Consider the following 57,671-nt stretch of genomic DNA (forward strand, 5'->3'; position numbering starts at 1 on the left):
GCTCGTCCGCGAGGGGTCACCGACCGCGCGCCTCGACGTCGTCGTCACGACGCACCGCCACCTGGACCACCTGCGCGCCCTCGCGTCGATCGTCGCCGTCACGGGGGCGACGACGGCCGTCGGTGGTCCCGACGCCGACGCCGTCGCGGAGGCCGCCGACGTGCACGTGGTGCGGCGCCTCCGCCACGGGGACCTCGTCCGCGCCGGGGACGTCGTGCTCGAGGTCGTCGCGCTGCGGGGCCACACGCCGGGGTCGGTCGCGCTCGCCTATCGCGAGCCCGCCGAGGTGCGCGCGCCGGAGGCCGTCGCGGGCCGGGTGCACCTGTTCACGGGCGACTCGCTGTTCCCGGGCGGGGTCGGGAGCACGGGGCACGAACCCGCGCGCTTCGAGCGGCTCTTCGCGGACGTCACGGAGCGCGTCTTCGACCGGTACGACGACGCGACGTGGGTCTACCCCGGCCACGGCGCGGACACGACCCTCGGCGCCGAGCGACCGCACCTGGACGAGTGGCGCGAGCGCGGCTGGTAGCGGAGGGCTGACCAGCCCGGGTCGCCACCGCGGTGACGACCGAGGCGCGGACCCCGACCGCGCGCCGTCGGGCGGGTCTGGTTCACTCACGGCATGCCGATCCACGCCGTCACCTACGTCTACGCCGACCGCGCCCCCGAGCTCGACGCCCTGCGTCCGGAGCACCGCGCGTTCCTGGGCGACCTCTACGCCCGGGGCACGCTCCTGGCGTCCGGCCCGCTGCCCGCGCACGAGGGAGCTCCCGCCGGGGCGCTGCTCGTCCTCGACGGAGAGACGCCCGACGCCGTCGCCGCGGTCCTCGACGAGGACCCGTTCGGACGCGCCGGCCTCGTCGCCGAACGCACGGTGCGCCCGTGGGCCCCGGTCATCGGCGACTGGGCCGACCGCGCCTGACGAGGCACGGCCCGCCCGGAGCGATCCCGCCTGCGTGACGGCGAGCCGTCTTCGGGGTCGGTCTACCGAGCGCCGGCCCGGCCGGGCCCGCGGTCGGCGCGACCGAGCCGGTCGACCGCCTCCCAGGGGTACGGCGTCGCACGGCTCTCCCGCTGGAACGCGCGGTAGAAGTCCCCCACCACCGCCGCGACCGGGGCGTGTCGCACCAGCGTCGCGGCGACCCCCGCCGAGACGTCGGTCGGCGGGCTGCCCTGAGCCCAGGAGCGCACCAGCGCACGGCGCTCCTCGGGCCCGCACCCGAACAGGGCGACGGACAGCCAGCTCACCAGGTGCGTGACGCCGTAGCAGTCGTCGTAGTCCTGGTGCGCGGCGACGAAGTCGACCTCGTCGGGCGAGAGGTCGAAACCCGAGGAGATGGCGAGGCCGAAGTCGGCGAAGTAGAGCCGCTCGCCGTCGGTCAGGACGTTCTCGAAGTGCGCGTCGAAGTGCAGCAGGCCACGTGACCTCATGAACGCGATCCCGTCGCGCAGCCCGTCCTCCACGAGCGCACAGGCCCGCTCGGCGGTCTCGCCGCCGGCCCCGACCTGGACGCCGAGCCAGTCGTGCAGCGTCTGCGGGACGTGTTCCAGGAACAGCACGATGCTCGCCGAGGAGTCCCGCAGGGCCTCGATCCGGCGGCGCACCGCCGTGCCGCCGCCCCAGTACTCGACGGCGCGCTCGACGTCGGCCAGCTCGTCGGGCAGGGGCCGGCCCCCGTCGGGCAGCACTCGCCAGTGGTGCATCAGGGGAAAGCCCTCGTGCTCCCCCGCGATCACCCAGCCCGTCGTCATGACGTGCACGGCCAGCTCCCGCCAGGCACCGAAGCCCGGGGCGCCGATGGTGCCGACCCCGTAGTGGCAGTAGGTGGGGAGGTCGAACAGGTTCGCCGTGGAGCGGACGTTGTCCGCCCGGCGCTCGAGGTCGCTCAGGCGCACCCGCTTGACGAACACCGGAATGCCGTCGACGTCGAGCGACGACGTCTCGCCGCCGATGCCCGCACCGACCCGCGGGGCGGCGTCCACGAGCTCGCGGAGCCGGCGGTCGCTGTGCAGCGACAGCGCCGTGCTGACCGCCGCGTGCCGGGCCAGGCGGGCAGCGCGGGACCCGTCGGTCCGGGCCGGCACCGTCTCGCTCCGCGGCTCGTCGGGCACGCGCTATCGCCCGGTGCCGTCCTGCGGGCCCGTGCCCCATGGCGGTGTCTCGCCGACCGGCGCGCCCCCGTCCACCGACTCCCCCTCGGGCTCCTGGACCGCGTCCTCCACGACGGCGGCAGCGCCGCGCGTCGCGGCCACCTCGGAGTCGTCCTGGGCGTGCAGCGCCCGCGTGCGCAGGAGGCTCGCGACCGTCGTGACGGCGAGCGCGCCGATGATCACGACCAGCGACAGCCAGATCGGGACCGTCGGGACGGCGTCGAGGTGCTCCCCGCCGTTGATGAACGGCAGCGTGTTCTCGTGCAGCGCCTCGAGGATCAGCTTCACGCCGATGAACCCGAGGATCACCGCCAGACCGATCGGCAGGTAGACGAGGCGCTCGAGCAGGCCGCCCAGGAGGAAGTAGAGCTGGCGCAGGCCCATCAGCGCGAAGACGTTCGTCGTGAAGACGATGAACGGGTCCTGGGTGAGCCCGAAGATCGCGGGGATCGAGTCGAACGCGAAGAGCAGGTCGGTGCTGCCGATCGCGAGGAACACGATGACCAGCGGCGTGAAGACCCGCTTGCCGTCCTCGACCGTGCGCAGCCGGCCGCCGTCGTACTGCGTGCCCAGCGGCAGGACCCGCCGCAGGGTCCGGACGGCGCGGTTCTCGTGGTACTCCTCGGGCTCGTCCCCGCCGGCCACGAGCTTGACGGCCGTGTAGATGAGGAACGCGCCGAACAGGTAGAACACCCACACGAACTGGGCGATGATCGCCGCACCCGCGAGGATGAACGCCCCGCGCAGGACGAGCGCGACGATGATGCCGACCATCAGCACGCGCTGCTGCTGGTCCCGCGGGACCGCGAACCTCGCCATGATGATGACGAACACGAAGAGGTTGTCCACGGAGAGGCTGTACTCCGTGAGCCAGCCCGCGTAGAACTCCCCGGCCGGTGCCGCCCCGCCGACCGCGCCCACGATCGCCCCGAAGACGAGGGCGAGCGCGACGTAGAAGCCGACCCACAGCGCGCTCTCGCGCATCGAGGGGACGTGCGGGCGGCGCCCCACGACGAACAGGTCGACGAGGAGCAGCACCGCGAGCGCCGAGAGCGACGCCCACTCGAACCAGACGGGAAGCTCGTGAACCATCAGCGTGAGCCCTCCGAGCTCTCGACGGAGCGCCGACGGTCGGCGCGGTCCTTGGCGAGGCTCGCGACCGTGGTGATCGTGAGCACGACGACGATGAACCCGAGCGACAGCGCCGTCGAGATCTCCGGGACGGCGGTGATGTGCTCACCGCCGTTGATGAACGGCACCTCGTTCTTGTGCAGCGCGTGGATGAGCAGCTTGACGCCGATGAAGCCGAGGATCGCCGCGAGGCCGTACGCGAGGTAGACGAGGCGGTCGAGGAGGCCGTCGATGAGGAAGTAGAGCTGGCGCAGGCCGAGCAGCGAGAACGCGTTGGCGGCGAACACGAGGAAGGTCTCCTGCGTGAGGCCGAAGATCGCGGGGATCGAGTCGACCGCGAAGAGCAGGTCCGCGCTGCCGATCGCGATCATCACGATGAGCATCGGGGTGATGTAGCGCTTCCCGTCGATCCTCGTCGTCATCTTGTCCTCGACGTACGTCTCCGTCGTCGGGAACAGGCGGCGGGTCAGCCGCAGCGCGCCGTTCTCGTGGAACTCCTCGTCGTGGCCGGAGCCGGCCTTGACCTGCGTCCACGCGGTGTACAGCAGGAACGCGCCGAAGACGTAGAAGACCCAGCTGAAGTTCTCGATGAGGGCCGCGCCGAGGAAGATGAAGATCGTCCGCAGGACCAGCGCGATCGTGATGCCGATGAGCAGCACCTTCTGCTGGTAGAGCCGCGGGACGCGGAAGCTCGTCATGATGAGGACGAACACGAAGAGGTTGTCGACCGACAGGCTCTTCTCGGTGATGTAGCCGGCGAAGTACTCGCCGCCGTACGTCGAGCCCCAGACGGCCCAGACGATGCCGCCGAAGGCCACCGCGACGGCGACGTAGCCCGCGGACCACCACGTGGCCTCGCGCAGGCTCGGGGCGTGGGGCGTGCGCACGTGCCCCACGTAGTCGACGGCGAGCATCGCGAGGATCACGCCGACGGTGACGAGCCAGACCCAGACGGGCACATCCATGAAGATTCCTCCGGTACGTGGGGAGCACTGTGTACCGAAGGTCTCTTCCGCCACGCACCGCCACCCGCACCCGCACGGGACGCGGGCTGGTGGTAGTGGGACCGGTGACACCGGGCCGACGACTGCGCCGGCCGTGATGACGACATCACCGCGGAGGAATACTCCCCTTCAACGAGGAGCCAGCATAGGCCATCGCCCCTCTGCACGGGACAACCTGACGCGCGGGCGAGATGTTCCTCGGCCCCGGCCGACCGCTCGGTCCCGGGCAGGTCGCTGGAGGCAGAGCGCGCCCGACGACCGTCCGGGCCTCCGCGTCAGGCCGTCGCGGCCTGCATCTGCCGCAGCTCCTTCTTGAGCCCCGAGATCTCGTCGCGCAGCCGGGCGGCGAGCTCGAACTGCAGCTCGCCCGCGGCCGCGTGCATCTGGTCGCTGAGCTCCTGGATGAGCTCGGCGAGGTCGCTCGCCGCCGCGCCGGCGAGCCGGTTGCCCGACGACGCGCCCTCCTTGGGCGCTCCCGGCACCGGCGCCCTGCCCTTCGCGCCCTTGCCCGGCTGTCGGTACCCGCCCGCGAGCAGCTCGGCCGTGTCGACGTCCTCGCGCGCGAGCATGTCGGTCACGTCGGAGATCCGCTTGCGCAGCGGCGTCGGATCGACCCCGTGCTCCGTGTTGTACGCGATCTGCCGCTCGCGGCGCCGCTCGGTCTCCTCGATCGCCGCCGCCATCGCCGGCGTGATCTTGTCCGCGTACATGTGCACCTGGCCCGAGACGTTGCGGGCCGCGCGGCCGATCGTCTGGATGAGCGACTTGGGCGACCGCAGGAAGCCCTCCTTGTCGGCGTCGAGGATCGCGACGAGCGACACCTCGGGCAGGTCGAGGCCCTCGCGCAGCAGGTTGATGCCGACGAGGACGTCGTACTCGCCGAGGCGCAGCTCGCGCAGGAGCTCCACGCGCCGCAGCGTGTCGACCTCCGAGTGCAGGTACCGGACCCGCACGTCCTTCTCGAGCAGGTAGTCCGTGAGGTCCTCCGCCATCTTCTTGGTGAGCGTCGTGACGAGGACGCGCTCGTTCCGCTCGACCCGCTCGCGGATCTCGTGCAGCAGGTCGTCGATCTGCCCCGTGGTGGGCTTGACGAGCACCTCCGGGTCGACCAGGCCGGTCGGCCGGATGATCTGCTCGACGACGCCGTCGGCCATCGAGAGCTCGTAGTCGCCGGGCGTCGCCGACAGGTACACGGTCTGGCCGATGCGCTCGACGAACTCCTCCCAGCGCAGCGGCCGGTTGTCCATCGCGCTCGGCAGCCGGAACCCGTGGTCGACGAGGCTGCGCTTGCGCGACATGTCGCCCTCGAACATGGCGCCGATCTGCGGCACGGTCACGTGCGACTCGTCGATGACGAGGAGGAAGTCCTCCGGGAAGTAGTCGAGCAGCGTGTTCGGCGCCGAGCCTGCCTCGCGGCCGTCGATGTGCCGCGAGTAGTTCTCGATCCCGGACGCGGTGCCGATCTGGCGCATCATCTCGATGTCGTAGGTGGTACGCATGCGCAGCCGCTGTGCCTCGAGCAGCTTGTTCTGCCGCTCGAGCTCGTCGAGCCGCTCGGCGAGCTCGGCCTCGATCGAGGAGATCGCGCGCTCCATGCGCTCCGGCCCGGCGACGTAGTGCGTGGCCGGGAACACGTGGATGCTCGGCTCGGACCGGATCACGTCGCCCGTGAGCGGGTGCAGGGTCTGGATGCTCTCGATCTCGTCGCCGAAGAACTCGATGCGGACCGCGAGCTCCTCGTACACCGGGATGATCTCGACCGTGTCACCGCGCACCCGGAACGTGCCGCGCGTGAACGCCATGTCGTTGCGCGTGTACTGCATCGTCACGAACTGCCGCAGCAGGTCGTCGCGCTCGACCTGCATGCCGACGTCGAGCCGGACCATCCGGTCGACGTACTCCTGCGGCGTGCCGAGACCGTAGATGCACGACACGGAGGCGACCACGACGACGTCGCGACGGGTGAGCAGGGAGCTCGTGGCGGAGTGCCGCAGCCGCTCGACCTCGTCGTTGATGGACGAGTCCTTCTCGATGTAGGTGTCCGTCTGCGCGATGTACGCCTCGGGCTGGTAGTAGTCGTAGTACGAGACGAAGTACTCGACCGCGTTGTGCGGCAGCAGCTCCCGGAACTCCGTCGCGAGCTGCGCGGCGAGCGTCTTGTTCGGCGCCATGACCAGCGTCGGGCGCTGCAGCTCCTCGATGAGCCACGCCGTCGTCGCCGACTTGCCCGTGCCGGTGGCGCCGAGGAGCACGACGTCCTTCTCCCCCGCGCGGATGCGCTGCGCGAGGTCAGCGATCGCCGTGGGCTGGTCGCCCGACGGCTGGTACTCGGAGATGACCTCGAACGGGGTGGTCGCACGCTGGAGATCGGTCACGGGACGCATGCCTCCACGGTACGTCGACCCACCCACACGGACCCCTCCGTGCGCGGTCGGCGCCCCCTGGAGGAGTCGTTCCGGGAAATCACCCCGACGTAATTTGGAAGGTGTCATTCGCAACCTCTAGGGTCGCCTCGACCCTGCCGCGCTCCCCGACGCCCGTGGAGCAGCACGACAGCACGGACCACGGGCGGCGGAGTCCGTGCGCAGTAAGTCAGCGCCGCTAGCGAACCCTCGACCTGGAGCCGACACCATGCGCCTTCACCCCGCGCGCCCCCGCGGAATCCCCCTGCTCGCACTCACCGCCCTCGCCCTGACGACCGTCGGCCTCGCCGCGCCGGCGACCGCCGCGCCGCTGGCCACCACGCCGGAGGTCACCGCCGACGACGTCTGCACCGCGGACCCGTCCACGCGACCGGTCGACGTCTACGAGCTCACCGCCGTGGAGGACGCGGGCGTCGGTATCTGGGCGGGCGGCGGGCTCACCGTCACGACCGCGACCGAGCTCGAGGGCCGCGTCGTCGTGGGCGGGGACGCCGACCTCTCCGGAGCCGGGAGCCTCAACGTCGGGACCGCAGGGGGCGGCGGCTCGGCGATCACCCCGGCCGGCGGGACCGACATGCTCGTCGTCGGCGGCGACCTCGCGACCGCGACGAACACCCAGGTCGGCTTCCACGCCTCGAGCGGTGGCAACGTCGTCGTCGGCGGGAAGATCACCGGCGCGACCCCGAGCACCGAGAGCCGCAACGCGCCCGGCCGTCCGGGCACGGTCACGCAGGGCGTGGGCCGCGACGTTGCGCTGCGTCCCTACGTCGCGCTCCCCGGGCTCGTCACGGGCATCGCGGCCGACGCCGCCGACGGCGCCGTCGCCGCCGCGCCCGAGGGCGGGGTGCTGACGGTCGAGGCCGGAGCGCGGTACACGCTCACGGCCGACCAGGCATCGACTCTCACCGCGCTGTACGTCACCGGGACGGGGCCGGTGCTCCTCACCGTCACCGGCACCTCCGTGGACGTGTCGCGGCTGCAGCACGTCGAGTACGGCGGCGTGCGCGTCTACCAGACCGCCCAGCACCTGTCGGCGCACTTCCTGTGGAGCTTCCCGGACGCGACCCGGGTGACGCTCGGCACGAACGACCAGTTCCCCGGAACGATCGTCGTCCCGCGCACGGACGCGACCCTCACGCTGGCGACCTCGACCAACGGGCGCATCCTGTCGAACGGCGCCGTCTCCTACACCGGTGGCGCCGGGATCGAGCACCACAACTACCCGTTCGCCGGCCCGTGCGAGTCGACGCCGTTCGTCGAGGAGCCCGAGCCCGAGCCGTCGCCGGAAGGCCCGAACCCGGGCGAGGGCGTGACCACGCCGCCGACGACCGAGGAGACCCCGTCCACGGAGGAGCCGGGCGAGCCCACGGTGGAGGCGACCCCGGCCGCCGAGACCCCGGCCGCCAGCCCGGACGCGACCCCTGCGTCCGCCGAGAAGGGCGACGACTCGCCCGAGAGCGGCCTCGCCACGACGGGCGCGTCGGTCGTCGTGCTGGCCGTCGTCGCTGCGCTGCTGCTCGCCGGGGGCGCGACGATCCTCGTCGTGGCACGTCGGCGCGCGACGAGCTGACGCCTCGACCACGAGCACGCACCGAGGGCCCGGCAGGCGAGACCTGCCGGGCCCTCGGCGTCCCCGCGCTCGGCTCAGCTCTCCGAACCGGCCGCGAGGGCCGGCTCGGGACTACCGAGGAGCGCGTGCCGCACGACGGCGGCCACGGCCGCGACCTGGTCCGCGATCGGGACGACGTCGGCCCCGGGGACGTGGACGAAGCCGGCGCGCCGACCCGGCCCGGCACCCCAGTGATGCATGAGGGCGTAGAAGACGTCGTTGCACACATAGGTCCCCGCGGTGCTCGACACCGCCACCGGAACACCCGTCGCGCGGATCGCCGCGAGCGACGCCTTGAGCGGGAGCGTCGACCAGTACCCGACCGGCCCGCCCTCGGCGACGGGCAGGTCGACGGGCTGCGCGCCCGCGTTGTCGGGGATCCGGGCGTCGCGCACGTTGACCGCGACCCGTTCGAGGCGCACGCCCGACGCACCTCCCGCCAGGCCGAGCGCCACGACGACCTCGGGGTCGTGCTCGCGGATCGCGGCGTCGAGCACCGGCCACGCTCCGGCGAACGTCACCGGCAGCCGGACGGCGACGACCCGGTCGCCGACGAGCGCCTCCCCGCGCTCGGCGAGCCGCGCCGCGGTCTCCCACGACGGGTTCTCGAGGGCACCGTCGAACGGCTCGAACCCGCTGACGACGACCGTCACGCCTCGTGCTCCTCGATCTCGGCCTGGACCTCGGCGTCGACCTCCGCGCGCACGCGTGCCCACAGCTCGTCGACCTGCACGCGCAGCGCCTCCGGGGAGCCGGACCCGTCGAGGGTCACGTCCGCCGCGGCGAGGCGCGACGCGTCGTCGGCCTGGGCGGCGACGCGGGCGAGGGCCTCGTCCTCGGTCAGCCCGCGTCCCTCGACGAGCCGGCTCACCCGCACGTCTACGGGCGTGTGCACGACCACGACGCAGTGGAACCGGGCGGGGTCACCCGTCTCGACGAGGAGCGGGATGTCGTGCACGACGACGGCCCGGGGGTCGGCCGCGCCGGCGGCCGCCTCGCGCTCGGCCGCGAGCCGACGCACCTCCGGGTGGACGATCGCGTTGAGACGCTCGCGCGCGGCGGCGTCGCCGAACACGACCCGACCGAGCGCGGCCCGGTCGAGCGCGCCGTCGTCGTCCAGGACGTCCGGCCCGAACGCCTCGACGACCTCGTCGAGGCCGACCGTCCCGGGCGCCACCGCGTCGCGCGAGAGCGCGTCGTAGTCCACGACGACGGCGCCGAGCTCGGCGAAGCGTGCGAGCGCGACGGACTTCCCCGCCGCGATTCCTCCGGTCAGGCCGATGCGAAACATGCGCCCCATCCTGCCAGCCGGTGGGCGTCCTCGCGCCGGGACGGTCGACCACGCGGAGCGGCTCAGCCGTGCGCGCCCGACGGCTCTCCCGAGCCGCCCTCCGACCGGTGGTCGGCGTGCGCACCGTCCGGTCGCTCGCCCGCGACGGCGCGCAGGAGCCGCAGGAGCTCGGCGCGCTCGGCGGCGTCGAGGCGCGCGAGGAGCGTCCCGGCGCTCGACGACCGCTCCGCTCCCACCTGCGCGACGACCTCCCGCCCCCGCGGGGTGAGCGCGACGAGCGTCGCCCTCCGGTCGTGCGGGTCGGGGGTGCGCCGGACGAGCCCGGCCCGTTCGGCGTCGTCCACCTTGGACGTCACCGACCGGGGCGCGACGTCCAGCGCGGACGCGACCGCGCCGAGCCGACAGGGCTCGTCGCAGCGGGCGAGGAAGCGCAGCATCCGGTACTGGCCGGGGGTCGTCCCGGCGGGCTCGGCGCGCTCGCTCGCCTCACGGCGCACGCTCCGGAGCGCCGCGTGCAGGAGCGAGAGGAACTCGCCCGCCTCGTCCGTGGAGGTCGGGCCGCCCACCGCGCCCCGTGCGGGGCGCGCGCTCGCATCGCTCGTCACGAGGCCGAGCGTACCCGGCGGACGGGGTCTTGTGGAGCACACTCATTGTGAGTTAAACTCACTATCGCTGTCGCGCGAGCGGTCGCACGACCGCGCCCGCCGCCGCGGACGACCATGCCGCCGCGGACGACCGCGCCGCCCCTCCCCCACCCAGGAGGCCCCCATGTCTTTCCCCTCACCCCTCCCCGGCTCCGGCGGCGGGCGCGGCATGCGCTCGTTCCGCCAGGACTCCTCCGTCGCGTCCCGTCGGCTGCACCGCGGCACGATCCGACGCGTCCTCACGTTCGCCCGGCCCTACCGGCGCCAGCTCGCGGCGTTCCTCGTGCTCATCTCGGTCGACGCCGCGGCGGGCGCGGCCACGCCGCTGCTGTTCCAGCGCATCATCGACGACGGCATCACGGCAGGCGACGTCGGCGTCGTCGTCGCGCTCTCGCTCGTCGCCGCCGGGCTGGCGGTGCTCTCGGGCGCGCTCGGGGTCGCCCAGCGCTGGTTCTCCTCGCGCATCGGCGAGGGCCTCATCGTCGACCTGCGCACGGCCGTCTTCGACCACGTGCAGCGCATGCCGCTCGCCTTCTTCAGCCGCACCCGGACCGGTGCGCTCGTGCAGCGCCTCAACGGCGACGTCCTCGGCGCGCAGCAGGCGTTCACGTCGACGCTCTCGAACGTCTTCTCGAACCTCCTCACCGTCGTGTTCGTCCTCGCCGCGATGCTCTCCATGTCCTGGCAGCTCACGCTCCTCGCCCTGACCCTGCTGCCCGCGTTCGTGCTCCCGGCCCGCTGGGTCGGCAAGCGCCTCGCCGCGATCACGCGCGAGAGCTACGAGCTCAACGCCGAGGCCGCGCAGACCATGAACGAGCGGTTCAACGTCGCGGGCGCCCACCTCGTCAAGGTCTTCGGCGACCCGGCCCGCGAGTCGTCCCGGTTCGCCGCCCAGGCCGGCCGCGTCCGTGACATCGGCGTGAAGCAGGCCATGTACGGCACGGTCTTCCGCGTCGGCCTCACCGTCGTCGCGTCGGTCGCCGTCGCCATCGTCTACGGGCTCGGCGGCGTCATGGCGATCTCGGGCACGCTGACGGTCGGCACCGTCGTCGCGCTCACCGCCTACCTCGGGCGCCTCTACGGCCCGCTCACCGCGATGTCCAACGTCCAGGTCGACGTCATGACCGCGCTCGTGAGCTTCGAGCGCGTGCTCGAGGTGCTCGACCTCGAGCCCACCGTCACCGACGCACCCGATGCCGACGACCTCGCCGACGACGTCGAGCGGCACGGGGCGAGCCTCGAGCTCGACGGCGTGACGTTCCGCTACCCCAGCGCGTCGGAGGTCTCCCTCGCCTCGCTCGAGTCCGTCGCCGTCGAGGGGACCGACCCCACGACCGACACCCTGCGCGACGTCACCTTCTCGGTCCCCGCGGGGGCGATGGTCGCTCTCGTCGGCTCGTCCGGCGCAGGCAAGACGACCGTGTCGCAGCTCGTCACGCGCATGTACGACCCGACCTCCGGGCACGTGCGGATCGCCGGGCGCGACCTGCGCGACGTCACGCAGGAGAGCCTGCACGACGCCGTCGGCGTGGTCACGCAGGAGGCGCACCTCTTCCACGACTCGATCGCCGAGAACCTCCGGTACGCCAAGCCGGACGCGACGGACGCCGAGCTCGAGTCCGCGCTGCGCCGCGCGCACGTGTGGGACGTCGTCGCCGCCCTGCCGTCCGGCATGGACACCGTCGTCGGCGACCGCGGCTACCGGATGTCTGGCGGCGAGCGGCAGCGGCTCGCGATCGCCCGGGTGTTCCTCAAGGCCCCGCAGCTCGTCGTCCTCGACGAGGCGACCGCGCACCTCGACTCGGACTCCGAGGCCGCGGTCCAGGCGGCCCTCGCCGAGGCGCTGCGCGGGCGCACGTCGCTCGTCATCGCGCACCGGCTCTCGACCGTCCGGGAGGCCGACCTCATCGTCGTCCTCGACGCCGGCCGCGTCGTCGAGACGGGCACGCACGCCGAGCTCCTCGCGCGCGGCGGCCGCTACGCCGCGCTCTACCGGACGCAGTTCGCCGACTCACCCGCGCCGTCGGGCAGCGAACCGAGCACAGTCCTGGCCGCTGCCACGGCCCCCGAGCCGGCGACGGCGACCGCCTGACGGCCGACCGCCGAGCAGGTGGTCCCGGCCCGTCGACCAGGCGGTCCCGGCTCGTCCGCGGCCGCTGACGGACCAGGACCACCTGGTCGGCGCTGTGAGCGCCAGGGCACGTGCCGGGCACGACGAAGGCCCGCCACCCCGAGGGGTGGCGGGCCTTCGTCTGCTCAGCGTGGCGTCCCGCGCGGGGCCGCCGGCCGGGTCAGTTGCCCGTGAGCTTCTCGCGGAGCGCGGCGAGCGCCTCGTCCGACGCGAGCGTGCCCGTGGCCTCGGCGGCCGGGGCCGACGAGTAGGACGTGCTGCTCGAGGACGACGAGCTCGAGGAGCCCGAGTCGCCCGACGCGGCGTCGAAGTCGGCCTTGACGGCCTCGGCGACCTGCTTGCGGTGCGCCTCCCAGCGCTCGTGCGCCTTGGCGTACTCCGCCTCCCAGGCCTCGCGCTGCGCCTCGAAGCCCTCGAGCCACTCGTTGGTCTCCGGGTCGAAGCCCTCGGGGTACTTGTAGTTCCCCTGCTCGTCGTACTCGGCGGCCATGCCGTAGAGCGCGGGGTCGAAGTCGTCCGACTCCGGGTCCACGCCCTCGTTGGCCTGCTTGAGCGACAGCGAGATGCGACGGCGCTCGAGGTCGATGTCGATGACCTTGACGAAGACCTCGTCACCGACGTTGACGACCTGCTCCGGCAGCTCGACGTGGCGCACGGCCAGCTCCGAGATGTGCACGAGGCCCTCGATGCCGTCCTCGACGCGCACGAACGCACCGAACGGGACGAGCTTGGTGACCTTGCCCGGGACGACCTGACCGATCGCGTGGGTCCGGGCGAACGTCTGCCACGGGTCCTCCTGCGTCGCCTTCAGCGACAGCGAGACGCGCTCGCGGTCGAAGTCGACGTCCAGGACCTCGACCGTGACCTCCTGGCCGACCTCGACGACCTCGGACGGGTGGTCGATGTGCTTCCAGGACAGCTCGGAGACGTGCACGAGGCCGTCGACGCCGCCGAGGTCCACGAACGCACCGAAGTTGACGATCGAGGAGACGACACCGGGGCGCACCTGGCCCTTCTGCAGCGTCTGCAGGAAGGTGGAGCGGACCTCGGACTGCGTCTGCTCGAGCCAGGCGCGGCGCGAGAGGACGACGTTGTTGCGGTTCTTGTCGAGCTCGATGATCTTCGCCTCGATCTCCTTGCCGACGTACGGCTGGAGGTCGCGGACGCGACGCATCTCCACCAGGGAGGCCGGGAGGAAGCCACGGAGGCCGATGTCGAGGATGAGACCACCCTTGACGACCTCGATGACGGTGCCGGTGACGACGCCGTCCTCCTCCTTGATCTTCTCGATCGTGCCCCAGGCGCGCTCGTACTGGGCGCGCTTCTTGGACAGGATCAGACGGCCTTCCTTGTCCTCCTTCTGGAGGACGAGGGCCTCGACCGCGTCGCCGACGTTGACGACCTCACCGGGGTCCACGTCGTGCTTGATGGACAGCTCGCGGGAGGGGATGACGCCCTCGGTCTTGTAGCCGATGTCGAGGAGGACCTCGTCGCGGTCCACCTTGACGATCGTGCCTTCGACGATGTCGCCGTCGTTGAAGTACTTGATGGTCGCGTCAACGGCGGCGAGGAAGTCCTCCTCGGTGCCGATGTCGTTGACGGCAACCTGGGGTGCGGACTTCGCGGGGGTAGAGATGGTCATTGAGTTCGATGCTCCGATGCGGACAGGTGTAGTCGAGCGGGTAGGGTTCTCGGCGCGCCGCTGCCGCTGACCCGGTGACGTCATGGTGGGCGTCGTGGTCCGGGACGAAGGCAGGCGCAACGCACCGCCGTCCACCTTATCCGGGTGTCACCCCGGCGGTCAACGCGACGCCGGTGCGCGGCACCGCCCCCGCCCGGTCGCACCCGGGGCGCTCACGCGAGCACGCGCGCGACGCGCAGCAGCTCCTCCGGGACACGCTTGGGCCGGCCCGCGACCTCGGCCAGCGACACGAGCTCGACGCGCTCGCCCCGCAGCGCCGTCATCACGCCCGACGTCCCCGCGCTCACCGCGTCGACGGCCGCGACCCCGAACCGGCTCCCGAGAATGCGGTCGGTCGGCGTCGGCTCCCCGCCGCGCTGCACGTGCCCGAGCACCGTGAGCCGCGTGTCGAACCCCGTGCGCTCCGCGATCTCCGCGCTCACGCGCTCGCCGATCGACCCCGCGACGATCTCGCCGAAGCGGCCGAGCTGCTGCGTGAACTCCATCGACGACCCCTCGCGCGGGACCGCGCCCTCCGCGACGACGACGATCGAGAAGTTCGCGTGCGCCCGGTGCCGGTGCCGCAGGAACTTCACGAGCTGGTCGATGTCGAAGGGCTCCTCGGGGGCGAGGACGACCTCGGCACCGCCCGCGATGCCCGCGTTGACCGCGATCCAGCCGGCGTGGCGGCCCATGACCTCGACGACCATGACGCGGTTGTGGCTCTCCGCCGTCGTGTGCACCCGGTCGAGGGCCTCGGTCGCGATGTTCACCGCCGTGTGGAAGCCGATCGACAGGTCCGTCCCCTCGACGTCGTTGTCGATCGTCTTGGGGATCGCGACGATCTTGACGCCCGCCTCCGCGACGCGGCTCGCCGCGTGCAGCGTGCCGTCGCCGCCGATGCAGATCAGGGCGTCGAGGTGCTCGGCCTCGACCGTCGCGAGCACGGCGTCCATGCTGCCGTCCTCCTCGCGCGGGTGGAACCGCGCGGTGCCCAGCAGCGTCCCGCCGACCGGCAGCACGTTGCGGATGTCCTGGCGCCCCAGCGGGTGCACGTCGCCGTCGACCACGCCGCGCCATCCGTTGCGGAAGCCGATGATGGTGTGCCCGTACTCCCCCGTCCCCTGCTTGACCACGGCCCGGATCGCCGCGTTCAGGCCGGGGCAGTCGCCTCCGCCGGTGAGAAGTCCGATGCGCACCTGTTCCTCCGTCTCGTCGTCCCGTCGCGCGTCCTCGCGCGCGTGCCCGGCGTCGACGGAGGTGCCGACCTCCGCGGCACCGCGTCACGCTCAACCCTAGTCAACCCCGCGGCCCGGGTCACGGCCCGTCCCGGTCCTCGGGCACGCCGACGACCAAGGTCCCGCGCGTCCGGGCCGTGCGGCGCCCTGCGGTGCCCGGGGCCGGTGGTGCCCGGGACAATGGGCCGCATGAGCCAGACCCCCGCCCCCGTGCCGCCGCAGGTCCCGGTCCCGGACGTCGCCCCGCCCGGCCCGACGGCGGACGCCGGCTACCGGGACGTGCCCGCCGCCGAGGGTGGCCGCGCCGGGCGCGGGTGGTGGGACGCGAACGCCGCGGAGTATCTCGACGAGCACGGGGCGTTCCTCGGCGCGGCGGACTTCTGCTGGTGCCCGGAGGGACTGCGGGAGCGCGACGCGCGCCTGCTCGGCGAGGTGACCGGTCTCCGCGTCCTCGAGGTCGGGGCCGGCGCGGCACAGTGCTCGCGCTGGCTCGTCGCCCAGGGCGCGCAGGCGGTCGCCACGGACGTCTCCCGGGGCATGCTCGCCGCGGGTGCGGCGCTCGACCGGGCGACGGGGATCCACGTGCCCGCCGTCCAGGCCGACGCGCGCCGCCTGCCGTTCGCCGACGGGAGCTTCGACGCCGCGTTCACGTCGTTCGGCGCGATCCCGTTCGTCCCCGACGCCGACGCGATCCACCGCGAGGTCGCCCGGGTGCTCCGACCGGGCGGCACCTGGACGTTCTCCGTCACGCACCCCTCACGCTGGGCGTTCCCCGACGACCCGAGCGCGCACGGGCTGACCGCGAACCGCTCGTACTTCGACCGCCGTCCCTACGTCGAGACGGACGCCGCCGGCCGTGTCGTCTACGCCGAGTACCACCGCACGCTGGGCGACCACGTGCGCGAGGTGGTCGCCGCCGGGCTGGAGCTGCGCGACGTCGTCGAGCCCGAGTGGCCCGCCGACAACACCGAGGTGTGGGGCGGCTGGGGACCGGTGCGCGGTGCCTACCTGCCCGGGACGGCGATCTTCCGCACGCGCCTCCCGGGCTGACCCGGCCGGGTCAGTGACCCGCCTCGTGCCACGTCGCGCCGACACCGACCGAGACGTCGAGCGGCACGTCGAGGTCCGCCGCCGCGCCCATCTGCGTGCGCAGCACCTCCTCGACGGCGTCGCGCTCGCCCGGGGCGACCTCGACCACGAGCTCGTCGTGCACCTGCAGGAGCAGCCGCGAGCGCAGCCCGCGCTCGTCGATCGCGCGCTGGACGCCCAGCATCGCGACCTTGATGATGTCGGCCGCGCTCCCCTGGATGGGCGCGTTGAGGGCCATGCGCTCCGCCATCTGGCGCCGCTGCCGGTTGTCGCTCGTGAGATCGGGCAGGTACCGACGGCGCCCGAGGATGGTCGCCGTGTACCCCGTCGCACGCGCCTCGTCGACGACGCCCGTGAGGTAGTCGCGCACGCCGCCGAAGCGCTCGAAGTAGTCGTCCATGAGCTTCTGCGCCTCGCCCACCTCGATGGTGAGCTGCTGCGACAGCCCGAACGCCGACAACCCGTACGCCAGGCCGTAGGACATCGCCTTGATCTTCGAGCGCATCGCGGGCGTGACCTCGGCCGCCGGGACCTCGAACACGCGCGACCCGACGTAGGAGTGCAGGTCCTCGCCGGACCGGAACGCCTCGATGAGCCCCTCGTCACCCGACAGGTGCGCCATGATGCGCATCTCGATCTGGCTGTAGTCGGCCGTCATGAGCGTCTCGCAGCCCTCCCCGACGACGAACGCGCGCCGGATGCGACGGCCCGCCTCCGTCCGGATCGGGATGTTCTGGAGGTTCGGGTCGGTCGAGCTGAGGCGCCCGGTCGCCGCGATGGTCTGCTGGAACGTCGTGTGGATCCGTCCGTCGTCCGCGACGGACTTGAGCAGGCCCTCCACGGTCTGGCGCAGGCGCGAGGCGTCACGGTGCGCGAGCAGGTGCTCGAGGAACGGGTGCTGCGTCTTGACGAAGAGGTCCGCGAGCGCCGACGCGTCGGTCGTGTAGCCCGTCTTGATCTTCTTCGTCTTGGGCATCCCGAGCTGGTCGAACAGCACCTCCTGCAGCTGCTTGGGCGAGCCGAGGTTCACCTCGCGCCCGATGACGGCGTACGCCTCCGACGCGGCGGTCGCGACGAGGTCGCCGAAGTGCTGCTCGAGCTCGCGCAGGTACTCGACGTCCGCGGCGATGCCGCGCTGCTCCATGCGCGCGAGCACCTGGGAGAGCGGCAGCTCGAGGTCGGTGAGGAGCGTCGTGGCCCCGCGGTCCTCGAGCTCGCCCGCGAGGGCGTCGCCGAGCTGGGCGACGGCGAGCGCGCGGACGGCGTCGCGCTCCTGCTCGCCGTTCCCGTCGAGCGAGAGGTCGAGCGCGCCCTGGGCGTCGTTGCCCGCCTCGGTGTCGGGGCGCAGCTCGCGGTGCAGGTGGCGCACGACGAGGTCGCCGAGGTCGTAGCCGCGCTGGTCCGGATGGCACAGGTAGGCGGCGAGCTCGGTGTCGAACGTGACGCCCGCGAGGTCGTAGCCGCGCGCCGCGAGCTCGTGCCACGCGGACTTCGCGCCGTGCACGACCTTGGGCCGCGCCGGGTCCGCGAGCCACGCGGCCAGCGCCTCCTCGTCGGCCCCCGCGACGTCGGCGAGCTCGAGCGCCACGGCCGCCCCGGCGTCGTCGGACACCGCCACCGCCCAGGCGTCCCCGCCGCCGGGCACCGCCTTGCCGGCCACCTCGACCCCGAGGCGCCGGTCACCGTGCTCGGCGAGCCACGCGCCGAGCCCCCCGGGCAGGACGTCGGCGAGCTCGACGTCGAATCCCGCCTCCGTCTCGACCTCGCCCTCGGGCGCGATCGCGAAGAGCCGGTCGCGCAGGGCCCGGAACTCGAGCGCGTCGAGGACGCGGTGCGCGGCCTCGCGGTCCCAGGGGCGCGTCACGAGGTCGTCGGGGCCGACGGGGAGCTCGAGGTCGCGCAGGAGCGCGTTGAGCCGTCGGTTGAGGCGGACCTGGTCGAGGTGCGCACGGAGGTTCTCCCCCGCCTTGCCCTTGATCTCGTCCGCGTGGTCGAGCAGGCCGTCGAGGTCGCCGTACGCCGTGATCCACTTGGCGGCCGTCTTGGGCCCGACGCCGGGGATGCCCGGCAGGTTGTCGGACGTCTCGCCCACGAGCGCGGCGAGGTCCGGGTAGCGCTCGGGCGGCACGCCGTACTTCTCGACGACGGCGGCGCTGTCCATGCGCACGAGCTCCGAGACGCCCTTCTTCGGGTAGAGCACCGTGACGTCGGGGCCCACGAGCTGGAACGAGTCGCGGTCGCCCGAGCAGACGAGGACCTCCATCCCGGCGTCCGCGCCCTGCGTGGCGAGCGTCGCGAAGATGTCGTCCGCCTCGTAGCCCTCGCGCTCGAGCGTCGGGATGTGCAGCGTCTCGAGGATCTCCTTGATGAGCGGGACCTGGCCGCGGAACGGCTCGGGCGACGACTCGCGCGTGCCCTTGTAGCTCGGGAGGATCTCCGTGCGGAACGACTGGCGCCCCGCGTCGAACGCGACGGCGACGTGCGTCGGCTCCTCGTCCCGCAGGAGGTTGATGAGCATCGACGTGAAGCCGTACACCGCGTTCGTGTGCTGTCCCGTGGTCGTCGAGAAGTTCTCCGCCGGGAGCGCGAAGAACGCGCGGTAGGCCATGGAGTGTCCGTCGATGAGCAGGAGGCGAGGTCGCGCGGAGGTCGTCACGGGTGCCAACCTACAGTCCATGACCGACACGCACGGCCCCGACCGGACCACCGACCCCGCCGCGCCCGCGGCCGCCGCGACAGGCGCGCCCGCGGCCCCGCGCCACGCCTACGAGGCCATGGGCCTGCGCACCGCGGGAACGCTCATCGAGCGCATGGGCATCGAGCTGGAGGTCGTGAGCGCCGACCGGGTCACCGCACGCATGCCCGTCGCGGGCAACACCCAGCCCGCGGGCCTGCTGCACGGGGGCGCGTCGGTCGTGCTCGCCGAGACGCTCGGGTCGATCGCCGCGCAGCTCCACGGCGGGCCCGGGCGCGCCGCGGTGGGGATCGAGGTCAACGCCACCCACCACCGGGGGGTGCGCGACGGCTGGGTCCACGGGGAGGCCGTCGCGGTGCACCGGGGCCGCACGACGGCGAGCTACGAGATCGTGGTGTCCGACGACGAGGGCCGTCGTGTGTGCACGGCCCGCCTCACGTGCATGATCCTCAGCCGGGACTGACGGCGACGCCGCGGCGGCCCGTCCCGGGTGGGCTCTGCCCGCGGACGGCCGCCCGGCTCAGCCGGGCAGGGTCTCGCGGGCCTCGACCGGCGTCACGACACCGCTGCGGTTCCGGTACTCCGCCTGGAACTCGCGCAGGTCGACCGGTCCGGACATCGTCTCGGTCCGGGCACGACGACGGCGCGCGATGAGGTCCTCGAGGGAACGGGTGCCCCGGCGGGTGGGGGTGAGGTCGGCCGCGAGGCGACGCTGGAGCACCGCGGTCGACACGACGCGGTGGCCCGCGACCGGGCCGAAGCCGAGCCGCGCGAGGAAGCGCTGGACGCCGCGGGATCCGGGGATCGGGACCGAGTAGACGTGCGTCGCACCGGCGCCGGCAGCGAGGTCCGCCGTCGCGCTGAGCAGCGCGTGACCCACGCCGCGTCGGCGGGAGTCCTCGCCGACGTAGACGGCCTCGACGTACAGGCTCGGCTCGTCGGCGAACAGGTGCGGGTCGAGCACGCGCGCGAGCACGAACCCGACGGGGCGGCCGTCGTGCAGGGCGACGAGGACGTTGCCGCCCGGGAGCGTGAGCAGCACCGACAGGTGCCGGACCAGGCGGTCCTCGTCGGGCGCGCAGATCTGCGCCCCGGACGCCGACTCGCGCCGGGCCTCCGAGCACAGCACAGCGATCCCCGGCAGGTCGTCACCGACCGCGGGCCTGACCTCCACTGCTGGGCGCACCGCGCTCCTCCTCGTTCGCACCGTGGGACCGACGGCACCGAGGGACGTGGGGGGTGAGATGGTTCCACGTCGCTCGGACGGCGCCGTCGGCCGTCGACTGAGCACTACGTGGCGACCGCGTGTCCACCGCCCCGGGAACTACTGGACGCCAGTCCAAGACGATAGCCCGCCCGGGGCGCCGTGACAAAGGTCCTGCTCAGGACACCGGCCACGGCCGATCGGTCGCCGACGCGGGCTCAGGCGCCGCCGACCTGCTCGATGACGGCGTCCGCGACCTCGCGCATGGTGAGGCGCCGGTCCATCGACGTCTTCTGGATCCAGCGGAACGACTCCGGCTCCGAGAGACCCATCTTGGTCATGAGCAGACCCTTGGCACGGTCCACGCGCTTACGCGTCTCGAAGCGCTCCGCCAGGTCCGCGACCTCGGACTCGAGCGCTGTGATCTGCGAGTAGCGCGAGATCGCGATCTCGACCGCGGGCAGCAGGTCCGCCGGCGTGAACGGCTTGACGACGTAGGCCATGGCCCCCGCGTCGCGCGCCCGCTCGACGAGCTCCGCCTGCGAGAACGCCGTGAGCAGGACGACCGGCGCGGCGTGCGCCTTGCCGATCTGCTCCGCGGCGGAGATGCCGTCGAGCTCGGGCATCTTCACGTCCATGACGACGACGTCGGGCTTGAGCTCGAGAGCCAGCTTGACCGCCGTGGCGCCGTCGCCCGCCTCGCCGACGACGTCGAAACCGGCGTCGCGCAGCGTCTCGACCACGTCGAGACGGATCAGGGCCTCGTCCTCGGCGACGACCGCGCGGCGCGCGGGACGGCCCGACGGGGCGGGGGTCGCGGCGGGCTCGGGCTCGATCATCGGGGGCAGGTCGAGCGGCTGCTTGTCCTCGGGCTGCGCTGTCTGGTCACTCACGGGGTTCACTGTAGTGCGCCGCACCCCCTGCCGCCCCCGCGTTTCGCCCTCGGAGGAGTGTGATTCTCGTGAAGGCGCGCACGTGTGGTTCGATGGTGCACGCGCAACGGACCCGGCGACCGGCTCCGACGCGCACCGCCCCGGTAGCCCAACCGGCAGAGGCGTTCGGCTCAAACCCGATCCAGTGTGGGTTCGAATCCCACCCGGGGCACCTCCCCTGTCACCGCGCCGCACCCGGCGCGAGCCGGCGGCCCGTCCCCCACGCCGACGGCTCCGGACCGTACCGGACGACCATCGAGCGGAACGCCTCCGCCGCGCGCGTCCGAGCACCCGCCCGTTCCGCGCCGGGCTCCACCGCCTCCGACGCGCGCGCCAGCTCGTCGTCGACGAACCACCCCAGTGGTCTCGGGACGGCGCCGGCACCCATCTCGCGCGACACCGCCTTGAGCGCGACGAGCTCCGCCGCGGCGCGCACCACGTCCCCCGAGGCCTCCCCCTCCGTGAGCAGCGTCACCAGATCCATGGGCGGTACGGCGTCGTCGGGGCGCACGCGCAGCCACCGCAGCGTCGCCGCCGGGCGCACGACGTAGAAGACCTTCTTGTACGGCACCGCGGGCACCGACCACCATCGGTCGCGCTGACCCAGCGCCACGTGCAGGTAGTGGCGCCGCAGCGCGTCGCGGTCGACGACGTGCTCCGCGAGCGCGAGCAGCTCCGCCCGGAACGCGTCGTCGGCGCGATAGACGATCGGCGAGCGCAGCCACTCCAGCAGGGTCGCGTTCCCCCGTACGAGCAGCCGGACCGCCTTGAGCAGGTCCCACCCGTTCACGTCGAGCACCGCGTCGAGCGGGGTCTCGACGACGTCGCGCCGCGGCCACGGGTCCAGGTAATCCGCCTGCGACCGGACGTACACGAACCGGCAGTCGTAGTCCGAGTCCGGCGACGGGAACCCCCACGCCCGGCTCCCGCTCTCCACCGCGAGCGGGATCGCGACCCGCTCGTCGCGCACGACGGCGTCCAGCCGCGCGTCGACCCGACGCACGACCGCAGGGTCCAAGGAGTCCGGCACGGCACGCATCCCGCGAGGGTAGGGGTACCGAGAACCCCGTGTCGTGCACTTTCCGGCACGGTGCCGGGTCGGACGGTGACGTCACCGGGGAGCGGGGCCGGAGAGGAGGAGGGCGCGGGTCGTGGCGGGGCTGGCGGGAGGCCGCGAGGCACGAGCGGCCGGATGGTAGACCCGCGCCCTCCTCCTCGGAGCGCCTCGCGAAGGCGACCGCACGAGCCGGCTCCGGAACGCCGGACGGCGGCGCCCCCACGAGAGGGGCGCCGCCGTGCGACGTCATGCGCGGTCTACGCCCTCACGGGCGCGACGGCGTCAGGCGCGCGTGTCGGAGTGGTCGCCGATCTTGTGCACGAGGATCGAGTTCGTCGTGCCCGGCTGGCCCACGGGGGCGCCGGAGACGACGACCACGAGGTCGCCGACCTCGGCGAGGCCGTTGGCCTGGAGGGTCGTGTCGACCTGGTCGACCATCGCGTCGGTGTTCTCCACCTCGGGCACCTGGTAGGTCTGGGTGCCCCATGTGAGCGACAGGACGTTGCGCACGTGCTCGCGCGGCGTGAAGGCGAGCAGCGGGATCGACGAGCGCAGGCGCGACATGCGGCGCGCCGAGTCGCCCGACTGGGTGAACGTCGCGAGGTACTTCGCGCCGAGGATCTCGCCGATCTCCGCAGCCGCGCGCGTGATGGCGCCACCGCGCGTGTGCGGGGTCGAGCCGAGCGGCGCGATGCGCTCGCGGCCGGCCTCCTCCGTCGCCTCGATGATGCGGGCCATGGTCTGCACCGTGAGGATCGGGTACTCGCCCACGCTGGTCTCGCCCGAGAGCATGACCGCGTCGGCGCCGTCGAGGACGGCGTTGGCGCAGTCGGACGCCTCGGCGCGCGTCGGGCGCGGCGAGTTCGTCATGGACTCGAGCACCTGCGTCGCGACGATGACGGGCTTGGCGTTGCGACGCGCGAGCTCGACGATGCGCTTCTGGACGAGCGGCACCTGCTCCAGCGGGAGCTCGACCGCGAGGTCGCCGCGGGCGACCATGACGCCGTCGAACGCGTCGACGATCTCGGCGAGGTTCTCGACGGCCTGCGGCTTCTCGATCTTCGCGACGACGGGGACCGTGCGGCCCTCCTCGTCCATGATCCGCTTGACGTCCTCGAAGTCCTTCGCGGACCGCACGAAGGACAGCGCGATGATGTCCGCGCCGAGCTTGAGGGCCCAGCGCAGGTCGTCCTGGTCCTTCTCGGACAGCGCCGGCACGGAGACCGCGACGCCCGGGAGGTTCAGGCCCTTGTTGTTCGACACCGGGCCGGCGACCTCGACGCGCGTCACGACGCGCGGGCCCTCGACGGCGGTGACGCGGACGAGCACCTTGCCGTCGTCGATGAGGATCGGGTCGCCGACGCGCGCGTCGCCCGGCAGGCCCTTGTGCGTCGTGGAGACGAGCTCCTTGGTGCCGACGACGTCCTCGGTCGTGATCGTGAAGGTGTCACCCTCCTCGAGCCAGTGCTTCTCGTCGCCGCCGAAGCGGCCCAGGCGGATCTTCGGCCCCTGGAGGTCGACGAGCACCGCGACGGAGCGGCCCGACTCGGCGGCGGCCTCGCGCACGCCGTGGTAGACGGCCGCGTGCTCCTCGGCGCTGCCGTGGCTGCGGTTGATCCGCGCCACGTCCATCCCGGCGTCGACGAGCGCGCGGAGCTGCTCCTTCGACTCGGTCGCGGGTCCGATGGTGCAGACGATCTTTGCTCTGCGCATATCTCCAGCCTCTAGTCTTCCGACCGGCCGGGAGCCGGTCGTCGCGGGGTGCCCCTCCCTAGGATGCCCCGCTCATCGTCCCGGCGCCGGACACCCGGCGCCGGGGTGCACGTCAAGCGCGCAAGGACACGGTGTTCGCGCGCACAGGCGCGGGCAGCTCGGTCCCTCCCTGAAGGTAGGCGTCGACGGATGCCGCCGCCGCCCGTCCCTCGGCGATCGCCCACACGATCAGCGACTGCCCACGACCCGCGTCGCCGGCCACGAAGACCCCGGGCAGCGACGACGCGAAGTCGTCGCCGCGCGCCACGAGGCCGCGGCCCGTGAGGTCCGCGCCGGCCTGGGTCGTGATGGTCGCCGTCTCCGGCCCGGTGAAGCCCATCGCGACGAGCACGAGGTCCGCGGGGATCTCGCGCTCGGTGCCCGCCTTGGGCACGCGACGGCCGTCGGGCAGGTACTCGGTCTCCGCGACGCGCAGCGCGCGCACGGCTCCGTTCTCGTCGCCCAGGAACTCGACGGTGGACGCGAGGAACTCGCGCTCACCGCCCTCCTCGTGCGACGTGGACACCTCGAACACGATCGGGTCCGTCGGCCACGGCTGGGTCGCGGACCGCTCGAGCGGCGGCTGCTTGCCGATCGCGAGCGTCGTCACGCTCGCCGCGCCCTGGCGCAGCGAGGTGCCGAGGCAGTCCGACCCGGTGTCGCCGCCGCCGATGACGATGACGTGCTTGCCCGTGGCCGTGATCTGGTCGGCGACCTCGCGCCCGGCGACGACGGCGTTCGCCTGGTGCAGGAAGTCCATGGCGAAGTGGATGCCGTCGAGCTCTCGCCCGGGGACCGACAGGTCGCGCGGGACGGTCGCACCCGTGGCGACCACGACGGCGTCGTACCGGGCCCGCAGGTCGTCCCACGTGATGTCGACGCCGATCTCGACCCCGGGGCGGAACCGCGTGCCCTCGGCCTCCATCTGCGCCACGCGGCGGTCGATGTGGTGCTTCTCGAGCTTGAAGTCGGGGATGCCGTAGCGCAGCAGCCCGCCGATCGCGTCGTCCCGCTCGTAGACGGCGACCGTGTGGCCGGCGCGCGTGAGCTGCTGCGCGGCGGCGAGGCCGGCAGGCCCCGAGCCCACGACGGCGACGGTCGAGCCCGTGAGGCGCTGCGGCACCTGCGGCGTGACGTAGCCGCGCGCGAACGCCTCGTCGATGATCGAGACCTCGACGTTCTTGATCGTCACGGCCGGCTGGTTGATGCCGAGCACGCAGCTCGACTCGCACGGTGCCGGGCACACGCGACCGGTGAACTCCGGGAAGTTGTTGGTCTCGTGCAGGCGGTCGATCGCGTCGGCCCACTGGTCGCGGTAGACGAGGTCGTTCCACTCCGGGATGAGGTTCCCGAGCGGGCAGCCCTGGTGGCAGAACGGGATGCCGCAGTCCATGCAGCGTCCCGCCTGCTCCTTGAGGAACGGCTGGCCCTCCTCGAGGTGCGCGTGCACGTCCTTCCAGTCCCGCAGGCGCACGGCCACCGGGCGGTTGGGCGGGAGCTCGCGCTCCCGCACCTTCAGGAATCCGCGGGGGTCAGCCACGGGCCACCTCCAAGATCTGGTCCCACACGCCCGGGGCCGCGGGGTCGAGCCCTGCCGACTCCGCCTTCTCGAGCGCCGAGCGCATGCGGGCGAAGTCGGTCGGCAGCACGCGCGTGAAGCGCTGGACGGCCGCGGGGAAGTCCTCGAGGAGCTCGGCCGCGAGCGGCGACCCCGTCTCCTCGTGGTGACGACGGACGAGCTGCTCGACGAGCGCGACCTCGGCGTCCTCGAGCGGACTCAGGCCGAGCTCGCCGGTGGCGAGCGCGCTCGTGTTGACGTTGCCCTCGCGCAGGTCGAGCACGTACGCGGTGCCGCCGGACATGCCGGCGCCGAAGTTGCGCCCGGTCGGGCCGAGCACGAGCACCGTGCCGCCCGTCATGTACTCGCAGCCGTGGTCGCCCACGCCCTCGACGACGAGCGTGGCGCCCGAGTTGCGCACGCCGAAGCGCTCGCCGACCCGGCCGCGCAGGAAGATCTCGCCCGACGTCGCGCCGTAGCCGATGACGTTGCCCGCGACGACGTTGCTCGACCCGGTGAGGACCGCGTTGCGGTCCGGGCGCACGACGATCCGTCCGCCCGACAGGCCCTTGCCGACGTAGTCGTTCGCGTCGCCGAACAGGCGCAGCGTGACGCCGCGCGGCAGGAACGCGCCGAGCGACTGGCCGGCGGACCCGGTGAGGGTCACGTCGATCGTGTCGTCGGGCAGGCCCTCGCCGCGGAACCGCTTGGTCACCTCGTGGCCGAGCATCGTGCCGACGGTGCGGTTGACGTTGCGCACCGGCAGGGAGATGCGGACCGGCTCACGCCGCTCGAGCGCGTCCTCGGCGAGCGCGACGAGCTGGTTGTCGAGCGCCTTCTCGAGGCCGTGGTCCTGCGTCGTGGTGTTGCGCAGCGAGGCGCCCTCCACCGGCACGGGACGCTCGAGCACGGGCCCGAGGTCGAGGCCCTGGGCCTTCCAGTGGTCGATCGCCTTGCGCGTGTCGAGGAGCTCGACGCGGCCGATGGCCTCCTCGACGGTCCGGAAGCCGAGGCGCGCCAGGTACTCGCGCACCTCCTCGGCGATGAACTCGAAGAAGTTCACGACGAACTCCGGCTTGCCCGTGAACCGGGCGCGCAGCTCGGGGTTCTGCGTCGCGACGCCGACCGGGCACGTGTCCAGGTGGCACACGCGCATCATGACGCAGCCCGAGACGACCATGGGGGCGGTCGCGAAGCCGAACTCCTCGGCCCCGAGCAGCGCCGCCACGACCACGTCGCGGCCGGTCTTCATCTGGCCGTCGACCTGGACGACGATCCGGTCGCGCAGGTTGTTGAGCACGAGCGTCTGCTGGGTCTCGGCGAGGCCGATCTCCCAGGGCGTGCCCGCATGCTTGAGCGACGTCAGCGGGCTCGCACCCGTGCCGCCGTCGTGACCCGAGATGAGGACGACGTCCGCGTGCGCCTTGGACACGCCCGTCGCGACCGTCCCGACGCCGAACTCGGAGACGAGCTTGACGTGGATGCGCGCCGCCGGGTTCGCGTTCTTCGCGTCGTGGATGAGCTGGGCGAGGTCCTCGATCGAGTAGATGTCGTGGTGGGGCGGCGGCGAGATGAGCCCGACGCCCGGCGTCGAGTGCCGGGTCTTCGCGACCCACGGGTACACCTTGTGCCCAGGGAGCTGACCGCCCTCGCCGGGCTTGGCGCCCTGGGCGAGCTTGATCTGGATGTCGTCCGCGTTCGTCAGGTACTCGCTCGTGACGCCGAAGCGGCCCGACGCGATCTGCTTGACCTTGGAGCGGCGCTCCGGGTCGTACAGGCGCTCCGGGTCCTCGCCGCCCTCGCCGGTGTTCGACCGGCCACCCAGACGGTTCATCGCGATCGCGAGGGTCTCGTGCGCCTCCGCGGAGATCGACCCGTAGGACATGGCGCCCGTGTTGAAGCGCTTGACGATCTCGCTCACGGGCTCGACCTCGTCGAGCGGGACCGCGGGGCGCTCGCCCTCGCGCAGCGCGAGGAGGCCGCGCAGCGTCATGAGGCGCGAGGACTGCTCGTCCACGCGGTGCGTGTACTGGCGGAAGATGTCGAACCGGCGCTCGCGCGTGGCGTGCTGCAGGCGGAAGACCGTCTCCGGGTCGAACAGGTGCTCCTCGCTGTCGCGGCGCCACTGGTACTCGCCGCCCGTCGTGAGGCGCACGTGCGGGCGGTGGTTGCCGGACTTGGGGTACGCGTCGACGTGGCGGGCCGCGACCTCGGCCGCGACCACGTCGAGCCCGATGCCGCTGAGGCGCGACGTCGTGCCCGTGAAGAACGCCTGCACGAGGTCGTGGGACAGGCCCACCGCCTCGAACACCTGGGCGCCGCGGTACGAGGAGATGGTCGAGATGCCCATCTTGCTCATGACCTTGAGCACGCCCTTGCCGAGCCCCTTGATGAGGTTCGCGACGGCCTTCGCCGGGTCGACCGTGAGGTAGCCGCGGCGCGCGAGGTCCTCGACCGTCTCCATGGCGAGGTACGGGTTGACCGCGGCGGCGCCGTAGCCGATGAGCAGCGCGACGTGGTGCACCTCGCGCACGTCGCCGGCCTCGACGACGAGCGACACCTGGGTGCGCGTGTGCCGCCGCAGCAGGTGGTGGTGCACCGCGCTCGACAGGAGCAGCGACGGGATCGGCGCGTGCTCGGCGTCCGAGTCACGGTCCGACAGCACGATGAAGCTCGCGCCCGCGGCGACGTGCTCGTCGACCTCGGCGAAGATCTCCTCCAGGCGGGCGAGCAGGGACTCGCCGCCGCCCGCGACGCGGTACAGGCCCTTGATCGTCACCGCGCGGAAGATGCCGGAGAGCTTCGGGTCCTTGTCGACGCGGATGATCTTCGCGAGCTGGTCGTTGTCGAGCACGGGGAAGGGCAGCATGAGCTTGCGCGCGTGCTCGGGCGTGTCGACGAGAAGGTTCGGCTCCGGGCCGATCGCGCCGCCGATGGACGTGACGAGCTCCTCGCGGATCGCGTCCAGCGGCGGGTTCGTCACCTGCGCGAACATCTGCGTGAAGTAGTCGAACAGCAGGCGCGGACGCTTCGCGAGGACGGCGATGGGCGTGTCCGTGCCCATCGCGCCCAGCGGCTCCGCCCCCGTGTTGGCCATCGGGGTGAGGATGACCTTGAGCTCCTCCTGCGTGTACCCGAAGGCGCGCTGGCGGCGCTCGACGGACGCGGGGCTGTGCGCGACGTGCTCGCGCTCGGGGAGCTGGTCGAGGTAGACCGCGTTCTCGGCGACCCACTGCGCGTACGGGCGCTGGGCGGCGAGCTGGGACTTGATCTCCTCGTCCTCGATGATCCGGCCCTGGCCGGTGTCGACGAGGAACATGCGGCCGGGCTCGAGGCGGCCCTTGCGGACGATCGTCGCGGGGTCGAGGTCGAGCACGCCCGCCTCGCTCGCGAGCACCACGAGGCCGTCCTCGGTCACCCAGTAGCGCCCCGGGCGCAGGCCGTTGCGGTCCAGGACCGCGCCGATAAGCGTGCCGTCGGTGAAGTTGAGGCACGCGGGGCCGTCCCACGGCTCCATGAGCGTCGAGTGGTACTCGTAGAACGCGCGCAGGTCCGGGTCCATGTCGGCGTGGTTCTCCCACGCCTCCGGGATCATCATGAGCACCGCGTGCGGCAGCGAGCGGCCCGAGAGGTGCAGGAGCTCGAGCACCTCGTCGAAGCTCGCCGAGTCGCTGGAGCCCTCCGAGCACACCGGCAGGAGCGGGGCGAGGTCGCCGACGGCCTCGCTCGCGAGGGTGCCCTCACGCGCCGCCATCCAGTTCCGGTTGCCGCGCACCGTGTTGATCTCGCCGTTGTGCGCGATCATGCGGAACGGCTGCGCGAGCGGCCACGACGGGAACGTGTTCGTCGAGAACCGCGAGTGCACGAGCGCGATCTCGCTCGCGTACCGCGGGTCGGACAGGTCGGGGAAGAACGGCTCGAGCTGCGCCGTCGTGAGCATCCCCTTGTACGTGAGGGTGCGCGCCGAGAGCGACGCGAAGAACAGGCCGAGCTCGTTCTCCGCGCGCTTGCGCAGGCGGTACGTGCGACGGTCGAGCTCGACGCCGGACAGCTCGCGCGCGGGGTCCGCGACGACGACCTGACGGAACAGCGGCATGGACGCACGCGCGCTCGGGCCGACGAGGTCGGCCGTGACGGGCACGTCGCGCCACGCGAGGACCTCGAGCTTCTCCTCCGCCGCGATCGTCTCGACGCCACGGGCCGCCTCGGCGGCGGCGTCGGCCTCCTGCGGGAGGAAGGCCATGCCGATGGCGTAGTGGCCCGCGGGCGGGAGCTCCGCGTCGACCACGTCGCGCACGAACGCGTCGGGAATCTGCGTGAGGATCCCGGCGCCGTCGCCGCTGTTCTCCTCGGCACCGACGGCGCCGCGGTGGTCGAGGTTGAGCAGGGCCGTCAGCCCCGCGTCAACGATGTCGCGTCCGGGCGTGCCGCGGAGCGTCGCCACGAAGGCGACGCCGCACGCGTCGTGCTCGGCGGCGGGGTCGTACAGACCGGATGCCGTGGGAGGGGCGGACAGGGCGGGTGCCCGGTGCGCGTCCCGATACTGCGGCGTGGTCATCAACACCGTCCTCACAGGCGCCCGACCGAGACGGCCGGGCTGGTTCCAGCTGGGGGGTTCGGGACGTCGTCGGCCCTATGGACATGACAGAACCCACCGGGCGGTCGCCCGGCGGATTCGCCTATGAATGACGGATGCTCAGCGACCGGGGTCTGGTCGCGCGGCATCTGCCTGCTCGGACTCCTCCGAGTCGTCGGAGTCCTCGGTCGTCGAGGGGTCCTCGTCGTCGGTCGACTCCTCGACCGGCTCCTCGGACCCCGTGGTGGACGCCTCGTCCGGAGCGTCGAGGGACACCGTCTCCTCGCGCCCGGGGTGGCGACGCCCGACAACGATAAACGCAATCAGCGCACCGACACCGACCAGGATCGAGGTCCAGACGTTCAGCCGGAGGCCGAGGACGAGCTCGGCCTCGTCGATGCGCAGCATCTCGATCCACACACGACCGAGCGTGTAGACGAAGACGTAGAGCCAGAATACCCGACCATGACCCAGCCGGAACCGACGGTCCAGGTAGATCAGGAGCAGGGCAGCGCCGATGTTCCAGACCATCTCGTAGAGGAACGTCGGGTGGAACAGGGTGCCCGGCGGGTACCCGGCCGCGGCGGCCACGGAGTCGTCGACGCGCAGCCCCCAGGGGAGGGTCGTCGGGGCGCCGAACAGCTCCTGGTTGAACCAGTTGCCGAGCCGGCCGACGGCCTGCGCGAGCAGCAGGCCGGGCGCCAGGGCGTCCGCGAACGCGGGGAAGCTCACGCGCTGGCGGCGGCACCCGATGTACGCGCCGACCGCGCCGAGCGCGACGGCGCCCCAGATGCCCAGGCCGCCCTCCCACACGTAGAGCGCGCGGACGGGGTCGCCGTTCGGGCCCCAGTACGGGTCCGGCGTCGAGAAGACGTGGTAGAGCCGGCCGCCCACGATGCCGAAGGGGACCGCCCAGAAGGCGATCTCCAGGACGTCGTCCGCCTCTCCCCCGCGCTCCACCCAGCGGCGCCGGGTGAGCCACAGGGCCACCGCGATGCCCGCGAGGATCGCGAGGGCGTACGCCCGGATCGGGAACGGCCCGACATACCACGTGTGCTGCGGGGGGCTCGGGAGCGCGGCGGGCAGGGCGCCCGCGGCCTCCACGAGCTGCCCGACGGCGAGCGCGGCGCTCATGCGACCACCTCTCCTGTCGTCGTCGTGCCGGCCGGGACGCCGTCGCCGGCCCCGTCCCGGCCCGCGCGGACGCCCGCGACGAGGTCCGCCGCGACGGCCTTCAGGGCGGCGACCCGCTCGTCCCACGGCGCGTCGCCCAGGAGCGGGCGGACGAACGCGGAGCCGACGATGACGCCGTCGGCGTAGCGGCCGACCTCGGCGGCCTGCTCGCCGGTGGACACGCCGAGCCCGACGCACACCAGGTCGGCGCCGGCGGCGCGCGTGTCGGCGACGAGCCGCGCGGCCTGCGGCCCGACGGCCGCCCGCACGCCCGTGACGCCCATCGTCGAGGCGGCGTAGACGAACCCGCGCGACGCGCGCGCCGTGAGCCGCAGCCGCTCGGCCGTCGAGCTCGGCGCGACGAGGAAAACGCGGTCCAGCCCGTGCGCCTCCGACGCGTCCAGCCACGCGCGGCCTTCGTCGGGGATGAGGTCGGGCGTGATGAGCCCGGCTCCCCCGGCGGCGGCGAGGTCGCGCGCGAACGCGTCGACGCCGTACCGCAGGACGGGGTTCCAGTACGTCATGACGAGCACCGGGACCCGGCCGCCGGTGCGTTCGGTGACGGCAGCGACGACGCGGAACACGTCGGCGACGCGCACGCCCGCGTCGAGCGCGGTCTGCGCGGCGGCCTGGATCACCGGACCGTCCATCACGGGGTCGGTGTACGGGATGCCGAGCTCCAGCACGTCCACGCCCGAGTCGACGAGCGCGAGCGCCGCCTCGATCGAGCGGTCCACGGTCGGGAAGCCGACGGGCAGGTAGGCCACGAGCGCGGCCCGACCCTCCGCGCGGAGCTCGAGCAGGCGGCGCGCGGTGCCCGACGCGCCTGCGGTCGTCCCGGGGGCGTCCTTGGTCCGTGCCGCGCTCACAGCTGTCCCTCCGTGCCTGTCGCCGTCTCGGCGATCGCGTCGTCGTCCACGAGGTCGAACCACCGGGCGGCGGTCGCGACGTCCTTGTCCCCGCGCCCCGAGAGGTTCACCAGGATCACGTGGTCGGTGCGGCCCGCGGCGGCCGCCGCGCGGCCGACCCGCAGCGCGCCGGCGAGCGCGTGCGCCGACTCGATCGCGGGGATGATGCCCTCCGTGCGGCACAGCAGCCGGAAGGCCTCCATGGCCTCGGAGTCGGTCACGGGCTCGTAGGTGGCCCGACCGAGGTCGTGGAGCCACGAGTGCGCCGGGCCGACGCTCGGGTAGTCGAGCCCCGCCGAGACCGAGTGGCTGGGCAAGGTCTGGCCGTCGTCGTCCTGCAGCAGGTACGAGCGCGCACCGTGCAGGACGCCGGGAGCGCCTCCGCTGAAGCGGGCCGCGTGGCGGCCGGTCTCCACGCCCTCGCCGCCGGCCTCGAAGCCGTAGAGCTCGACGCCCTCGTCGTCGAGGAACGCGTTGAACAGGCCGAGCGCGTTGGACCCTCCGCCGACGCACGCCGCGAGCGCGTCCGGCAGCCGCCCGATGCGGTCGAGGATCTGCGTGCGCGCCTCCTCGCCGATGACGCGGTGGAACTCGCGCACCATCTCGGGGAAGGGGTGCGGGCCGGTCACGGTGCCGAGGAGGTAGTGCGTCGTGTCGACGTTCGCGACCCAGTCGCGGAGCGCCTCGTTGATCGCGTCCTTGAGCGTGCGCTGCCCGATCGTCACGGGCACGACCTCGGCGCCGAGCAGGCGCATGCGGGCCACGTTGAGCGCCTGGCGCCGCGTGTCCTCCTCGCCCATGTACACGACGCACTCGAGGTCGAGCAGGGCCGCGGCCGTCGCCGTCGCGACGCCGTGCTGGCCCGCCCCGGTCTCGGCGATCACGCGCGTCTTGCCCATCCGCTTGACGAGCAGCGCCTGGCCGAGGACGTTGTTGATCTTGTGCGAGCCGGTGTGGTTGAGGTCCTCGCGCTTGAGGAAGACGCGCGAGCCGCCCGCGTGCTGCGCGAAGCGCGGCACCTCGGTGAGCGGGCTGGGACGCCCGGTGTACTCGCGCTGGAGGCGCGCGAGCTCGTTCACGAACGCCGGGTCGTCGAGCGCCTTGCGGTACTCGGTCTCCAGCTCGTCCAGGGCGGCGACGAGCGCCTCGGGGACGAACCGTCCGCCGAACTCGCCGAAGTAGGGACCCTCCTGGGTCGCGAGGGAGCGCGTCAGGTCGGCGCGCACGGAGTGCTCGGCACTCCGTGAGGTGGTCGAAGGTGTCGAGTCGGGCACGGGGCCGGTCCTCCTGCGTGGTGGGGTGTGCTGGGCCGGGGCGCGGCGCCTGCGGCGTGACGGACGGAGCCGTCGTGCCTCAGGGCCGCACGGACCACAGCGACGGGTGCGACCCGGCCGCGACGAGGTCCGCGACGGACGAGCGCGGGGCGTCGTCGGTCACGAGCGCCTCGCCGACGAGCACCGCGTGCGCACCGGAACGGGCATAGTCCATGACGTCGTGCGGCCCGCGCACGCCGGACTCGGCGACGCGGACGACCTCGTCCGGGATGGCGGGCGCGAGGCGCGCGAACGTGGTGCGGTCCACGTCGAGCGTCTTGAGATCGCGCGAGTTGACGCCCACGACGCGGGCGCCCGCGTCGAGCGCGCGCGAGACCTCGTCCAGCGTGTGCACCTCGACGAGCGCCGTCATCCCGAGCGAGTGGACGCGCTCGACGAGCGACGTGAGGACCGTCTGCTCGAGCGCGGCGACGATGAGGAGGACGATGTCGGCACCGTGCGCGCGCGCCTCCCACACCTGGTACGGCGTCACGACGAAGTCCTTGCGGAGCACGGGGACGTCGACCCGGGCACGCACGGCGTCGAGGTCGGCGAGGCTGCCGTTGAACCGCCGCTGCTCGGTGAGCACGGAGATCGCGGCCGCGCCGCCCTTCTCGTACTCCCCGGCGAGCTCGGCCGGGTCGGAGATCGCCGCGAGCGCACCCTTGCTGGGGCTCGAGCGCTTCACCTCGGCGATGACCGCGACCGCGTCGTCCGCCTTGAGGCGGCTCACGCACTCGAGCGCGCCGGGGAGGCGGGACGCACGTTCCTTCAGCTCGTCGAGCGAGGTCGCCGCCTGACGCACCGCGAGATCCTCGCGCACGCCCGCGACGATGTCGTCCAGAACCGTCATCGTCCCACCACTCCCCGTGTCGTCCCGCCCCCCGGCCGGGCCGGTCGGCCATCGTGCACCCACAGGTTCGGGCCGACCCGTTGACAGGGAGGTACCTGCCATCGTAGAGCCGCCCCCGAGTGACGATGACCACGGCCCAGCCCCCGAGACGGCCGTCGCGGCGCTGCCCGACCGTCTCACCCCGCTGCCGGGCCGAGCCACGGGGCGAGCGCGGGCACGTTCCGCAGGACGCCGAAGAGGAGGAGGACGCCGAGGGAGGCCCACGCGACCCCGGCAGGGAGGCGCGGGGCCGGGCGCCCGCGCCAGGCCCGGACGAGCCAAATGGCCCACAGCGCGACGAGCAGCGGCGCGACGACGACCCAGAGGGGGTTCATGGACCACGCCGCGGCGAGGTCGAGGTGCACGAGGTCGTGGGTGGCGCGCAGGCCGCCGCACCCCGGGCACGCGAGGCCGGTCAGGGCGAGCAGGGGGCACGTGACGTAGTGCCCCGGGCGGTTCGGGTCGACGGCACCGACGTAGACCACCGCCGCCGCGACGAGCGCGCCGACCGCGAGGGGTGCCTGCGCCGCGCGCGGGACCCGTCGACGTCGCACGGCCTCGGACGTCACGTGCGCACCCGTCAGTACTGGTCCGGGATCGTCCCGACCCAGGCGAGGATGCCCGGGACGAAGATCAGCAGGGAGAGCAGGCCGATCACCGACAGAGCGATCGCGACCCAGCCGAGGATGATCCCTGCCGTCGCCATGCCGTCGTTGTCCGCCTGGCCCTCCGCGACCGCTCGCTTCGCGGCGTTGCCGACGATCACCGCCGGGATGCCCGTGAAGAACCCACAGCTCAGCACGAACGAGGCGATCCCGAGCACGAGCGACCAGATGGCCAGGTTGTTCTTCGGGTAGTACGGGGGCGCCCCGTAGGCGCTCGCCGGGTACTGCTGACCCGGGTACTGCCCGGCGACGTACTGCGGCTGCGCCGCGTAGGGCGCCCCCGCAGGGTCGCCCGTCGGGGGCTGCGGGCCGCCGGGCGCCGACGAGCCGTACGGCGCCTGCGACCCGTCCTGCGGGCCTGCGGGGTCGTACGGGCCGGGTCCCGGCGGCTGCGTCACCGCGTGGCCTGCTTCTGGCCGTAGCCCGCGTTCCGCAGGACGAGCCCGCCGATCAGCGCCACGGCCACGACGCCCATGCCGACCCAGAACAGCCAGACGGCGGCGACGACCACCCCGATCGCGGCCACGAGGGCCCCGACCATGATGCCGATCATCGTGAACCAGGCGGCGACGGTGTGGCCGTGGTTCGTGGGCGGAGCCGCGGGCGGCAGGTAGGCGATCTCGGTCGTCTGCTGGTTCTCGGCCATGAGGGTCGTGCCTTTCGTCAAGATGTGGTCAGAGCCTATCGGACCGGGCCGGTGCCCGTCCCCCGCGCGGTCCCCGGACGGGGCGACGGGAGCGGGTGTCCGCGCTGCTCAGCGGTCCGTGGGGTCCTCGCCGCGGGACAGCGCGTCCCACGCGTCGTGGTCGGAGAGGTCGTCGGGTGCGGGGCTCTCCGCGGTCCTCGCCGTGGCGTCCGGGCGGTCCTCGGGACCCGTCGCGGACGGCGCCGGGGGGCCCGGGGGCACCGGGCCCGCCGCGCGCTCGTGCCGGGTCGAGGCGCCCGCCCACGACCGCGAGCCGAGCGCGACCCACACCACCGCGAGCACGGTGAGGACGCCGAGTGCCGCGGCGAGCCAGGGCGCGGCGGTCAGCTCGACGGGCGCGGTGAGCTCCGTGACGCTGGTCGCGTCCGCGACGGCCGACCGGGCGCTGGGCTCCGGGTCGAGCGCGACGCCGAGCGCGGAGACGGCCGCGACGACCCCGCTCGCCGCGGCGACGGCGAGCACGACCCACCGGCCGACGCGGCCGACGAGCCCCAGCGCGAGCGCGGCGGCGACGAGCACGAGCGCCGACGCGCTCACCCCCGGCGCCGCCGACGTCCCGGCGACGGCGACCGCGACCTCCGGGTCGAGCGCCGTCGCGCCGGTCGTGCTCAGCCACGTGGGCACGGCCGTCGCGAGGGTCGCGCCGCCGAGCAGGAGCAGGACCCAGATCGCGGTGCGCCGGCTCGGCCCGGCCGGGCGGCTCACGCGAGCCCCCGCAGCCGCGCCGCGACCTGGACGGCCCGGACCGCGGCGGCGGCCTTGTTGCGCGACTCCGCGTACTCGAGCGCGGGCACCGAGTCCGCGACGATGCCGCCGCCCGCCTGGACGCTCGCGCGACCGTCGCGGATCAGCGCGGTCCGGATCGCGATGGCCATGTCCATGTTCCCGTCGAAGTCGAAGTACCCCGCGGTCCCACCGTAGATCCCGCGCGACGCCGGCTCGAGCTCGTCGATGAGGGCGATCGCGCGCGGCTTGGGCGCGCCGGAGAGCGTCCCGGCCGGGAACGTCGCCCGGAAGGCGTCCAGCGCGGTCGCGCCGTCGCGCAGCGTCCCGACGACCGTCGAGCACAGGTGCATGATGTGGCTGAACCGCTTGGTCGCCATGAACTCCACGACCTCGACGGACGTCGGCTCGCACACCTTGACGAGGTCGTTGCGCGACAGGTCCACGAGCATGATGTGCTCGGCGAGCTCCTTCGGGTCCTGCAGGAGCTCCTCGCCCAGCGCGACGTCCTCCTCGGGCGTCGCGCCGCGCGGCCGGGAGCCGGCGATCGGGAACGTCGTGACGCGCCCGTCCTCGACCTTCACGAGCGTCTCGGGGCTGGACCCGACGACCGCGAAGTCCCGCCCGTCCGCGTCCGTGAGCTGGAAGTAGTACATGTACGGGCTCGGGTTGATCGTCCGCAGCGCGCGGTAGACGTCGAGCGGGTCCGCCGGGCAGTCGAGGTCCAGGCGCTGGGACAGCACCACCTGGAACACCTCGCCCTCGCGGATCGCGTCCTTGCCCGCGACGACGGACGCCTCGAACTCCTCGCGCGTCGAGCGGAACTCGAGCGCGGGCTCGGCGGCGTCCGGGGCGAGGACCGACGCGACGTGCGCGCCTCCGGCCACGAGCCGGGCCTGCATCGCGTCCAGCCGCGCGACGGCGTCCGCGTAGGCCTCGTCGACGCGCTCGTCCGTGTCGTCGAAGTTGATCGCGTTGGCGACGAGCCACACGCTGCCCTCCGCGTGGTCGACGACCGCGAGGTCCGTCGCGAGGCACAGCGTGAGCTCGGGCACGCCGAGCTCGTCCGGCGCGTCCGCGGGCAGGGTCGGCTCCCAGTGCCGGATCACGTCCCAGCCGATCGCGCCCGCAAGGCCGCCCGTGAGCGGCGGCAGGCCCTCGACGGCGGGCGTCCGCAGCACGTCGAGCGTCGCCTCCAGCACCGCCACGACGTCGCCCTCGAGCGGGACGCCGGTCGGCACGTCACCGGACCAGACGGCCCGGCCCTCGCGCGCCGTGAGCGTCGCGCGGGACGCGACGCCGACGAACGAGTACCGGGCCCACCGCCCGTCCGACTCGGCGGACTCCAGGACGAACGTCCCCGGCCGGCCCTGCGCCAGCGTGCGGTACAGCCCGACGGGCGTGACGTCGTCGGCGAGGAGGCGCCGGACGACCGGGACCACCCGTCGCGACGTGGCCAGCGCGCGGAAGCCGTCGAGCACGGGCCACGTCGCGCCCCACGCGGGACCGCCCGCGGGGACGGTGGTGGTCTCGGCCGGGTCGACGGTCGCGCTCACTGGTTCTCCTCCTCAGGATCGGGGTCGGGCGTGGTCGAGGGGGCGACGGTGCCGGGCGGCAGGTCGCCGACGACGGCGCCGAGGTCTCCCCCGGCCTCGAAGCACGTGCGCGTGCCGGTGTGGCACGCGGCCCCGACCTGGTGGACGCGCACGAGCAGCGCGTCCCCGTCGCAGTCGAGGGCGACCGAGCGCACGACCTGTACGTGGCCCGACGTGTCGCCCTTGCGCCAGTACTCCTGGCGGGACCGGCTCCAGAACGTCACCCGCCCGGTCGTCAGCGTCCGGTGCAGCGCCTCGTCGTCCATCCAGCCGAGCATGAGCACGTCGCCCGTGTCGTGCTGCTGGACGATCGCGGCGACGAGGCCCGCGTCGTCGCGCTTGAGCCTCGCGGCGATCTCGGGATCGAGCGCCGTGCGGGTCGGCGTGTCGGTCGTGGGTCCGGTCGTGGAGTCGGGCACCCGAGAATCCTGCCAGACGCCGGGCCGCCGCCCGTCCCCCGTCTCGCCCGGCCGGGCGTGACGTGGGTCGCCCGGCGGCGGCGCGGGTCAGCGGGTCTGGGAGACCCAGGCGTCGTGCATGCGGGCGTACACGCCGCCCGCTCGGGCGAGGTCGTCGTGGTGGCCGACCTCGACGACGTGGCCCGCGTCCACCACGACCACGAGGTCCGCCGCCTCGGCGGTGGAGAGGCGGTGCGCGATGGTCAGCGTTGAGCGGCCCGCGGTGAGCGAGGCGAGGGCGCGGGCGATGCGGACCTCGGTCGCGGGGTCGACGGCGGACGTCGCCTCGTCGAGGACGAGCAGGTCGGCCTCGGCGAGGTAGGCGCGCACCAGGGCGACGAGCTGCCGCTCCCCGGCGGAGAGCGACTCGCCCCGCTGGCCGACCGGGGAGTCGAGCCCGTCGGGCAGGTCCGCGACCCAGTCGGTGAGCCCGAGCCGTTCGACGGCCGCCTCGATCCGGGCGCGGCGTGCGACGTCGGGCTCGTGCTCGGCGTCGCCGCGCAACCCGTAGGCGACGTTGTCGGCGAGCGTGCCGTCGAAGAGGAAGCCCTCCTGCGGCACGAGCACGACGCGCTCGCGCAGGGACTCGACGGCGAGGTCGCGCAGGTCGGTGCCGTCGAGCAGCACGCGCCCCGCGGTCGGGTCCATGAGCCGGGTGACGAGCTTGGCGATCGTCGTCTTGCCGGACCCGGTGGCCCCGACGACGGCGACCGAGGCCCGGGCCGGGAGATCGAGGTCGACGCCGTGCAGCACCTCGGGCCCGTCCGGGTAGGCGAACCGGACGCCCTCGAGCCGCACGTGGGCGGGCCCGCGCGGGCTGCGCTCGCCGTCGGCGCCCCGGTCGACGACCTCGACCGGCGTCTCCAGCACCGCGAGCACGCGGCGCCACCCGGCGACCGCGTTCTGGAGCTCGTTGAGGATCTCGGTCGCCATCTGCACCGGGCCCGTGAAGAGCTGGACGAGGAAGAGGAACGCGAGGAGCTGCCCGACCGAGACGTCGCCGGCCACGCCGAGGTACGAGCCGACCACGACGACCACGGCCAGCACGAGGTTCGCGACGAGCACGCCGCTCGAGAAGACGACGGCGACGAGCTTCTGCGCCCGGACCATCGCTCGCCGGGTCGCGTCCACGGCGGCGTCGATGCGGCGCGCGGTGCGCGCGCCCGCCCCGTACGCGCGGATCGTCTCGGCGCCGACGATCGACTCGGAGATCGCCCCGAGCATGCCGCCGACGCGCGCACGCACCCGCGTGTAGGCGTCGTTGACGCGGGCCTGCGCGGGGCGCAGGACCAGGAACAGCGGGACGAAGCACGCCCAGACGACGAGCGTGAGCTGCCACGAGTACACGGCCATGAGGACCGTCGCGACGCCGATCTGCAGCACCGAGACGAGCAGCATGATGCCGCCCCACTGCACGAACAGCGAGATGGTGTCGACGTCGCTCGTCACGCGCGAGACGAGCGAGCCGCGCCGTTCCGTGTTCTGCGTGAGGACGGAGAGGTCGTGCACGTGCCGGAACGCGCGCACGCGCAGGCCGGCGAGCCCCGCCTCCGTCGACCGGAACAGCCGGACGTTGACGAAGGCCGAGCAGAGCCCCGCGAGGACGATGACGACCGCGGCGACGCCGACGAGCACGGCCACGCGCGTCGTGTCCGGACCGCCGTCGGCGAGCACGCCGGTGTCGACCGTCTGCTGGACGGTCACGGGGACCACGACGCGGCCCAGCGCGGCCGCGACCGCGAGGCCGAGCGTGACCCAGATGCCGTCGAGGATCTGCGGCGAGACCTGGACGCCGCGGCGCAGCGTGGCGAGGACGCCGAGCGAGCTCGCCGAGGCGATGCGGGCGTCGCCCGGGCGGCCCGGCGCGCCGTCGGGCGCGGATGCCGTGGCCGCGGTGTCGGAGCGCTCCGTGGTGGTCGACCGGCTCATTCCTCCAGCGCCCCCGTCTCGACGTGCTGCACGACGTCGTCCTCCTCGATCTCCTCCCGGCGCGCGAGGTCGCCCCCGCGTGTCTCCTCGCCGTCCTCGGCCGCCGTCCGCGCGGTGTCGTCGGTGGCGTCCGCGCGCTCCTGCTCGCGCCGCTCCGCCTCGCGGGCGTAGGCCGTCGCGAGCTCGCGGTAGCCCCGGTCGCGCGCGAGGAGCTCGTCGTGCGTCCCGACATCGACCACGCGGCCGGACTCGACGTGCACGACGACGTCCGCGAGCGCGACGCTCGACATGCGGTAGGCCACCATGACGACGGTCGGGCGGTCGGCCCCCTCGCGGGCGAGGCCCGCGAGGATCTGCTGCTCGACCCGCGGGTCGACCGCGGACGTCGCGTCGTCGAGGACGAGCAGGCGCGGGCGACGCACGAGGGCGCGTGCGATGGCGAGCCGCTGGCGCTGGCCGCCGGACAGGTTCGCCCCGCGCTCCCCCAGCGGCGCGTCGAGGCCCTCCGGCAGTCGCGCGACGACGTCGTCGACGCGCGCCAGGCGCAGCGCCTCCCAGACCTGGTCGTCGTCCGGGCCCGCGTCGCCGTCGTCGGCGAGCGTGACGTTCGCCCGCACGGAGTCCTCGAAGACGAAGGCCTGCTGGGCCACGAGGGCGACCTGGGACGTCAGGTCGGCCTCGCGCACGTCCCGCACGTCCGTGGCGTCGAGCAGCACCCGGCCGCGCGTGGGGTCGGAGAGGCGGGCGAGCAGCGACACGAGCGTCGTCTTGCCCGCACCCGTCGGGCCGACGACCGCGACCGTCGTCCCGGGGTCGACCTCGAGGTCGATCCCGTCGAGCAGCGTGATCGCTCGGCCGCCCGCGCGGACGTCCACGCCGACGCCCTCGAGGCGCACGCCCAGCCCGGAGCCCCCGCCGGGGAGCCCGCCGGTCCCGGGTCGCAGCACGCCGCCCGCGTCGACGACGCGGCTGATGCGCTCGTACCCGACGAGGGCGCGCGGGAGCTCACCGAGCACCCACCCGAACGCCCGGACGGGGACGGCCATGATCGTGAGGAGGTAGGCGGCGGTGACGATGTCGCCCGCCGCGACGCCGCCCGAGGTGAGCCGGACGGTCCCGACGGCCAGGACGAGGAGCGTGCCGAGCGACGGCAGCAGCTCGATGACCGGGTCGAAGAACGCCCGGACGACGCCGACGCGCACGTTCGCGGCGCGCAGCTCGTCGGTGCGCTCGGCGAAGCGCCGCTCCTCGCGGTCCGCGGTCCCGAGCGACGTGACGAGCAGCGCCGCCTCGAAGCTCTCGTGCGCGACGTCCGAGACCTCGGCCCGGAGCTGCTGCGCGCGCGTGATCGCGGGCGACATGTGGCGCTGGAAGACGATGTTCACGGCGATCGCGAGCGGGATGACGATCAGTGCCGCGCACGCGAGCCACACGTCCACGCGGAACAGCATCACGGCCGCGACGCCGATCATGACGACGACACCGAGCGCGAACGGGAGCGGGTTGAACACGCCCGTCGCCGCCTCGACGTCGGAGTTCGCGTTGGACAGGAGCTGCCCGGCGGGGTGCGAGCGGTGCCACGACATGGGCAGGCGCAGGTACTGGCGCGTCACCGCGGTGCGGTGCCGCGCCTGGAGCGCGGCGTACCCGTTGCCCGCGAAGATGCGGCGCGCGGCCACGCTCGCCGCGAGGGAGACCGCGATGCCGGCGAGGACGAGGCCCGCGACCCAGATGCGGCCGCGCGCGGCCTCGTCGCCCGCGATCGCGGGGACGACGACCTCGTCGGTCGCGGTGCCGATCGCGCTGCTCACGGCGACGGTGAGCGCGCCGAAGAGCGCGGACGACCCGATCGCGAGGGCGTAGGTGCGCGGCTCGTCGCGGATGCCGCGGCCCATGAGGGCCAGCGACCGGCGCACCCGGGACCCGGTCAGGGCGTGCGGGCGCCGGACGCTCGGCTCGTCGGGGAGCAGGTCCCGGGGCGGGTCGGGCCGGTCCGTCGGAGCCGGCAGGTCGGTCGGGGCGGGCGGGGCGTCGGCGCCGGTGGGGCGCGTCCTGCTGCCGGGCACGGGACGGTCCTCGTCTTTCGTTCAGGGGTTGCACGATCTTCTCATGCGCCCCTGACACGCCCCGACGGAGCTCTGCCGACGGGCGACGACGGAGCCGGACCTCCGCCCTGCCCGAGGGTGGCTCAGCGCACCTCGACGCCCTGCGCGCGCATCGCGTCCTTGACCTGGGCGACCGTCAGGGCACCGAAGTGGAAGACGCTCGCGGCCAGCACCGCGTCGGCCCCGGCGCGCGCGGCGGCCACGAAGTGCTCGGGCGTCCCCGCCCCGCCGCTCGCGACGAGCGGGACCCGGACCTCGGAGCGCACCGCCGCGAGCATCTCGAGGTCGAAGCCCGCGGTCGTCCCGTCGGCGTCCATCGAGTTGAGGAGGATCTCGCCCGCCCCGAGCCCCGCAGCGCGCGCGGCCCACTCCACGGCGTCGATCCCGGTCCCCCGACGCCCGCCGTGGGTCGTGACCTCGTACCCGGAGTCGGTGCGCACGTCGCCCGTCGTGCGCCGCGCGTCGACGGACAGGACCAGCACCTGGCTGCCGAAGCGGTCCGCGATCTCGGCGATGAGCTCCGGGCGGGCGATCGCCGCCGTGTTCACGCCGACCTTGTCCGCTCCCGCGCGCAGGAGGCGGTCCACGTCCTCCGCCGAGCGCACGCCGCCGCCGACGGTGAGCGGCACGAAGACCTGCTCCGCGGTGCGCCGCACGACGTCGTACGTCGTCTCGCGGTTCCCCGACGACGCCGAGACGTCGAGGAACGTCAGCTCGTCCGCGCCCTCGGCGTCGTACCGCGAGGCGAGCTCGACGGGGTCGCCCGCGTCGCGCAGGTTCTCGAAGTTGACGCCCTTGACGACGCGCCCCGCGTCGACGTCGAGGCACGGGATCACGCGGATCGCGACGGTCATGAGGACTCTCCTTGGTCGGCCGGCGCGTCGCCGGTCGTGTCGGTACCGGCGCCGTCGGTGCCGCCCTCGGCGGCCTCCTCGGCGGTCACCGGGAACTGGGCGTCGAGGATGTCCACGACGTAGACGAGCGTCTCGCCCGCGAGCGGGTTGGCCGTCTCGCCGTAGGCGAGGTCCGGCGGCACGACGAGCAGCACCTGGCTCCCCACGGACTGCTCCAGGAGGCCCTGCTCCCACCCCTCGATCACCTCGCCGATCCCGATCATGATCGACAGGGGCGCGGTGTCGTCGGTCCAGGTCGTGTCGAAGACCCCGCCGTCGGACCAGCGCACGCCCGTGTAGCGGACCGTGACGACCTGGCCGACCTCGACCTGGCGGCCGTCGCCGCGAATCAGCGGCTGCACGACGAGCCCGCCCGGCGCGGCCGTGTCGGGCGGGATCGCGACGCTCGGCGCGCCGTCCTCGGCGAGCGTGACGGTCGGCAGGCCCTCGACCGGCGCGACCGCCTCGCCCGACGCCCGGGTCGGGAGCACGTCCACGACCAGCGCGACGGGGACGCCGTCGTCCTCCTCGAGCCGCAGGAGGCGCGCGCCCACCCGCTGGCCGCGCAGGAGGTCGCGCAGGTCCCGCCCGACCGACTCGTCCGTCAGCGTGCGCCAGCGCGGCGCGTCGGTGTAGGTGTTCTGGAGCACCGTTCCGTCGCTGACGTCCTGCGCGTACAGGTTGAGCAGGAGCGGACCGCCGTCGACGAGCTCGGCGCCGGCGCCCGGCCACACCACCTCCGAGGACGCCTCCGGCACGTCGAGCGGGGCGCGGTACTGCAGCTCCGGGGGCGCGCCGGAGGACCCGACGACCGTGAGGTCGGTGTTCAGCGGGGTCGGCGTCGCGTCCTCGGGCTCGGTGCAGGCGGCGAGGGCGAGCGACGCGACGAGCGCCACGAGCAGTGCGAGCGCCCCCCGGGCTCCGGGCGCACGACGACGAGCGGACCGGAGGCCCGGCACGGGGCGCCCGGTCGGAGGAACCAGGTTCGTCACATCACGTCCCGCATCACATCGACTCGATGAGGCGCTCCACGCGCTCGTCGACGTTCCGGAACGGGTCCTTGCACAGGACCGTGCGCTGCGCCTGGTCGTTGAGCTTGAGGTGCACCCAGTCGACCGTGTAGTCCCGGCGTGCCTCCTGGGCGGCGCGCACGAAGTCGCCGCGCAGCTTGGCGCGCGTCGTCTGCGGCGGGACCGCCGTCGACTCGAAGACCTCGAGGTCCGTCGTGACGCGCTCGACCATCCCGCGCGCGGCCAGGAGGTTGTACAGCCCCTCGGTCCGCGAGATGTCGTGGTACGCGAGGTCCAGGCGCGCGATCCGCGGGTCGTCGAGCTCGAGCCCGTGCTTGGCCTGGTACCGCTGGATCAGCCGGTACTTGATGACCCAGTCGAGCTCGCGGTCGACCAGCGAGAGGTCGCCCGTCTCCAGGGCGCGAAGCCCTCGCTCCCACAGGTCGAGGACCTGCTTGACGACCGGCGTGGGCGAGACGTCCTGCTCGACGAACTCCTTCACCCGCTGCAGGTACTCGCCCTGCAGGTCGATCGCGGTGACGGTCCGTCCGCTCGCGAGCTGGACCGGCTGCTTGCCGGTCATGTCGTGGCTGATCTCGCGGATCGACCGGATCGGGTTCTCGAGCGCGAGGTCGCGCATGGGCACGCCCGCCTCGACCATGCGCAGGATGAGGTCGGTCGTGCCGACCTTGAGCATCGTCGTCGTCTCCGCCATGGACGAGTCGCCGACGATGACGTGCAGCCGCCGGTAGCTCTCGGCGTCGGCGTGCGGCTCGTCGCGCGTGTTGATGATCGGGCGGGACCGGGTCGTCGCGCTGGAGACCGCCTCCCAGATGTGGTCGGCGCGCTGCGACAGGCAGTACACCGCGCCGCGCGGCGTCGTGAGGACCTTGCCCGCGCCCGTGAGCACCTGGCGGGTGATGAGGAACGGGACGAGCACGTCCGACAGGCGCGAGAAGTCGCCCTGGCGCCGCACGAGGTAGTTCTCGTGGCACCCGTACGAGTTCCCCGCCGAGTCGGTGTTGTTCTTGAACAGGTGGATGCGGCCGGGCAGGCCCTCGTGCTCGAGGCGCTGCTGCGCGTCCGCGACGAGACCCTCCAGGATCCGCTCCCCGCCGCGGTCGTACGCGACGAGCTGGTGCACGTCGTCGCACTCCGCCGTCGCGTACTCGGGGTGCGAGCCGACGTCGAGGTACAGGCGCGACCCGTTGCGCAGGAAGACGTTCGACGACCGGCCCCACGCCACCACCTTGCGGAACAGGTAGCGCGCCACCTCGTCCGCCGACAGCCCGCGGCCGTCGTCGGACGCGCACGTCACGCCATACTCCGTCTCCAGCCCGAAGATCCTGCGGTCCATGCGGTCCTACCCCTCGTCCGTCGCGGCACCGGTGTCGGTCGCGTCGTCCGCGAGCAGGTCCTCGAGGGCCTGCCCGGACAGCCGCCGGAAGGCGCGTCGCGGGCGCGTGCGGTCCAGGACGGCCACCTCGAGCTGGGCGGCCGGGATGGTCCGCACCTCCTCGCCGTCGCCGCCCGACCCGAGCGCGCGCACGGCGAGGCGCAGGACCTCGGCCAGCCCCAGACCCGGCTGCCACGCGTCCTGGAGCACGCGGCCGAGCTGGTCGGCCTGCCCGCCCATGACGACGACGCCCTGCTCGTCCGCGACCGACCCGTCGTAGGAGATCCGGTAGAGCTGGTCCTGCGCCGCGGTCCGGCCGACCTCCGCGACGACGAGCTCGACCTCGAGCGGCTTGGACTCCGTGGTGAACACCGTGCCCAGGGTCTGGGCGTAGGCGTTCGCGAGACCGCGGGCGTTGACGTCGGTGCGGTCGTACGAGTAGCCGCGCAGGTCCGCGTAGCGCACCCCCGCGACCCGCAGGTTCTCGAACTCGTTGTACTTGCCCACCGCGGCGAACGCGATGCGGTCGTAGATCTCCGAGATCTTGTGCAGCGCGCGCGACGGGTTCTCCGTGGCGAACGCGATCCCGTCCTCGTAGGCGAGGACCACGACGGACCGGCCGCGCGCGATGCCCTTGCGCGCGAAGTCCGCCCGGTCCTTCATGAGCTGCTCGGGCGAGACGTAGAAGGGCATGTTCACTCGGCGTCACCTCCCGACGCGGGGCCCTGCGACAGGTCGTGCGGCTGGTCGTGCGGGACGGCCTCGGCGTTCGTCGCCGCGGGGCCGCGGCGCGGCACGCCCGTGCCGGACCGCTCGGCCACGATCTGCTCGACGACGGCGGCGAGCTCGTCGTCCGGGACGCGCTCGTAGCCGTCCCGGGTCACGACCGCGACGACGGGCCAGATCCGGCGCACCGGGTCGGGACCGCCCGTGGCGGAGTCGTCGTCCGCCGCGTCGTACAGGGCCTCGACCGCCACGCGCACGGACGCGTCCCGGTCGAGCTCGGTGCGCCAGAGCTTCTTCAGCGAGCTCCGCGCGAACACCGAACCGGAGCCCACCGAGTGGTAGGCGCGCTCCTCGTACCGGCCGCCGGTCACGTCGTAGGAGAAGATGCGGCCCGTGGCCCGGTCGAGGTCGAACCCGGCGAACAGCGGGACCACGGCGAGGCCCTGCATCGCGAGGCCGAGGTTCTGCCGGATCATCGTGGACAGCCGGTTCGCCTTGCCGTCCAGCGAGAGCAGGGTGCCCTCGATCTTCTCGTAGTGCTCGAGCTCGAGCTGGAACAGGCGCACGAGCTCGACCGCGATGCCCGCCGTCCCCGCGATCCCGACCGCCGAGAACTCGTCCGCGGGGAAGACCTTCTCGATCTCACGGTTCGCGATCATCGAACCCATCGTCGCGCGACGGTCGCCCGCCATCACGACGCCGCCCGCGACGCCCTCCGCGCCGAACGTGAGCGCCACGATCGTCGTCGCGTGCGGCGCGTCGGGCGCCGCGCCCCCGGACGTGTGCCCGGCGGTGCGGTGCGACGGCAGCAGGTCGGGGGCGTGCCCGGACAGGAAGTCCAGGAAGGACGACGACCCGGGGGTCGTGAAGGCGTCGGGCAGACGCCCTGGCTGGTCCGTGCTCATCGGGTTGCCGTCACCCTTCCTACTCGCCGCCCTTCTGGACGAAGCCCCGGACGAAGGACTCCGCGTTCGTCTCCAGCACCTCGTCGATCTCCTCGAGGAGCGCGTCGACCTCCGCCTCGCGCGACTGCGCCTGCGGCGCGACCGGGACCTCGGGGCCCTCGGGCTCGTCGTCGGGACGCCGGTCCTCGTGCGACGCGTGGGTGCGTTCGGTACCCGCCATGGCTGCCTCCTCGTCCGTCGGCCCGGTGCCGCGCCGACGCTCTGTCCGTTCCAACCCGGTCGGGGCTCGCGCCCTTCCCGGCCCTGCTCGCACGCGGCGCCCGTTCCGCGAGGGGCGGGGCGCCGTCGTACGTCCAGCCTAGTCGCCGCCGCTCACGACGGGCCTGCCAGACCCGCCAGGAGCGCCGCCGCGTCCGGGCTCGCGTCGAGCAGCGCGCCGATGTGCGCGCGCGTCCCTCGCAGCGGGTCCATCATCGGGACCCGCTGGAGCGACGGTGCTCCCTGGACGTCAAAGATCACCGAGTCCCAGCTCGCGGCCGAGACCTGGTCGCCGTAGCGGGCCATCACCTCGCCGCGGAAGTACGCGCGCGTGTCCTCCGGGGCGTGGTGCACGGCGGCGCCGACCTCGCGCTCGGTGACGACCCGGTCGACCGCGCCCGCCGCGAGGAGCCGGTGGTAGATGCCGCGCTCCGGGCGCACGTCCGACCACTGGAGGTCCATCGCCGCGAGCCGCGGGTGGCCCCAGTCGAGCCCGTCGCGTTCCCGCAGCCGGTCGAGGAGCCGCAGCTTGGCGACCCACTCGACGTCGCGCGCGCACGCGGCGCGGTCCGTCCTCAGGCGCTCGAGCACGGAGGCCCATCGCGCGAGCACGTCGCGCGTGGGCGCGTCGACGCCGTCGGTGCCGGCGAGCAGCTCCGCCGCCTGCGTCGCCACGTCGAGGTACTCGCGCTGGACCTCCAGCGCCGTCAGCTCGCGCCCGTCGGCGAGGGTGAGCCGACGCGTGAGGTCCAGGTCGCGGCTGACCCGCTGCACGTCGGCCACCGGGTCCGCCAGCCGCAGGCCCGCGAGCCGCGACCGCACCTGCGGCCCCAGCTCCTCCAGGTGCTCGACGACGAACAGCACGAGCGACGTCGTCCCCGTCTTGAGGTAGGTCGCGGTCTCGAGCATGTTCGCGTCGCCGATGATGAGGTGCAGCCGGCGCCAGCGCTGCCGGTCGGCGTGCGGCTCGTCGCGCGTGTTGACGATCGGGCGGCGCAGCGTCGTCTCCAGCCCGACCTCGGCCTCGACGTAGTCCGCGCGCTGGGAGATCTGGAACCCGTGCTCCTCGCCCGCGGGGCCGAGGCCGACGCGCCCCGAGCCGGCGAACACCTGCCGGGTCACGAGGAACGGCGTGAGCATCTCCACGAGCACCCCGAACGGGACGTCGCGGTCCACGAGGAAGTTCTCGTGCGTGCCGTAGCTCGCACCCTTGCCGTCGACGTTGTTCTTGTAGAGCACGACGGACCCGCCGGGCACCTGGTCCAGCTCGCGCGACGCCGCGAGCATGACGCGCTCCCCCGCCACGTCCCAGCACACGACGTCGTGCGGCACCGTGACCTCGGGCGAGGAGTACTCCGGGTGCGCGTGGTCGACGTACAGCCGGGCGCCGTTCGTGAGGATGACGTTCGCGGCGCTCGGGTCGTCGTACTCCTCCGTCGTCGGCCGTGCGACCTCCTGGAGCGAGCCCTCGGCCGCCCCGCCCCCGGCGGGCTCCGCCACGGGCCCCGAGGGCGCGGGCCGGGTCGGGTCGTCGGTGAGCAGCGACGGGTGCGCCGACGCGCGCGGCACGTGGAACCCCCGTGCGTCCTGCAGCGGGTCCTCGTCGTCGTAGTCCCACCGGGCCCGGCCGCGGGCGCCGTCGCTCCGCGCGGCGAGCGCCCGGTAGGTCGTGACGACCTGGCTCGACAGGAGCATCGGGTTCGCCATCGGCTTCCCCGGCTGCAGGACGCCGTACTCGGTCTCGATCCCCATGACCCGTCGCACGCTCACGCGCTCACCCTATGTCGGTCCTCCGACGGCGCGCGGACCGTGTCCACCGACGACGGCCCCCTCCCACGCAGCGGCGAGACCCCGCCGGTGCGACGGCCCGCGCGAGCAGGTCGCCGACCCGACGGGGTCTCGGGGCGTCGGTCGGGCGGTCCTACAGGTACTGGCCGGTGTTGGTGACCGTGTCGATGGTGCGCGGGGAGCCGCCCTCGCCCTTCTTCTGGACGATCGTGCGGATGAAGACGATGCGCTCGCCCTTCTTGCCGCTGATGCGCGCCCAGTCGTCGGGGTTGGTCGTGTTGGGCAGGTCCTCGTTCTCCTTGAACTCGTCCACGCACGCGGCGAGCAGGTGGTCGACGCGGATGCCGCGCTGGCCCGTGGCGAGGAAGTCCTTGATCGCGGACTTCTTGGCCCGGTCGACGACGTTCTGGATCATCGCGCCCGAGTTGAAGTCCTTGAAGTAGAGGACCTCCTTGTCGCCGCTCGCGTAGGTGACCTCGAGGAACTGGTTCTCGTCCTCCTCGGAGTACATCCGCTCGACCACCGACCGGATCATCGCGTCGAGCGCCTCGCGCTGGTTGCCGCCGTGCTCGGCGAGGTCCGCGGCGTGGATCGGCAGGTCCTCGGTGAGGTACTTGGCGAAGATCTCCTTGGCGCCCTCGGCGTCCGGCCGCTCGATCTTGATCTTCACGTCGAGGCGACCGGGCCGCAGGATCGCGGGGTCGATCATGTCCTCGCGGTTCGACGCGCCGATGACGATGACGTTGTCGAGCCGCTCGACGCCGTCGATCTCGGCGAGGAGCTGGGGCACGATCGTCGTCTCGACGTCGGACGACAGACCGGTGCCGCGCGTGCGGAACAGCGACTCCATCTCGTCGAAGAACACGACGACCGGGGTGCCCTGGGACGCCTTCTCCCGGGCGCGGGCGAAGATCAGGCGGATGTGCCGCTCGGTCTCGCCCACGTACTTGTTGAGGAGCTCGGGACCCTTGACGTTGAGGAAGTAGCTGCGCGCCGCGCCCGACCCGGCCTCGACCTGCTCCCCGCGCGCCCGCGCGACGGTGTGCGCGAGCGAGTTCGCGACGGCCTTGGCGATGAGCGTCTTGCCGCACCCGGGCGGGCCGTACAGGAGGACGCCCTTGGGCGGGTGCAGCCCGTGCTCACGGAACAGGTCGGGGTGCGTGAACGGCAGCTCGACGGCGTCGCGGATCTGCTCGATCTGCGGGCCGAGGCCGCCGATGTCCTCGTACTCGATGTCCGGGACCTCCTCGAGGACGAGCTCCTCGACCTCGGACTTGGGGATCACCTCGAACACGAACCCGCTGCGCGTGTCGATGGTCAGCGAGTCGCCGACGCGGAGCGACGCGTGCGCGACCGAGCCCGCGAGGCGCACGACGCGCTCCTCGTCGGCGCGCCCCACGACGAGCACGCGGTCGGCGTCGAGGATCTCCTTGGCGGTGACGATCTCGCCCGTGCGCTCGTACCCGCCGGCCGCGACGACGGTCATGGCCTCGTTGAGCTTGACCTCCTGGCCGGGGCGCAGCCGCTCCACGTCGAGGCTCGGGCTCGCCCCGACGTGCATCTTGCGCCCGGCGGCGGACACGTCGACCGACCCGTCCGGGTGCGCGGCGAGGAACACCGCGTACGTGCCGGGGGGCTTGGCGAGGTCGTCGATCTGCCGCTTGAGGTCGAGGATCTGGTCGCGCGCGGCCCGGAGGGCCTCGGCGAGCCTCTCGTTCTTCGCGGAGAGCAGCGCGAGCTCGCGCGCGCTGCTCTGCGGGGCCTCGTCGCTACGGCCGAATGTCTCGCTCATGGGGTGTCCCCTCTCGCCGGCGGCTCGCCCGACCGCGTGGTGGACGGCGGACGACGGACCCGCGGGAGGACCCGTGCCGACCACCGTCCGGCGGTCGGGTGACGACCTTAGGCACAATTCTCGCCCGAGCACACCGACGACACCCAGGGTGAGACGACCGGGTCCCGATCGTTACCGGACCGTCACGGCCCCGACACCTCGGCCGGGTGCTCGCCCTGCTCGGCGTCGTGGCCGGGGACCCGATCCGCGCCGCGGGCCTCGGGCTGCTCCGGCCCCTGTCCGACGTCGCGACGCACGCGGCGGATCTTCTTCTCCGACACCGGACGCTCACCGAGCTCCTCGGGCGACCACTGCTCGGCGTCGGTCGGGTAGGCGCCCTTGGCCGGGCGGCGCTTGCGCTCCGGCGGCGCGACGCCGTCGGCCAGACGGCGCGCGGTGAGCAGGAAGCCCGTGTGCCCGATCATCCGGTGCTGCGGGCGCACCGCGAGGCCCTCCAGGTGCCAGCCCCGCACCATGGACTCCCACGCGACCGGCTCGGCGTAGCGCCCGTCGGCGCGCAGGTCCTCCGCGAGGCGCGAGAGCTGGGTCGTCGTGGCGACGTAGCACACCAGCACGCCGCCGGGGACGAGCGCACGGGCGACGACGTCGAGGTTCTCCCACGGCGCGAGCATGTCGAGGACGACGCGGTCGACCGTGCCGTCCTCGGTGACGGTCGGCAGCACGTCGGCGAGGTCGCCCACGGAGAGCGTCCAGGCGGGGTGCGCGCCGCCGAAGAAGGTCTCGACGTTGCCGCGCGCGATGGCCGCGAAGTCCTCGCGACGCTCGATCGAGTGCAGCTCGCCCGCGTCGCCGACCGCACGCAGGAGCGACATCGTCAGCGCGCCCGATCCGACGCCCGCCTCGACGACGCGCGCGCCGGGGAAGATGTCCGCCATCGCGACGATCTGCCCCGCGTCCTTGGGGTAGACGACCGCGGCACCGCGCGGCATGGACAGCACGTAGTCCGCGAGCAGCGGGCGCAGCGCGAGGTACTCGATCTCGGCCGTGTTGCGGACGACGCTCCCCTCGGGCTGCCCGATGAGGTCGTCGTGCCGCAGGTAGCCCTTGTGCGTGTGGAACGTCGCGCCCGGCGCGAGCGTGATGGTGTGCAGGCGCCCGCGCGGGTCGGTGAGCTGGACCTTGTCCCCCACGCGCAGGGGACCGCGGCGCTCGTCGGCGCCCGTCGCGCCGGGGCGATCCGGTGCGTCCGCCGCGGGCGCGGCGGTGTCCTCCGGTCCGGAGGGCGTCGTCTGGGGGCCGGGCGTGGCGGCGGGCTCGGAGGTCACGGGCGACCATCCTACGGGCCGGACGCGGTCAGCGACCGCGCTGCGCGTCCCGCAGCGCCGCCACGACCCGCGCGACCTCGAGCGCCCCGACGACGCGGCCGCCGTCGGTCACGACGACGACGGCGGCCTCGCGCCCGACGCGCGCCAGCGCGGCGAGCATGTCCTGGCCCTGGAGGTGCGCGTCGATCGTCGCCCCCGGGGGCAGCGGCACGGCGACGGCCCCCACGGGCGTGGTCTCGGCGGCGTCCGGCGGCACGGCGGCGGCGGCCGTGGGGTCTGCGTACCCCACGGGCAGCCCCGCCCCGTCGACGAGCACCGCGAGGACGTGCGGCCCGCCCGCGAGCGCCACCGACCGCCCCACCGCCCCGACCGTCGCCGTGGAGGGCACGGCGACCGCGGGCCGTGCGAGGCCGCGCACGGAGAGCCCCGAGACCGCCTCGCGCGCACGTCCCGCGGCGATCGCCTGCCCGGCACCGCTCCAGAGGAACGCACCGATGAGCGCCGCCCACGCGACGGTCCAGAGGTCGGGCTGGCGGCCGAGCGTCAGCGGCCAGACGAGGGCCCACGCGACGACGCCGACGGCGACCGCGCGCCCGACCCAGCCCGCCGCGACCGTGCCGCGGGTGCGCGAGCCCGTCGCGGCCCACACGGCTGACTCGAGGATCTGCCCGCCGTCGAGCGGCAGCCCCGGCAGGAGGTTGAAGAACCCGACGAACGCGTTGGAGAACGCCCCGGCGTAGAGGAGCAGCGCGGGCACGGAGAACGTCGGCTGCGCCTGGAACGTCACCCAGAACACGACCGCGAGCGCCAGGTTGGTCAGCGGCCCGACCACGGAGATGAGGAAGCCGTCGAGCGGGCGCGCGGACGTCCCCGAGTACGCGGTGTGCCCGCCCCACAGCGTGACGGCGAGCTCGGTGACGTGCTGCCCGCGGGCCCGCGCGACGAGCGCGTGCGCCACCTCGTGCAGGAACACGGAGGCGAACAGCAGGAGCACGAACGCGAACGACACGAGGTACACCTCGTTGCCCAGGTGCGGCGCGAGCCGGCGCACCGTGGGGACGAACAGCACGGTGAGGATCGCGGCGGCGAGGAACCACGACGGCGTGAGGATGACCGGTGCGCCGACGATGCGGCCGATGACCCAGCCCTTCGTGCGCGGGCCGACCGGTGCGGGCGTGCGGGGGGCGCTGGGCTGGGGTCCGTCCACCCGGAGAGCCTATGCGTTCCGCGCGCCGACCCGGACGTCGGGCGAGCGGCGGGTGCGATGATCGGGCCGTGCACGCTCACGACGACGACCAGGTCGAGGTCCCGCTGACCGGAGGGAACGTCAACGCCGTGGTGCGCGTCGGCGACACCGTGCGGCGGACGGCCGGTCCGTGGACGCCGACGATCCACGCGCTCCTCGCCTGGGTCCGCGCCCAGGGGGTCTCCGTGGCCCCCGCGCCGCTCGGCCGCGACGCGGCCGGGCGCGAGGTGCTGACCTGGACCGAGGGCGAGGTCGGCGGCTGGCCGCTCCCGGACTGGCTCTGGGACCGCGCGACGCTCCGCCAGTCGGGCGCGATGCTGCGGGCGTGGCACGACGCGACCGTCGGCTTCGCGCTCGCCGGCGCGGTGTGGCGCTCGCCCGTGCGCGAGCCGGCGGAGGTCGTGTGCCTCAACGACGCCGCGCCGTACAACATGGTCCGCGCGGGGGGCGCCCTCGTCGGGTTCATCGACGTCGACATGGCGTCGCCAGGGCCCCGGGTCTGGGACGTCGCCTATCTCGCCTACCGGTTGTGCGGCTGGTGCGAGGACATGCCGGCCCCGCCCGGGCTCGCGCCCGAGGAGCGGCTCGCCGAGCTGCTCGTCGGCTACGGCCACGACCGCGCGCCTCGTCCCGACGACGTGCTGTCGACGATGCACGACCGTCTCCTCGACCTCGCCGGCTGGACGGACGCGCACGCCCGGGACACCGCTCGGCCGGACCTCCACGACCACGCGGCGCTGTACCGCCGGGACGCGGCACGCCTCGCGCGAGGCTAGGCGGCGTCGTCGTCCATGAGGTCGACGACCTCGCCGGAGACGAGCCGGGCGAGCAGGCCGAGGTCGACGAGCTCGAGCGACGGCGTCCGGCTCAGGCCGGGCGCGGGCAGGACGGGGACCACGGCTTCCACGCCGAGCGTCGCCGCGCCGGCCGCGCGGGCCGAGGCGATGCCGGCAGGCGAGTCCTCGATCGCGACGCAGCGCGCGACGTCGACGCCGAGGCGCTCGGCCGCGAGCAGGTACGGCTCGGGGTCGGGCTTGCCGCGCTCGACCTCGTCCCCGCACACGAGCACCTGGAACGCGTCGTCCGGCGCGAGCTCCGCGACGGGCGCGGCGAGCTCGCGGTAGGACATCGTGACGAGCGCGCACGGCACGCCGGCCTCGCGCAGCGCCGTGAGCAGCTCGCGCGCGCCGGGCTGCCACGGGACCTCGGCCCGCACCTGCTCGATGACCCGGCCCAGGAGGAACGCGACGATCTCGTCGACCGGCAGGTCGACGCCCCCGCGGTCCCGGATGATCCGCGCGGACTCGCGCAGCGGGTTCCCCACGAGCGACATGGCGTCCTCGTGCGTCCACGTGCCCCCGTGCGCCTCGACGAGCTCGTGCTCCGCCGCGATCCAGTACGGCTCGGTGTCGACGAGCGTCCCGTCCATGTCCCACAGGACGGCCTGCGGCAGGACGGGATCGGTGGACGGGCGCGGGGACGTCACGGCATGGCTCCAAGGACGAGGGGTGGGGGTCCGGGCGGGGCACGACGCGGTGCACCCGGTCCCTCCACCCTACGTGCGGCTACGCCACGCGCGAACCCGCTCCGCCGTCGTCGGGCCCGGCCGCATAGGCTGGGGCGATGACCGAGAACGCGACCGAGGGCACCCGGCAGACCGTGATGATCGCGGCGTTCGAGGGCTGGAACGACGCGGGGAGCGCCGCCACGGCCGCGCTCCAGCACCTGCACGAGGTGTGGGGCGCCGAGGACGTCGACGAGCTCGACCCGGAGGAGTACCACGACTTCCAGGTGAACCGCCCCGTCGTGACGACCGACGACGACGGGCTCCGGGAGATCACGTGGCCGACGACGACGATCGCGTCCGCGACCCTGTCGCCCGGCGGGCGACGGGTCGTGCTCGTGCACGGCATCGAGCCGTCCATGCGGTGGCGCCGGTACTGCCGCGAGCTGCTCGACATCGCGGAGGAGCACGACGTGCGCACGGTCGTCACGCTCGGCGCGCTGCTCGCCGACGTCCCGCACACGCGGCCCATCCCCATGACGGCGACGTCGGAGAGCGTCGGGCTCCAGGCGGTGCTCGACGTCGAGCCGAGCACGTACGAGGGGCCGACGGGCATCGTCGGGGTGCTCCAGCACGCCGCCGCCGAGCGGGGCCTGCAGTCGGTGTCGCTGTGGGCGGCCGTGCCGCACTACGTGGCGCACCCGCCGTCGCCCAAGGCGACGCTCGCGATCCTCGCGCGCATCGAGGAGCTCCTCTCGGAGCCGATCCCCCTCGGGGACCTGCCCGAGGACGCCGAGGCCTGGCAGCACGGCGTCGACGAGCTCGCCGCGGAGGACGCCGAGATCGCGGAGTACGTCCAGCAGCTCGAGGAGGCGAAGGACACCGCTGAGCTGCCCGAGGCGAGCGGCGAGGCGATCGCGCGCGAGTTCGAGCGCTACCTGCGCCGTCGCGACCGCGGCAACCCGGGCAAGGGACCGACGGTCTGACGCCTCCCCGCCGCCGCGGGCGTGCGGCGGCGCGTCAGAGGCGCACGCCGAGCAGCGCGTTGACCGCGCGGGCGACCACGCCGGGCGCGCCCTCGTCGTCGCCGGACGTGTCGCGCCCGGGACGCAGCGACTCCGCGGCCCACGCGTCGACGGCCGCGAGCGCCGCGGGCGCGTCCAGGTCGTCGGCGAGCGCGGCGCGCACGGCGGCGAGCGTCGCGGTGGCGTCGGGACCGCCGTTGCCGGAGACGGCGTCGCGCCACGTCTCCAGGCGGCGCACCCCCGCGGGCAGGTCGTCGTCGGTCCACTCCCACTCGCCGCGGTAGTGGTGCGCGAGCAGCGCGAGGCGGATCGCCATGGGGTCGACGCCCGTGGCCCGCAGCTTCGAGACGAGCACGAGGTTGCCGCGCGACTTGCTCATCTTCTCGCCCTCGTACGCGACGAGGCCGGCGTGGACGTGGGCGCGGGGCGCGCCACCGCCCGAGAGCATGCGGTCGTGCGAGGACGACATCTCGTGGTGCGGGAACAGCAGGTCCGCTCCCCCGCCCTGCACGTCGAACGGCAGGCCGAGGCCGTCACGCGAGATGACGGCGCACTCGACGTGCCAGCCGGGCCGCCCGGTGCCGAGCGCGCCACCGTCCCACGCGGGCTCGCCCGGGCGCTCGCGGCGCCACAGGAGCGGGTCGAGCGCGTCCTTCTTGCCCTCGCGGTCGGGGTCGCCCCCGCGCTCGGCGAAGAGGTGCTGCATGACGTCGCGCGCGAGGCGCGAGACGGAGCCGAACGCGGGGTCGGCCGAGAGGTCGGCGTAGACGTCACCGAGGCCCGGGTCGGTCCCGCCCGCCCCGGGCTCGACGGGCACGCGGTAGGCGAGCCCGGCGTCGAGGAGCTGCGTGACCGCCTCGACGACGGCGGGGATCGTCTCGACCGCGCCCTCGTAGACGTCCGGCGGGACGACGCCGAGCGCCGTCATGTCCTCGGCGAAGAGCGCCGTCTGGTCGACGGCGAGCGTGCGCCAGTCGACGCCCGTCGCGGCGGCGCGCTCGAGGAGCGGGTCGTCGACGTCGGTGACGTTCGACGCGTACCGCACGCGCTGGCCGGCGTCCGTCCACGCGCGCACGAGCAGGTCGAACGCGACGTAGGTGGCCGCGTGGCCGATGTGGGTCGCGTCGTACGGCGTGATGCCGCACACGTAGAGGGTCGCGTCCTCGCCCG

At 73.6% G+C, this 57,671-nt stretch carries 48 protein-coding genes and 1 tRNA gene (2 of these 49 running past the window's edge); 9 read left to right on the forward strand and 40 right to left on the reverse strand.

The window, feature by feature from the left end:
* Both NHH00_RS02145 and NHH00_RS02150 read left to right on the forward strand, forming a co-directional pair.
* A protein-coding gene (locus NHH00_RS02145; RefSeq protein WP_253049672.1) for an MBL fold metallo-hydrolase crosses the window boundary here: on the forward strand, nucleotides 1–529 show its 3' portion. 179 nt of this gene lie to the left of the window's left edge; the window shows 529 of its 708 coding nt (coding positions 180–708); the start codon falls outside the window, past its left edge; it ends in the stop codon at nucleotides 527–529.
* Nucleotides 530–622: 93 nt separating this feature from the next.
* Nucleotides 623–922 carry a YciI family protein gene (locus tag NHH00_RS02150; RefSeq protein WP_053370964.1) on the forward strand — a complete coding sequence of 100 codons (300 nt, stop codon included), beginning with the start codon at nucleotides 623–625 and terminating at the stop codon, nucleotides 920–922.
* A 62-nt stretch (nucleotides 923–984) separates the two neighbouring features.
* Here NHH00_RS02150 and NHH00_RS02155 read toward each other — a convergent pair whose 3' ends face one another.
* From NHH00_RS02155 to uvrB, 4 genes are all read right to left on the reverse strand, one after another.
* Nucleotides 985–2,112, reverse strand: a complete 1,128-nt coding sequence (locus NHH00_RS02155) for a protein kinase family protein (protein WP_253049674.1) — start codon at nucleotides 2,110–2,112, stop codon at nucleotides 985–987.
* A gap of 3 nt (nucleotides 2,113–2,115) precedes the next feature.
* Nucleotides 2,116–3,243, reverse strand: coding sequence for a TerC family protein (locus NHH00_RS02160; RefSeq protein ID WP_253049676.1), 1,128 nt, complete (start codon nucleotides 3,241–3,243; stop codon nucleotides 2,116–2,118).
* Nucleotides 3,243–4,247, reverse strand: a complete 1,005-nt coding sequence (locus tag NHH00_RS02165) for a TerC family protein (RefSeq protein ID WP_253049678.1) — start codon at nucleotides 4,245–4,247, stop codon at nucleotides 3,243–3,245. The genes NHH00_RS02160 and NHH00_RS02165 overlap by 1 nt, the downstream gene beginning before the upstream one ends.
* Nucleotides 4,248–4,561: 314 nt before the next feature.
* Nucleotides 4,562–6,670, reverse strand: coding sequence for an excinuclease ABC subunit UvrB (gene uvrB / locus NHH00_RS02170; RefSeq protein WP_253049680.1), 2,109 nt, complete (start codon nucleotides 6,668–6,670; stop codon nucleotides 4,562–4,564).
* Between the two features lie 247 nt (nucleotides 6,671–6,917).
* Here uvrB and NHH00_RS02175 point away from each other — a divergent pair, with 247 nt between their 5' ends.
* Nucleotides 6,918–8,279: a choice-of-anchor A family protein gene (locus NHH00_RS02175; protein WP_253049682.1), complete on the forward strand. Its 1,362-nt coding sequence runs from the start codon at nucleotides 6,918–6,920 to the stop codon at nucleotides 8,277–8,279.
* A gap of 74 nt (nucleotides 8,280–8,353) precedes the next feature.
* Here the strand turns inward: NHH00_RS02175 and NHH00_RS02180 are convergent, their stop codons facing one another.
* From NHH00_RS02180 to NHH00_RS02190, 3 genes are all read right to left on the reverse strand, one after another.
* A complete protein-coding gene (locus NHH00_RS02180) occupies nucleotides 8,354–8,971 on the reverse strand; it encodes a pyroglutamyl-peptidase I (RefSeq protein ID WP_253049684.1) in 618 nt (205 codons plus the stop codon).
* Complete coding sequence (gene coaE / locus NHH00_RS02185; RefSeq protein ID WP_253049686.1) at nucleotides 8,968–9,609, reverse strand: dephospho-CoA kinase; 642 nt, start codon at nucleotides 9,607–9,609, stop codon at nucleotides 8,968–8,970. Before coaE ends, NHH00_RS02180 begins: the two co-directional genes overlap by 4 nt.
* A 62-nt stretch (nucleotides 9,610–9,671) precedes the next feature.
* Nucleotides 9,672–10,214, reverse strand: a complete 543-nt coding sequence (locus tag NHH00_RS02190) for a MarR family winged helix-turn-helix transcriptional regulator (protein WP_253049688.1) — start codon at nucleotides 10,212–10,214, stop codon at nucleotides 9,672–9,674.
* A gap of 163 nt (nucleotides 10,215–10,377) precedes the next feature.
* Here NHH00_RS02190 and NHH00_RS02195 point away from each other — a divergent pair, with 163 nt between their 5' ends.
* Nucleotides 10,378–12,345: an ABC transporter ATP-binding protein gene (locus tag NHH00_RS02195; protein ID WP_253049689.1), complete on the forward strand. Its 1,968-nt coding sequence runs from the start codon at nucleotides 10,378–10,380 to the stop codon at nucleotides 12,343–12,345.
* 199 nt (nucleotides 12,346–12,544) lie between these two features.
* On the opposite strand, the gene rpsA is transcribed toward NHH00_RS02195, so the two are convergent.
* Both rpsA and NHH00_RS02205 read right to left on the reverse strand, forming a co-directional pair.
* The gene (gene rpsA, locus NHH00_RS02200; RefSeq protein ID WP_253049691.1) at nucleotides 12,545–14,026 is read right to left on the reverse strand and encodes a 30S ribosomal protein S1; all 1,482 of its coding nucleotides are present in this window, start codon (nucleotides 14,024–14,026) and stop codon (nucleotides 12,545–12,547) included.
* A 212-nt stretch (nucleotides 14,027–14,238) separates the two neighbouring features.
* Nucleotides 14,239–15,264: a 6-phosphofructokinase gene (locus tag NHH00_RS02205; RefSeq protein ID WP_253049693.1), complete on the reverse strand. Its 1,026-nt coding sequence runs from the start codon at nucleotides 15,262–15,264 to the stop codon at nucleotides 14,239–14,241.
* 228 nt (nucleotides 15,265–15,492) lie between these two features.
* Here NHH00_RS02205 and NHH00_RS02210 point away from each other — a divergent pair, with 228 nt between their 5' ends.
* Nucleotides 15,493–16,353, forward strand: coding sequence for a class I SAM-dependent methyltransferase (locus tag NHH00_RS02210; protein ID WP_253049695.1), 861 nt, complete (start codon nucleotides 15,493–15,495; stop codon nucleotides 16,351–16,353).
* Between the two features lie 10 nt (nucleotides 16,354–16,363).
* Here the strand turns inward: NHH00_RS02210 and polA are convergent, their stop codons facing one another.
* Nucleotides 16,364–19,069 (reverse strand): DNA polymerase I, encoded by a 2,706-nt coding sequence (gene polA / locus NHH00_RS02215; protein WP_253049696.1) that lies wholly within the window; start codon nucleotides 19,067–19,069, stop codon nucleotides 16,364–16,366.
* Nucleotides 19,070–19,166: 97 nt separating this feature from the next.
* On the opposite strand from polA, the gene NHH00_RS02220 reads away from it, so the two are divergent.
* Nucleotides 19,167–19,550: a hotdog fold thioesterase gene (locus NHH00_RS02220; RefSeq protein ID WP_253050722.1), complete on the forward strand. Its 384-nt coding sequence runs from the start codon at nucleotides 19,167–19,169 to the stop codon at nucleotides 19,548–19,550.
* 57 nt (nucleotides 19,551–19,607) lie between these two features.
* Here NHH00_RS02220 and NHH00_RS02225 read toward each other — a convergent pair whose 3' ends face one another.
* Both NHH00_RS02225 and NHH00_RS02230 read right to left on the reverse strand, forming a co-directional pair.
* Entirely contained in the window at nucleotides 19,608–20,273 is a 666-nt protein-coding gene (locus NHH00_RS02225) for a GNAT family N-acetyltransferase (RefSeq protein WP_253049697.1), read from the reverse strand.
* A 236-nt stretch (nucleotides 20,274–20,509) separates the two neighbouring features.
* On the reverse strand, nucleotides 20,510–21,130 hold the full coding sequence (locus NHH00_RS02230) for an ANTAR domain-containing response regulator (protein ID WP_053370758.1): 621 nt from the start codon (nucleotides 21,128–21,130) through the stop codon (nucleotides 20,510–20,512).
* A gap of 191 nt (nucleotides 21,131–21,321) precedes the next feature.
* Between NHH00_RS02230 and NHH00_RS02235 the strand changes: the two genes are divergently transcribed.
* Nucleotides 21,322–21,395, forward strand: a tRNA-Leu gene (locus NHH00_RS02235).
* 9 nt (nucleotides 21,396–21,404) lie between these two features.
* Here the strand turns inward: NHH00_RS02235 and NHH00_RS02240 are convergent.
* From NHH00_RS02240 to NHH00_RS20925, 26 genes are all read right to left on the reverse strand, one after another.
* Nucleotides 21,405–22,262: a nucleotidyltransferase domain-containing protein gene (locus tag NHH00_RS02240; protein WP_253049699.1), complete on the reverse strand. Its 858-nt coding sequence runs from the start codon at nucleotides 22,260–22,262 to the stop codon at nucleotides 21,405–21,407.
* A 300-nt stretch (nucleotides 22,263–22,562) separates the two neighbouring features.
* Nucleotides 22,563–23,993, reverse strand: coding sequence for a pyruvate kinase (pyk, locus tag NHH00_RS02245; protein WP_253049701.1), 1,431 nt, complete (start codon nucleotides 23,991–23,993; stop codon nucleotides 22,563–22,565).
* Nucleotides 23,994–24,105: 112 nt separating this feature from the next.
* Nucleotides 24,106–25,572, reverse strand: a complete 1,467-nt coding sequence (locus NHH00_RS02250) for a glutamate synthase subunit beta (RefSeq protein ID WP_253049703.1) — start codon at nucleotides 25,570–25,572, stop codon at nucleotides 24,106–24,108.
* Nucleotides 25,565–30,148 (reverse strand): glutamate synthase large subunit, encoded by a 4,584-nt coding sequence (gltB, locus tag NHH00_RS02255; RefSeq protein WP_253049705.1) that lies wholly within the window; start codon nucleotides 30,146–30,148, stop codon nucleotides 25,565–25,567. Before gltB ends, NHH00_RS02250 begins: the two co-directional genes overlap by 8 nt.
* 138 nt (nucleotides 30,149–30,286) lie before the next feature.
* Nucleotides 30,287–31,300: a prolipoprotein diacylglyceryl transferase gene (gene lgt / locus NHH00_RS02260; RefSeq protein WP_253049707.1), complete on the reverse strand. Its 1,014-nt coding sequence runs from the start codon at nucleotides 31,298–31,300 to the stop codon at nucleotides 30,287–30,289.
* Nucleotides 31,297–32,208, reverse strand: a complete 912-nt coding sequence (gene trpA, locus NHH00_RS02265) for a tryptophan synthase subunit alpha (RefSeq protein ID WP_374613902.1) — start codon at nucleotides 32,206–32,208, stop codon at nucleotides 31,297–31,299. The genes lgt and trpA overlap by 4 nt, the downstream gene beginning before the upstream one ends.
* Nucleotides 32,205–33,473: a tryptophan synthase subunit beta gene (trpB, locus tag NHH00_RS02270; protein WP_253049709.1), complete on the reverse strand. Its 1,269-nt coding sequence runs from the start codon at nucleotides 33,471–33,473 to the stop codon at nucleotides 32,205–32,207. The genes trpA and trpB overlap by 4 nt, the downstream gene beginning before the upstream one ends.
* A 127-nt stretch (nucleotides 33,474–33,600) precedes the next feature.
* Nucleotides 33,601–34,413: an indole-3-glycerol phosphate synthase TrpC gene (gene trpC / locus NHH00_RS02275; protein ID WP_253049710.1), complete on the reverse strand. Its 813-nt coding sequence runs from the start codon at nucleotides 34,411–34,413 to the stop codon at nucleotides 33,601–33,603.
* A gap of 176 nt (nucleotides 34,414–34,589) precedes the next feature.
* A complete protein-coding gene (locus NHH00_RS02280; protein WP_253049712.1) occupies nucleotides 34,590–35,021 on the reverse strand; it encodes a DUF2752 domain-containing protein in 432 nt (143 codons plus the stop codon).
* A gap of 11 nt (nucleotides 35,022–35,032) precedes the next feature.
* A complete protein-coding gene (locus NHH00_RS20915) occupies nucleotides 35,033–35,515 on the reverse strand; it encodes a DUF4190 domain-containing protein (RefSeq protein WP_253049714.1) in 483 nt (160 codons plus the stop codon).
* Nucleotides 35,512–35,784 carry an HGxxPAAW family protein gene (locus tag NHH00_RS02290; RefSeq protein ID WP_253049716.1) on the reverse strand — a complete coding sequence of 91 codons (273 nt, stop codon included), beginning with the start codon at nucleotides 35,782–35,784 and terminating at the stop codon, nucleotides 35,512–35,514. The genes NHH00_RS20915 and NHH00_RS02290 overlap by 4 nt, the downstream gene beginning before the upstream one ends.
* Before the next feature lie 87 nt (nucleotides 35,785–35,871).
* A complete protein-coding gene (locus NHH00_RS02295; RefSeq protein ID WP_253049718.1) occupies nucleotides 35,872–36,528 on the reverse strand; it encodes a Trp biosynthesis-associated membrane protein in 657 nt (218 codons plus the stop codon).
* Nucleotides 36,525–38,102 (reverse strand): anthranilate synthase component I, encoded by a 1,578-nt coding sequence (locus NHH00_RS02300; protein ID WP_253049720.1) that lies wholly within the window; start codon nucleotides 38,100–38,102, stop codon nucleotides 36,525–36,527. The genes NHH00_RS02295 and NHH00_RS02300 overlap by 4 nt, the downstream gene beginning before the upstream one ends.
* Complete coding sequence (gene hisI, locus NHH00_RS02305; protein ID WP_253049722.1) at nucleotides 38,099–38,560, reverse strand: phosphoribosyl-AMP cyclohydrolase; 462 nt, start codon at nucleotides 38,558–38,560, stop codon at nucleotides 38,099–38,101. The genes NHH00_RS02300 and hisI overlap by 4 nt, the downstream gene beginning before the upstream one ends.
* An 87-nt stretch (nucleotides 38,561–38,647) precedes the next feature.
* A complete protein-coding gene (locus tag NHH00_RS02310; protein ID WP_253049724.1) occupies nucleotides 38,648–40,528 on the reverse strand; it encodes an ABC transporter ATP-binding protein in 1,881 nt (626 codons plus the stop codon).
* Nucleotides 40,525–42,423, reverse strand: a complete 1,899-nt coding sequence (locus NHH00_RS02315; RefSeq protein WP_253050726.1) for an ABC transporter ATP-binding protein — start codon at nucleotides 42,421–42,423, stop codon at nucleotides 40,525–40,527. Before NHH00_RS02315 ends, NHH00_RS02310 begins: the two co-directional genes overlap by 4 nt.
* Before the next feature lie 293 nt (nucleotides 42,424–42,716).
* A complete protein-coding gene (gene hisF, locus NHH00_RS02320) occupies nucleotides 42,717–43,487 on the reverse strand; it encodes an imidazole glycerol phosphate synthase subunit HisF (protein ID WP_253049726.1) in 771 nt (256 codons plus the stop codon).
* The gene (locus tag NHH00_RS20920; RefSeq protein WP_253049728.1) at nucleotides 43,484–44,422 is read right to left on the reverse strand and encodes an FKBP-type peptidyl-prolyl cis-trans isomerase; all 939 of its coding nucleotides are present in this window, start codon (nucleotides 44,420–44,422) and stop codon (nucleotides 43,484–43,486) included. Before NHH00_RS20920 ends, hisF begins: the two co-directional genes overlap by 4 nt.
* A 109-nt stretch (nucleotides 44,423–44,531) precedes the next feature.
* On the reverse strand, nucleotides 44,532–45,893 hold the full coding sequence (gene pafA, locus NHH00_RS02330; protein WP_253049730.1) for a Pup--protein ligase: 1,362 nt from the start codon (nucleotides 45,891–45,893) through the stop codon (nucleotides 44,532–44,534).
* Between the two features lie 6 nt (nucleotides 45,894–45,899).
* Nucleotides 45,900–46,631 (reverse strand): proteasome subunit alpha, encoded by a 732-nt coding sequence (gene prcA / locus NHH00_RS02335; RefSeq protein WP_253049732.1) that lies wholly within the window; start codon nucleotides 46,629–46,631, stop codon nucleotides 45,900–45,902.
* A complete protein-coding gene (prcB, locus tag NHH00_RS02340) occupies nucleotides 46,628–47,563 on the reverse strand; it encodes a proteasome subunit beta (RefSeq protein WP_253049734.1) in 936 nt (311 codons plus the stop codon). The genes prcA and prcB overlap by 4 nt, the downstream gene beginning before the upstream one ends.
* 19 nt (nucleotides 47,564–47,582) lie before the next feature.
* A complete protein-coding gene (locus NHH00_RS02345; RefSeq protein ID WP_253049736.1) occupies nucleotides 47,583–47,783 on the reverse strand; it encodes a ubiquitin-like protein Pup in 201 nt (66 codons plus the stop codon).
* Between the two features lie 152 nt (nucleotides 47,784–47,935).
* Nucleotides 47,936–49,573, reverse strand: a complete 1,638-nt coding sequence (gene dop, locus NHH00_RS02350) for a depupylase/deamidase Dop (protein WP_253050728.1) — start codon at nucleotides 49,571–49,573, stop codon at nucleotides 47,936–47,938.
* 169 nt (nucleotides 49,574–49,742) lie between these two features.
* On the reverse strand, nucleotides 49,743–51,401 hold the full coding sequence (gene arc / locus NHH00_RS02355; protein ID WP_253049738.1) for a proteasome ATPase: 1,659 nt from the start codon (nucleotides 51,399–51,401) through the stop codon (nucleotides 49,743–49,745).
* A gap of 182 nt (nucleotides 51,402–51,583) precedes the next feature.
* Entirely contained in the window at nucleotides 51,584–52,726 is a 1,143-nt protein-coding gene (locus NHH00_RS02360) for a tRNA (adenine-N1)-methyltransferase (RefSeq protein ID WP_374613921.1), read from the reverse strand.
* Between the two features lie 28 nt (nucleotides 52,727–52,754).
* Nucleotides 52,755–53,933 (reverse strand): site-2 protease family protein, encoded by a 1,179-nt coding sequence (locus NHH00_RS20925; RefSeq protein ID WP_253049740.1) that lies wholly within the window; start codon nucleotides 53,931–53,933, stop codon nucleotides 52,755–52,757.
* A gap of 68 nt (nucleotides 53,934–54,001) precedes the next feature.
* Here NHH00_RS20925 and NHH00_RS02370 point away from each other — a divergent pair, with 68 nt between their 5' ends.
* A complete protein-coding gene (locus NHH00_RS02370) occupies nucleotides 54,002–54,748 on the forward strand; it encodes a phosphotransferase (RefSeq protein ID WP_253049742.1) in 747 nt (248 codons plus the stop codon).
* Here the strand turns inward: NHH00_RS02370 and NHH00_RS02375 are convergent.
* A complete protein-coding gene (locus tag NHH00_RS02375; protein WP_308202245.1) occupies nucleotides 54,745–55,458 on the reverse strand; it encodes an HAD family hydrolase in 714 nt (237 codons plus the stop codon). The two genes, NHH00_RS02370 and NHH00_RS02375, sit on opposite strands and share 4 nt — an antisense overlap.
* Before the next feature lie 137 nt (nucleotides 55,459–55,595).
* Between NHH00_RS02375 and NHH00_RS02380 the strand changes: the two genes are divergently transcribed.
* Nucleotides 55,596–56,462, forward strand: coding sequence for a PAC2 family protein (locus tag NHH00_RS02380; protein ID WP_253049744.1), 867 nt, complete (start codon nucleotides 55,596–55,598; stop codon nucleotides 56,460–56,462).
* A gap of 34 nt (nucleotides 56,463–56,496) precedes the next feature.
* On the opposite strand, the gene mshC is transcribed toward NHH00_RS02380, so the two are convergent.
* Nucleotides 56,497–57,671 carry the 3' portion of a cysteine--1-D-myo-inosityl 2-amino-2-deoxy-alpha-D-glucopyranoside ligase gene (mshC, locus tag NHH00_RS02385; RefSeq protein ID WP_253049746.1) on the reverse strand. Its footprint extends 100 nt past the window's final position, so 1,175 of the gene's 1,275 nt are visible here — the last part of the coding sequence; its start codon lies off the right edge, out of view — the gene reads right to left on this strand; the stop codon is at nucleotides 56,497–56,499.

The organism is Cellulosimicrobium cellulans (assembly GCF_024124905.1).
Classification (GTDB): Bacteria; Actinomycetota; Actinomycetes; order Actinomycetales; family Cellulomonadaceae; genus Cellulosimicrobium; species Cellulosimicrobium cellulans_G.

What these genes read in the sequence shown, in the direction of transcription:
- NHH00_RS02160 (WP_253049676.1), bottom strand. Translation starts at nt 3,243, where the DNA reads ATGGTTCACGAGCTTCCCGTCTGGTTCGAGTGGGCGTCGCTCTCGGCG.
- dop (WP_253050728.1), bottom strand. Translation starts at nt 49,573, where the DNA reads ATGGGGATCGAGACCGAGTACGGCGTCCTGCAGCCGGGGAAGCCGATG.
- uvrB (WP_253049680.1), bottom strand. Translation starts at nt 6,670, where the DNA reads ATGCGTCCCGTGACCGATCTCCAGCGTGCGACCACCCCGTTCGAGGTC.
- NHH00_RS02150 (WP_053370964.1), top strand. Translation starts at nt 623, where the DNA reads ATGCCGATCCACGCCGTCACCTACGTCTACGCCGACCGCGCCCCCGAG.
- prcB (WP_253049734.1), bottom strand. Translation starts at nt 47,563, where the DNA reads ATGAGCACGGACCAGCCAGGGCGTCTGCCCGACGCCTTCACGACCCCC.
- coaE (WP_253049686.1), bottom strand. Translation starts at nt 9,609, where the DNA reads ATGTTTCGCATCGGCCTGACCGGAGGAATCGCGGCGGGGAAGTCCGTC.
- NHH00_RS02230 (WP_053370758.1), bottom strand. Translation starts at nt 21,130, where the DNA reads ATGATCGAGCCCGAGCCCGCCGCGACCCCCGCCCCGTCGGGCCGTCCC.
- NHH00_RS02315 (WP_253050726.1), bottom strand. Translation starts at nt 42,423, where the DNA reads ATGGGCCGCGGCATCCGCGACGAGCCGCGCACCTACGCCCTCGCGATC.
- NHH00_RS02195 (WP_253049689.1), top strand. Translation starts at nt 10,378, where the DNA reads ATGTCTTTCCCCTCACCCCTCCCCGGCTCCGGCGGCGGGCGCGGCATG.
- NHH00_RS02210 (WP_253049695.1), top strand. Translation starts at nt 15,493, where the DNA reads ATGAGCCAGACCCCCGCCCCCGTGCCGCCGCAGGTCCCGGTCCCGGAC.
- arc (WP_253049738.1), bottom strand. Translation starts at nt 51,401, where the DNA reads ATGAGCGAGACATTCGGCCGTAGCGACGAGGCCCCGCAGAGCAGCGCG.
- NHH00_RS02310 (WP_253049724.1), bottom strand. Translation starts at nt 40,528, where the DNA reads ATGAGCCGGTCGACCACCACGGAGCGCTCCGACACCGCGGCCACGGCA.
- trpC (WP_253049710.1), bottom strand. Translation starts at nt 34,413, where the DNA reads ATGACGGTTCTGGACGACATCGTCGCGGGCGTGCGCGAGGATCTCGCG.
- NHH00_RS02165 (WP_253049678.1), bottom strand. Translation starts at nt 4,247, where the DNA reads ATGGATGTGCCCGTCTGGGTCTGGCTCGTCACCGTCGGCGTGATCCTC.
- gltB (WP_253049705.1), bottom strand. Translation starts at nt 30,148, where the DNA reads ATGACCACGCCGCAGTATCGGGACGCGCACCGGGCACCCGCCCTGTCC.
- NHH00_RS02240 (WP_253049699.1), bottom strand. Translation starts at nt 22,262, where the DNA reads ATGCGTGCCGTGCCGGACTCCTTGGACCCTGCGGTCGTGCGTCGGGTC.
- lgt (WP_253049707.1), bottom strand. Translation starts at nt 31,300, where the DNA reads ATGAGCGCCGCGCTCGCCGTCGGGCAGCTCGTGGAGGCCGCGGGCGCC.
- hisF (WP_253049726.1), bottom strand. Translation starts at nt 43,487, where the DNA reads ATGACCGTCGCGATCCGCGTGATCCCGTGCCTCGACGTCGACGCGGGG.
- NHH00_RS02220 (WP_253050722.1), top strand. Translation starts at nt 19,167, where the DNA reads ATGGGCCTGCGCACCGCGGGAACGCTCATCGAGCGCATGGGCATCGAG.
- NHH00_RS02345 (WP_253049736.1), bottom strand. Translation starts at nt 47,783, where the DNA reads ATGGCGGGTACCGAACGCACCCACGCGTCGCACGAGGACCGGCGTCCC.
- rpsA (WP_253049691.1), bottom strand. Translation starts at nt 14,026, where the DNA reads ATGACCATCTCTACCCCCGCGAAGTCCGCACCCCAGGTTGCCGTCAAC.
- pafA (WP_253049730.1), bottom strand. Translation starts at nt 45,893, where the DNA reads ATGGACCGCAGGATCTTCGGGCTGGAGACGGAGTATGGCGTGACGTGC.
- NHH00_RS02380 (WP_253049744.1), top strand. Translation starts at nt 55,596, where the DNA reads ATGACCGAGAACGCGACCGAGGGCACCCGGCAGACCGTGATGATCGCG.
- NHH00_RS02175 (WP_253049682.1), top strand. Translation starts at nt 6,918, where the DNA reads ATGCGCCTTCACCCCGCGCGCCCCCGCGGAATCCCCCTGCTCGCACTC.
- polA (WP_253049696.1), bottom strand. Translation starts at nt 19,069, where the DNA reads ATGGACTGTAGGTTGGCACCCGTGACGACCTCCGCGCGACCTCGCCTC.
- pyk (WP_253049701.1), bottom strand. Translation starts at nt 23,993, where the DNA reads ATGCGCAGAGCAAAGATCGTCTGCACCATCGGACCCGCGACCGAGTCG.